55 protein-coding genes and 1 pseudogene (2 of these 56 cut by a window edge) are annotated in these 55,707 nt (G+C 65.7%); 15 read left to right on the top strand and 41 right to left on the bottom strand.

Annotation, left to right across the window (positions count from 1 at the left end):
* On the bottom strand, nt 1-4,070 hold the 5' portion of the coding sequence (locus tag AC6LKG_RS01145; RefSeq protein WP_498162074.1) for an autotransporter outer membrane beta-barrel domain-containing protein. The gene continues 1,816 nt to the left of window position 1, outside the view; the window shows 4,070 of its 5,886 coding nt (coding positions 1-4,070); its start codon is at nt 4,068-4,070; its stop codon lies beyond the left edge, outside the window.
* A 62-nt stretch (nt 4,071-4,132) separates the two neighbouring features.
* Nucleotides 4,133-5,443 (bottom strand): MFS transporter, encoded by a 1,311-nt coding sequence (locus AC6LKG_RS01140; protein ID WP_498162073.1) that lies wholly within the window; start codon nt 5,441-5,443, stop codon nt 4,133-4,135.
* 287 nt (nt 5,444-5,730) lie between these two features.
* Here AC6LKG_RS01140 and prfB point away from each other — a divergent pair.
* The 4 genes from prfB (at nt 5,731) to AC6LKG_RS01120 (ending at nt 9,506) form a co-directional block, all read left to right on the top strand.
* Nucleotides 5,731-6,835 (top strand): peptide chain release factor 2 gene (prfB, locus tag AC6LKG_RS01135; RefSeq protein ID WP_498162072.1). Its coding sequence is split into 2 segments (ribosomal slippage): nt 5,731-5,811 and nt 5,813-6,835, totalling 1,104 coding nucleotides; the frame shifts between segments, so codons are not numbered across the junction.
* 42 nt (nt 6,836-6,877) lie between these two features.
* Entirely contained in the window at nt 6,878-7,633 is a 756-nt protein-coding gene (locus AC6LKG_RS01130) for an SDR family oxidoreductase (protein WP_498162070.1), read from the top strand.
* 10 nt (nt 7,634-7,643) lie between these two features.
* On the top strand, nt 7,644-9,167 hold the full coding sequence (gene lysS, locus AC6LKG_RS01125; protein WP_498162068.1) for a lysine--tRNA ligase: 1,524 nt from the start codon (nt 7,644-7,646) through the stop codon (nt 9,165-9,167).
* 15 nt (nt 9,168-9,182) lie between these two features.
* Complete coding sequence (locus AC6LKG_RS01120) at nt 9,183-9,506, top strand: preprotein translocase subunit TatB (RefSeq protein ID WP_498162066.1); 324 nt, start codon at nt 9,183-9,185, stop codon at nt 9,504-9,506.
* Between the two features lie 48 nt (nt 9,507-9,554).
* On the opposite strand, the gene pdxR is transcribed toward AC6LKG_RS01120, so the two are convergent.
* The gene (pdxR, locus tag AC6LKG_RS01115) at nt 9,555-11,066 is read right to left on the bottom strand and encodes a MocR-like pyridoxine biosynthesis transcription factor PdxR (protein WP_498162065.1); all 1,512 of its coding nucleotides are present in this window, start codon (nt 11,064-11,066) and stop codon (nt 9,555-9,557) included.
* Nucleotides 11,067-11,243: 177 nt separating this feature from the next.
* Here pdxR and AC6LKG_RS01110 point away from each other — a divergent pair, with 177 nt between their 5' ends.
* On the top strand, nt 11,244-12,497 hold the full coding sequence (locus AC6LKG_RS01110) for a benzoate/H(+) symporter BenE family transporter (protein ID WP_498162063.1): 1,254 nt from the start codon (nt 11,244-11,246) through the stop codon (nt 12,495-12,497).
* Nucleotides 12,494-13,312, top strand: coding sequence for a YggS family pyridoxal phosphate-dependent enzyme (locus tag AC6LKG_RS01105; protein WP_498162062.1), 819 nt, complete (start codon nt 12,494-12,496; stop codon nt 13,310-13,312). Before AC6LKG_RS01110 ends, AC6LKG_RS01105 begins: the two co-directional genes overlap by 4 nt.
* Nucleotides 13,313-13,331: 19 nt before the next feature.
* On the opposite strand, the gene AC6LKG_RS01100 is transcribed toward AC6LKG_RS01105, so the two are convergent.
* Genes AC6LKG_RS01100 through AC6LKG_RS01065 form a run of 8 tightly spaced genes read right to left on the bottom strand, consistent with a single transcriptional unit; the run spans nt 13,332 to nt 21,752 of the window.
* Nucleotides 13,332-13,985 (bottom strand): TetR/AcrR family transcriptional regulator, encoded by a 654-nt coding sequence (locus tag AC6LKG_RS01100; RefSeq protein ID WP_498162061.1) that lies wholly within the window; start codon nt 13,983-13,985, stop codon nt 13,332-13,334.
* A complete protein-coding gene (locus AC6LKG_RS01095; RefSeq protein WP_498162059.1) occupies nt 13,982-15,136 on the bottom strand; it encodes a thiolase family protein in 1,155 nt (384 codons plus the stop codon). Before AC6LKG_RS01095 ends, AC6LKG_RS01100 begins: the two co-directional genes overlap by 4 nt.
* Nucleotides 15,133-16,989, bottom strand: coding sequence for an AMP-dependent synthetase/ligase (locus tag AC6LKG_RS01090; RefSeq protein WP_498162057.1), 1,857 nt, complete (start codon nt 16,987-16,989; stop codon nt 15,133-15,135). Before AC6LKG_RS01090 ends, AC6LKG_RS01095 begins: the two co-directional genes overlap by 4 nt.
* The gene (locus tag AC6LKG_RS01085) at nt 16,986-17,780 is read right to left on the bottom strand and encodes an ABC transporter ATP-binding protein (protein WP_498162134.1); all 795 of its coding nucleotides are present in this window, start codon (nt 17,778-17,780) and stop codon (nt 16,986-16,988) included. The genes AC6LKG_RS01090 and AC6LKG_RS01085 overlap by 4 nt, the downstream gene beginning before the upstream one ends.
* Before the next feature lie 40 nt (nt 17,781-17,820).
* Entirely contained in the window at nt 17,821-19,002 is a 1,182-nt protein-coding gene (locus tag AC6LKG_RS01080) for an ABC transporter substrate-binding protein (RefSeq protein WP_498162056.1), read from the bottom strand.
* A 34-nt stretch (nt 19,003-19,036) separates the two neighbouring features.
* Nucleotides 19,037-20,074, bottom strand: coding sequence for a branched-chain amino acid ABC transporter permease (locus tag AC6LKG_RS01075; protein ID WP_498162054.1), 1,038 nt, complete (start codon nt 20,072-20,074; stop codon nt 19,037-19,039).
* A gap of 2 nt (nt 20,075-20,076) precedes the next feature.
* A complete protein-coding gene (locus AC6LKG_RS01070) occupies nt 20,077-20,955 on the bottom strand; it encodes a branched-chain amino acid ABC transporter permease (RefSeq protein WP_498162053.1) in 879 nt (292 codons plus the stop codon).
* Entirely contained in the window at nt 20,955-21,752 is a 798-nt protein-coding gene (locus AC6LKG_RS01065) for an ABC transporter ATP-binding protein (RefSeq protein ID WP_498162132.1), read from the bottom strand. Before AC6LKG_RS01065 ends, AC6LKG_RS01070 begins: the two co-directional genes overlap by 1 nt.
* Before the next feature lie 258 nt (nt 21,753-22,010).
* Here AC6LKG_RS01065 and AC6LKG_RS01060 point away from each other — a divergent pair, with 258 nt between their 5' ends.
* A complete protein-coding gene (locus AC6LKG_RS01060; RefSeq protein ID WP_498162052.1) occupies nt 22,011-22,814 on the top strand; it encodes an enoyl-CoA hydratase/isomerase family protein in 804 nt (267 codons plus the stop codon).
* 10 nt (nt 22,815-22,824) lie between these two features.
* Here AC6LKG_RS01060 and AC6LKG_RS01055 read toward each other — a convergent pair whose 3' ends face one another.
* From AC6LKG_RS01055 to uvrB, 12 genes are all read right to left on the bottom strand, one after another.
* Entirely contained in the window at nt 22,825-24,927 is a 2,103-nt protein-coding gene (locus AC6LKG_RS01055; RefSeq protein WP_498162051.1) for a TonB-dependent siderophore receptor, read from the bottom strand.
* 222 nt (nt 24,928-25,149) lie between these two features.
* On the bottom strand, nt 25,150-26,040 hold the full coding sequence (locus tag AC6LKG_RS01050; RefSeq protein ID WP_498162050.1) for a methylglyoxal synthase: 891 nt from the start codon (nt 26,038-26,040) through the stop codon (nt 25,150-25,152).
* 105 nt (nt 26,041-26,145) lie between these two features.
* Nucleotides 26,146-26,340 (bottom strand): Fe-S cluster assembly protein IscX, encoded by a 195-nt coding sequence (gene iscX, locus AC6LKG_RS01045; protein ID WP_006395859.1) that lies wholly within the window; start codon nt 26,338-26,340, stop codon nt 26,146-26,148.
* Nucleotides 26,340-26,681 carry an ISC system 2Fe-2S type ferredoxin gene (gene fdx / locus AC6LKG_RS01040; protein WP_498162049.1) on the bottom strand — a complete coding sequence of 114 codons (342 nt, stop codon included), beginning with the start codon at nt 26,679-26,681 and terminating at the stop codon, nt 26,340-26,342. Before fdx ends, iscX begins: the two co-directional genes overlap by 1 nt.
* A gap of 9 nt (nt 26,682-26,690) precedes the next feature.
* Nucleotides 26,691-28,553, bottom strand: coding sequence for a Fe-S protein assembly chaperone HscA (gene hscA / locus AC6LKG_RS01035; protein WP_498162047.1), 1,863 nt, complete (start codon nt 28,551-28,553; stop codon nt 26,691-26,693).
* A gap of 72 nt (nt 28,554-28,625) precedes the next feature.
* Complete coding sequence (gene hscB, locus AC6LKG_RS01030; protein ID WP_498162046.1) at nt 28,626-29,138, bottom strand: Fe-S protein assembly co-chaperone HscB; 513 nt, start codon at nt 29,136-29,138, stop codon at nt 28,626-28,628.
* A gap of 3 nt (nt 29,139-29,141) precedes the next feature.
* Nucleotides 29,142-29,465: an iron-sulfur cluster assembly protein IscA gene (iscA, locus tag AC6LKG_RS01025; RefSeq protein ID WP_006386172.1), complete on the bottom strand. Its 324-nt coding sequence runs from the start codon at nt 29,463-29,465 to the stop codon at nt 29,142-29,144.
* Nucleotides 29,466-29,467: 2 nt separating this feature from the next.
* Nucleotides 29,468-29,872 carry a Fe-S cluster assembly scaffold IscU gene (iscU, locus tag AC6LKG_RS01020; protein WP_006386173.1) on the bottom strand — a complete coding sequence of 135 codons (405 nt, stop codon included), beginning with the start codon at nt 29,870-29,872 and terminating at the stop codon, nt 29,468-29,470.
* A gap of 33 nt (nt 29,873-29,905) precedes the next feature.
* Nucleotides 29,906-31,117: an IscS subfamily cysteine desulfurase gene (locus tag AC6LKG_RS01015; RefSeq protein ID WP_049073188.1), complete on the bottom strand. Its 1,212-nt coding sequence runs from the start codon at nt 31,115-31,117 to the stop codon at nt 29,906-29,908.
* Between the two features lie 18 nt (nt 31,118-31,135).
* Nucleotides 31,136-31,678 (bottom strand): Fe-S cluster assembly transcriptional regulator IscR, encoded by a 543-nt coding sequence (iscR, locus tag AC6LKG_RS01010; RefSeq protein WP_498162044.1) that lies wholly within the window; start codon nt 31,676-31,678, stop codon nt 31,136-31,138.
* A 194-nt stretch (nt 31,679-31,872) separates the two neighbouring features.
* Nucleotides 31,873-32,364, bottom strand: a complete 492-nt coding sequence (locus AC6LKG_RS01005) for a low molecular weight protein-tyrosine-phosphatase (protein ID WP_006386176.1) — start codon at nt 32,362-32,364, stop codon at nt 31,873-31,875.
* 249 nt (nt 32,365-32,613) lie between these two features.
* Nucleotides 32,614-34,653: an excinuclease ABC subunit UvrB gene (uvrB, locus tag AC6LKG_RS01000; RefSeq protein ID WP_498162130.1), complete on the bottom strand. Its 2,040-nt coding sequence runs from the start codon at nt 34,651-34,653 to the stop codon at nt 32,614-32,616.
* A 206-nt stretch (nt 34,654-34,859) separates the two neighbouring features.
* Between uvrB and AC6LKG_RS00995 the strand changes: the two genes are divergently transcribed.
* Nucleotides 34,860-36,059: an amino acid aminotransferase gene (locus AC6LKG_RS00995; protein ID WP_498162042.1), complete on the top strand. Its 1,200-nt coding sequence runs from the start codon at nt 34,860-34,862 to the stop codon at nt 36,057-36,059.
* A 152-nt stretch (nt 36,060-36,211) separates the two neighbouring features.
* A complete protein-coding gene (lexA, locus tag AC6LKG_RS00990) occupies nt 36,212-36,862 on the top strand; it encodes a transcriptional repressor LexA (RefSeq protein WP_498162041.1) in 651 nt (216 codons plus the stop codon).
* 113 nt (nt 36,863-36,975) lie between these two features.
* Here lexA and lon read toward each other — a convergent pair whose 3' ends face one another.
* The 5 genes from lon to loiP form a co-directional block, all read right to left on the bottom strand.
* Nucleotides 36,976-39,426: an endopeptidase La gene (gene lon / locus AC6LKG_RS00985; protein ID WP_498162039.1), complete on the bottom strand. Its 2,451-nt coding sequence runs from the start codon at nt 39,424-39,426 to the stop codon at nt 36,976-36,978.
* Nucleotides 39,427-39,676: 250 nt separating this feature from the next.
* Nucleotides 39,677-40,975 (bottom strand): ATP-dependent Clp protease ATP-binding subunit ClpX, encoded by a 1,299-nt coding sequence (gene clpX / locus AC6LKG_RS00980; protein WP_498162037.1) that lies wholly within the window; start codon nt 40,973-40,975, stop codon nt 39,677-39,679.
* Nucleotides 40,976-41,076: 101 nt separating this feature from the next.
* Nucleotides 41,077-41,730, bottom strand: coding sequence for an ATP-dependent Clp endopeptidase proteolytic subunit ClpP (gene clpP, locus AC6LKG_RS00975; protein WP_498162036.1), 654 nt, complete (start codon nt 41,728-41,730; stop codon nt 41,077-41,079).
* A gap of 4 nt (nt 41,731-41,734) precedes the next feature.
* The gene (tig, locus tag AC6LKG_RS00970) at nt 41,735-43,045 is read right to left on the bottom strand and encodes a trigger factor (protein WP_498162034.1); all 1,311 of its coding nucleotides are present in this window, start codon (nt 43,043-43,045) and stop codon (nt 41,735-41,737) included.
* Nucleotides 43,046-43,213: 168 nt separating this feature from the next.
* The gene (gene loiP, locus AC6LKG_RS00965; RefSeq protein WP_498162033.1) at nt 43,214-43,969 is read right to left on the bottom strand and encodes a metalloprotease LoiP; all 756 of its coding nucleotides are present in this window, start codon (nt 43,967-43,969) and stop codon (nt 43,214-43,216) included.
* Nucleotides 43,970-44,230: 261 nt separating this feature from the next.
* On the opposite strand from loiP, the gene AC6LKG_RS00960 reads away from it, so the two are divergent.
* Entirely contained in the window at nt 44,231-44,776 is a 546-nt protein-coding gene (locus AC6LKG_RS00960) for a TIGR00645 family protein (RefSeq protein ID WP_498162031.1), read from the top strand.
* A gap of 93 nt (nt 44,777-44,869) precedes the next feature.
* Here the strand turns inward: AC6LKG_RS00960 and AC6LKG_RS00955 are convergent, their stop codons facing one another.
* From AC6LKG_RS00955 to AC6LKG_RS00935, 5 genes are all read right to left on the bottom strand, one after another.
* A complete protein-coding gene (locus AC6LKG_RS00955) occupies nt 44,870-45,076 on the bottom strand; it encodes a cold-shock protein (protein WP_046805802.1) in 207 nt (68 codons plus the stop codon).
* Between the two features lie 266 nt (nt 45,077-45,342).
* Complete coding sequence (locus AC6LKG_RS00950; RefSeq protein ID WP_498162029.1) at nt 45,343-45,906, bottom strand: DUF924 family protein; 564 nt, start codon at nt 45,904-45,906, stop codon at nt 45,343-45,345.
* A 180-nt stretch (nt 45,907-46,086) separates the two neighbouring features.
* On the bottom strand, nt 46,087-46,290 hold the full coding sequence (locus tag AC6LKG_RS00945; RefSeq protein ID WP_006220190.1) for a cold-shock protein: 204 nt from the start codon (nt 46,288-46,290) through the stop codon (nt 46,087-46,089).
* A 375-nt stretch (nt 46,291-46,665) separates the two neighbouring features.
* A complete protein-coding gene (locus AC6LKG_RS00940; protein WP_498162027.1) occupies nt 46,666-46,986 on the bottom strand; it encodes a hypothetical protein in 321 nt (106 codons plus the stop codon).
* A 91-nt stretch (nt 46,987-47,077) separates the two neighbouring features.
* Nucleotides 47,078-47,476 carry a hypothetical protein gene (locus tag AC6LKG_RS00935; protein WP_498162025.1) on the bottom strand — a complete coding sequence of 133 codons (399 nt, stop codon included), beginning with the start codon at nt 47,474-47,476 and terminating at the stop codon, nt 47,078-47,080.
* A gap of 125 nt (nt 47,477-47,601) precedes the next feature.
* Here AC6LKG_RS00935 and AC6LKG_RS00930 point away from each other — a divergent pair, with 125 nt between their 5' ends.
* On the top strand, nt 47,602-47,886 hold the full coding sequence (locus AC6LKG_RS00930) for a DUF2513 domain-containing protein (protein ID WP_498162023.1): 285 nt from the start codon (nt 47,602-47,604) through the stop codon (nt 47,884-47,886).
* Between the two features lie 75 nt (nt 47,887-47,961).
* Here the strand turns inward: AC6LKG_RS00930 and AC6LKG_RS00925 are convergent, their stop codons facing one another.
* From AC6LKG_RS00925 to AC6LKG_RS00915, 3 genes are all read right to left on the bottom strand, one after another.
* On the bottom strand, nt 47,962-48,234 hold the full coding sequence (locus tag AC6LKG_RS00925; RefSeq protein ID WP_498162021.1) for a hypothetical protein: 273 nt from the start codon (nt 48,232-48,234) through the stop codon (nt 47,962-47,964).
* Between the two features lie 75 nt (nt 48,235-48,309).
* Nucleotides 48,310-48,705 carry a RidA family protein gene (locus AC6LKG_RS00920; protein ID WP_498162019.1) on the bottom strand — a complete coding sequence of 132 codons (396 nt, stop codon included), beginning with the start codon at nt 48,703-48,705 and terminating at the stop codon, nt 48,310-48,312.
* Nucleotides 48,706-48,733: 28 nt separating this feature from the next.
* Nucleotides 48,734-49,882 (bottom strand): DSD1 family PLP-dependent enzyme, encoded by a 1,149-nt coding sequence (locus AC6LKG_RS00915; RefSeq protein ID WP_498162017.1) that lies wholly within the window; start codon nt 49,880-49,882, stop codon nt 48,734-48,736.
* A 142-nt stretch (nt 49,883-50,024) separates the two neighbouring features.
* Here AC6LKG_RS00915 and AC6LKG_RS00910 point away from each other — a divergent pair, with 142 nt between their 5' ends.
* Nucleotides 50,025-50,936, top strand: a complete 912-nt coding sequence (locus AC6LKG_RS00910) for a LysR family transcriptional regulator (protein ID WP_498162015.1) — start codon at nt 50,025-50,027, stop codon at nt 50,934-50,936.
* Between the two features lie 27 nt (nt 50,937-50,963).
* Here the strand turns inward: AC6LKG_RS00910 and AC6LKG_RS00905 are convergent, their stop codons facing one another.
* Nucleotides 50,964-51,362: a RidA family protein gene (locus tag AC6LKG_RS00905; RefSeq protein WP_498162013.1), complete on the bottom strand. Its 399-nt coding sequence runs from the start codon at nt 51,360-51,362 to the stop codon at nt 50,964-50,966.
* 63 nt (nt 51,363-51,425) lie between these two features.
* A complete protein-coding gene (locus AC6LKG_RS00900) occupies nt 51,426-52,616 on the bottom strand; it encodes an MFS transporter (RefSeq protein WP_498162011.1) in 1,191 nt (396 codons plus the stop codon).
* A 132-nt stretch (nt 52,617-52,748) separates the two neighbouring features.
* On the opposite strand from AC6LKG_RS00900, the gene AC6LKG_RS00895 reads away from it, so the two are divergent.
* Nucleotides 52,749-53,330: a TetR/AcrR family transcriptional regulator gene (locus tag AC6LKG_RS00895; protein WP_498162009.1), complete on the top strand. Its 582-nt coding sequence runs from the start codon at nt 52,749-52,751 to the stop codon at nt 53,328-53,330.
* 187 nt (nt 53,331-53,517) lie between these two features.
* Nucleotides 53,518-53,823, top strand: a complete 306-nt coding sequence (locus AC6LKG_RS00890) for a hypothetical protein (RefSeq protein ID WP_498162007.1) — start codon at nt 53,518-53,520, stop codon at nt 53,821-53,823.
* A gap of 22 nt (nt 53,824-53,845) precedes the next feature.
* Here AC6LKG_RS00890 and AC6LKG_RS00885 read toward each other — a convergent pair whose 3' ends face one another.
* The 3 genes from AC6LKG_RS00885 to kdsA form a co-directional block, all read right to left on the bottom strand.
* Nucleotides 53,846-54,106 carry a hypothetical protein gene (locus tag AC6LKG_RS00885; protein ID WP_498162005.1) on the bottom strand — a complete coding sequence of 87 codons (261 nt, stop codon included), beginning with the start codon at nt 54,104-54,106 and terminating at the stop codon, nt 53,846-53,848.
* Between the two features lie 136 nt (nt 54,107-54,242).
* Entirely contained in the window at nt 54,243-54,551 is a 309-nt protein-coding gene (locus AC6LKG_RS00880) for a carbohydrate isomerase (protein ID WP_498162003.1), read from the bottom strand.
* Nucleotides 54,552-54,617: 66 nt separating this feature from the next.
* Nucleotides 54,618-55,475 (bottom strand): 3-deoxy-8-phosphooctulonate synthase, encoded by an 858-nt coding sequence (kdsA, locus tag AC6LKG_RS00875; protein ID WP_498162001.1) that lies wholly within the window; start codon nt 55,473-55,475, stop codon nt 54,618-54,620.
* Between the two features lie 157 nt (nt 55,476-55,632).
* On the opposite strand from kdsA, the pseudogene AC6LKG_RS00870 reads away from it, so the two are divergent.
* Nucleotides 55,633-55,707: pseudogene (locus AC6LKG_RS00870) on the top strand (HD domain-containing protein) (its annotated part continues 486 nt past the right edge of the window); the annotation flags it as partial.

Below are 55,707 nucleotides of genomic sequence, written 5' to 3'. Positions count from 1 at the left end.
TCATTCCAACGGAGCGTGTAGCTGAGTTCCAGCTTCTTGCCGTCGCCCGTCGCGACCCTCAGGCGAGGCGTCAGATAGTCGATCTCGGTCGCGCTCGTATCGACGACGGTGACCTTGGGCGTGCCGTTGAGATGAATGCCGTTGGTATCGTTGCCAGCCGGCCCGGTGGCGGGCAGGGCCAGGATCACCCGCGGCGTGCCCAGCGCTTCGCTGCTGGCAGGCGGATGGGCGTCAGTCAGCTTGATGGGATCGTCGGCGGCGATATTCAGGTTTCCATCTTCATTGATGTAGTCCTTCAGGTTGTCGGCGCCAGGCATCTCCCCTGTCGTGAGGGTGAGCGGCTTTGTCGACGGAATCGTCGAAAAGAACGTGTCCGCCAAGCTGCTCAATACCCAAATGCCCTCGTTGATCTTGCCGGTCGCGTCCTTTCTGCCTTGCCGGAGCTTGTAGACGTAGCCGCCCGCGGTGACCGGGCCGTCCAGCACGAAGGCATTGGCCTGGCTGCTGCCAGTGGTGATGAGGGTGATACCGCCATCGGCGGTGGTTTCGCCCCCCGCGCCGCCGACATTGCGGACCTTGACCCGGGTGGTGCCGGTGACCGCGCCAGTGATGTCGACTGTGTCGGTGATGCTGTCATCGCCGGCCAGCATGGCGGTCAGGGAAATCAAGCTGCCGGCGCCGCCGACCCAATCGCCCTGGACGTGGAAGGTCTTGCCAACGGTGTCATCGCCGGTGTCGAGTTCGAGCAAGCCGGCGTTACTGACGTTGCCGGTCAGGCTCATCGGGCTGGCGCCCTGCTTGCCCTCGCCCCTGTCGTTGAACGCGATGATGCCGCGATTGGTGATCGTGCCGCGAGTGTTTCCGCCCACGGATTGGGCATAGCCGCCCAGGTTGAGCGTGGCCCCCTCGGCAATCGTCAGATTGGCGCTGGTGGCGAAAACATTTTCGGCGCCGGCTTTCAGTTCGCCCTGGTTGATGATCGTGGCGCCGGAGTAGCGGTTGGCGGCTGTCAGTACCAGCGTGCCCGCGCCGTTCTTGGTCAGGGTCTTGCCATCCCAGGGTGTGGTGCTGTTGGTGTTAGCGCCCGCGTCGGCCAACGCGGCGCCAAGCTCGAAGCTGCCGCCGCCAACGGTGAAGGTGCCGTGCGCCTTATCGGCCGCTTCATTCCAACTCAGTTTGTAGCCGGCTTGCAGTGTCTTGCCGTCCTGCGATCTGGAGACATTGGCCGTCAAGTAATCTGGCTGCGCCGCGCCATTGAGAGTGACGTTGGGCAAATCGCCCTTGATGGCGCCGGTGACGCTTGCGATCCCGACGCCGCTTTTCTCTGGCTCGGTGATGCCGGGCATCGCCATGTCGAGGGTCACGCCCTCGGCGAAGATCATGTCTCCGTCTGCATTGACGACGTACTTGGCCTTCTCTTCGGCGGTCAGTTCCCTGGAGAAATCGAACGGCAGCGTGGCGCCTGCCGCGATCGTGGGAAGGGTGACATTGTCACTGTCCGGCTGCTGGTCGACAGGCGGGACTTCCTGCGGCCCGGGAACAGACGGGGCGGCCGGAGGCACATCGCCATCATTATTCTTGGCGCTGCTCAGATACCAGACTTTGTGGTTGGCCGAATCGGCCTTATTCAGAAGCGAATAGACCAGGCCATTGGCGGTGATGGTGTCGGTGCTCAGGGCGAAAGCGCCATTTTCGCTACCGTCGCCCGCGGTGATCAGGGTGATCCCGTTCGTGGTGCCCGTCTTCCCGGCGCCACTGATATTGCGCACCTGGACTTTGGTGGAACCGGTGGCGGCACCCGTGATGTCGACCCTGTCGGTGACACTGTCGTCGCCGTCGCCCAGGACGGCAGCCAGTTTGATCAGGCTGTTGGTGCCGCCGACCCAATCACCGATGATCTTCAGTGTCTTGCCAACGGCATTGTCGCCGTTGTCGAGATCGAGTGTGCCGGCGTTGACCAGGTTGCCTGCCAGGCTCACCGAGTTCGTGCCTGCCTTGCCCGCATTCATGCTGTTGAACAGGATGGTGCCGTTGTTGGTGATGGCCCCGCCTGTGCTTACCGCCTGGGAGAATCCGCCGAGGTTCAATGTGCCATCCGCGGCAATCGTCAGCGCGCTGCTTTTCGCAAACGCGTCCGCCACCCCGGCCTTCAGCATCCCCGCGTTGATGGTGGTGGGGCCGGTATACAGGTTAGCCGCCGTCAGTTGCAACACGCCCGGGCCTGCCTTGGTCAGGCTCTTGCCATCCCACGGCGCGGCGGTGCTTGTGTTCGCACTCACATCGGCCAATACCGCGCCCAAGGTGAAATCGCCGCCTTCGGCAATCGTGAAGGTACCGTGTGCCTTGGCGGGGTCTTCGAGCCAGCTGAGCTTGTAGGTGGCCTGGTAGCCGATGGGGTGGGCCGCTATCACAGGCAGGAGCGGGAGCATCCCGCCGAATGTGTCCTGCTTGTCGACCTCCTCTTGGGTCCGCTCCCCGCCCATTGCAATGCCGGATGCGAACGTCAGGTAATCGACCGGCGACGTGTCGGTGACGACAATGCCGCCGACGGCAGTCTTGGCGAAATCGCCCTCGACGAAGACTTCCGATTCGACTTGATTCTGGGTAACAAACAGCAACTGATCGGTCGCGCTGCCATCGGTGATACCGGCCAGGTTGAACGTCGTGCCGGTTCTACTGATGGTGGCCTTGCTGTTATTGAGGATAAGCCGCAGATTTTCCGGACTGCTGGATTTCGTGCCGTCGCCTTTGAGCGTGCTGCGGGCAATGACGGAGAAGGTGCTGCCATCCTTGAAGACCAGGTCGCCGATCCGGGTCAAGCCCTTTCCCGACACCATCAGCGTAGCGCCCTCGCCAATGGCGAGTTGCGGCATGCGCATGCGATTTATCACGGCAGCCGAATCGTCGGCGGGAAACAAGGTGGCCGCCAGCTTACCGCGCTGTGGCCCTTGCTTGATGTCGGCGAAACCTGTTTGGTACGTTCCGTTCAAATCAATCCACTCTGCCGCATTATTCAAGATATGCAGCGAACTGCTGGATGAGCCGACAGGCGCATCCAGCACCACGCTGCCGTTGATGGTGGATCCCCGCTCGAGCGTGAGCAGGTTGTTGCCGCCGGTGAAGTGGAGAGCCTCCCCATAGCGGCCATGGACCCCGCTTTCCTGGGCCTCGCCTCCTGCCGTGCCAATGCCCTGCCGCCCAAAACCGGGCGTTCCAGCGCTGATTGATCCTGCGGGCGTGGCATCGGTAAACACAATGTCCAGGTCACTGCCCACAATGGCGGCACCGCCATCGCCACCATTGCCGCCCTTCACCGGCGAAGCGCCTCCCTCGACAGCGCCGCGGCCATTCATGCCATGGCTGCCTGCGCCGCCCCTGACTGAACCGCCGCCGATGACGATGCGGAGATTGCTGCCATGAATGGCATCCGCGCCGCGGGCGCCATTTTCGCCAACCTTGACGGCCGCGGTCCCCGCCGCGCCGCCAACCAGCGGGCTGTTTACCCGCACCACGTTGTTGTCGCGCAGCGAACCGTCTTGCGTGGTGAAGACATACGCCGTCTCGCCATCGGTCGCGGACGCATAGGGCAGCCCGACGCCACTGCCGTTGCTGCCATTCAGCCCGGGGGGCTGCGCCGCCAAGAACGGCGTGTTGTCCTTGGTCAGCAGAATGTTCTGCGTGGCGGCACGGTTCGCCGGCGTTTCCCCTGGCACTTCCGCCGCATGCACCCACCCCGCCTGCCCCGATAGGGCCAGGGCGACGTAGAGGGCGGTGGTAGTTTTGCGGGGGATGAAACGCCTGGCTTTGGTGTGGCTCCGGGTTGGCCGGGTCGGCAGGCGGAAAGCGGCGCGCGAGGAAGCAAGGGTCATGATGATTTTGAACTCCGCGGCCGCCACGGCCAGAATGACCAAGGCCAAGCCGCAAAATTGCCAGGGGAAAATAATTGAATGCGAATGATTCGCGTACGCAACACGAAACAGCATTTTCGACACAAAACGGGCGGAAAGTTTCGTTGTCGCCTCGAAGCAAGACCAAATGACGCTCGGCGCCATAAAAGAAAACGGGCGCATCCATGCGGATGCGCCCGTTTCGCTAGCGGCCCCATCAAGCGGGGGCCGCGCGCGCGGCCACGCTACTTGTTGACCAGCCTGGCCGGCTGCGCCAGCGCCACCAGTGCGCCGACCACCAGGCACGCCGACAGCATGTACAGGCCGGTGTTGGTGGTGCCGGTCATGTCCTTGAGCCAGCCCACCAGGTAGGGGCTGACGAAGCCCGCCAGGTTGCCCACCGAGTTGATCAGCGCGATCCCGGCCGCAGCGGCGGTGCCGCCCAGCAGCGCGGTCGGCAGGCTCCAGAACAGCGGCAGCACCGTGCAGATGCCGATGTTGGCCACCGTCAGCGCCAGGATGGCCAGCGCCGTGTTGCCGCTCCAGACCGCCGAGAACAGCAGGCCCAGCGCGCCGCACAACGCCGGAATCGCCACATGCCAGCGGCGCTCGCGATTGCGGTCGGAATTGCGCGCGATCAGGATCATGCCGATCACCGCGAACAGATTTGGCACCGCCGTCAGCAGGCCAATCGCCAGCGGGCTCTGCACGCCGGTGCTCTTGATCAGCGTCGGCATCCAGAACCCCACGCCGTACAGCCCCATTACGAACGAGAAATAGATCAGCGCCATGGCCCACACCCGCGGTCGCGTCAAGGCGGCGCGGATCGGCGGGTCTTCCTTGTGCTGTTCCTCGGCGGCAATGTTGCGGATCAGCAGCGCCTTTTCATTGGCCGTCAGCCACTTGGCCTTGTTGATGCGGTCGTCCAGGTAGATCAGCACCAGCACGCCGATGATCACCGACGGAATGCCTTCCAGCAGGAACAGCCACTGCCAGCCCGACAGGCCGTGGGTGCCATGGAAAGTGCCCATGATCCAGCCGGAGATCGGACCGCCGATCAGGCCCGACATCGGCACCGCCGTCATGAAGAAGGTGGTGATGCGGCCACGGCGGGCGGCAGGGTACCAGTAGGTCAGATACAGGATGATGCCGGGAAAGAAGCCGGCCTCGGCCGCGCCCAGCAGGAAGCGCAGGAAATAGAACATGTGCACGCTGGACACGAACAGCATGCAGGCCGAGATGACGCCCCAGGTGATCATGATGCGCGCGATCCAGATACGCGCGCCGACTTTATGGAGGATGACGTTGCTGGGGATCTCGAACAGGAAATAGCCAATGAAGAAGATGCCCGCGCCCAACCCGTAGACCGTCTCGCTGAACCGCAGCTCCTGCAGCATCTGCAGTTTGGCGAAGCCCACGTTGACGCGGTCCAGATAGGCCACGACATAGCAGACCACCAGCAGCGGCAGCAGCCGCCACCCCACTTTGCGGTAGATCCGGTCTTCCTGCTCGGCCGGGATCGCCGGCGCGACCCCGGGGGCCATAGTATGTTCCATCGACGTCTCCTCCTCTGGCGGGATAGGCCGGCTATTCACCGGCGGCTTGCGCGGTCCCGCGTCCCTGGCTGGGGAACATCCGGGCCGGCTCGCCAAGCCTAGAACCCGAGAGTTGACAAAACTCTGAACAACTCGACGCGCCGGGTACAAACTTTGACGGCCGCGCCCGCCGCCGCCCTGGCACGGCCCGGCGCCGGGCCGCGGCCCCCACGCCCGGCCAACCGCCACGGAGTGGCTCCAACCACGGTAAAATGTCCGGTTTCGCACAAAAGTCATCAGGAATCATCATGGAAGCCGAACGTCAGAACCAGCTCGCAGCCCGCCTCGCCGACTACGCGGAGCGCGAACAGGCTCTACGGAGGTATCTTTGACTACGATGCCAAAGCCGAACGCCTGCAAGTCGTAAACGCCGAACTCGAAGACCCGGCGGTCTGGAACGACCCCAAGCACGCCCAGGACCTGGGCCGTGAAAAGAAATCCCTCGAAGACGTGGTCGAGACCCTCACCGCGCTCGGCTCGGGCCTGGCCGACTCGAACGAATTGTTCGAACTGGCCGCCGCCGACGACGATGACGCCACGCTCGAATCTATCGAGCAGGACGCCAACGGCTTCCAGGAAAAACTCGAAAGCCTGGAATTCCGCCGCATGTTCTCGAACCCGGCCGATCCGCTGAACTGCTTCCTGGACATCCAGGCGGGCGCGGGCGGCACGGAAGCGCAGGACTGGGCCTCGATGCTGCTGCGCCAGTACCTCAAGTACGCCGAGCGCAAGGGTTTCAAGGCCGAAGTGCTGGAAGAATCCGAAGGCGAAGTGGCCGGCATCAAGTCCGCCACCATCAAGCTCGAGGGCGAATACGCCTTCGGCTACCTGCGCACGGAAACCGGCGTGCACCGCCTGGTGCGCAAGAGCCCGTTCGACTCGTCGGGCGGCCGCCACACCTCGTTCGCCAGCGTGTTCGTCTACCCCGAGGTCGACGATTCCTTCGAAGTCGAAGTGAATCCGGCCGACCTGCGCGTGGACACCTATCGCGCCTCGGGCGCGGGCGGCCAGCACATCAACAAGACCGACTCGGCCGTGCGCCTGACGCACATCCCGACCGGCATCGTGGTGCAGTGCCAGAACGACCGCTCGCAGCACCGCAACCGCGCCGAAGCGATGCAGATGCTCAAGTCCAAGCTGTACGAACTGGAAATGCGCAACCGCATGGCCGAGCAGCAGAAACTGGAAGACTCCAAGACCGACGTGGGCTGGGGCCACCAGATCCGCTCGTACGTGCTGGACCAGAGCCGCATCAAGGACCTGCGCACCAACGTCGAAATCTCCAACACGCAGAAAGTGCTGGACGGCGACCTGGATCCCTTCATCCAGGCCAGCCTCAAGCAAGGCGTGTAAGTTCCGCGATACTTCCGTCCACCGTACCCCGAGGGTTCACGCATGTCCGACACCATCGCAATTCTCACCGGCGCCTCGCGCGGCATCGGCGCCGCCATGGCGCGCGGCCTGGCCAAACCGGGCACCCGCCTGATCACCCTGGCGCGCCGCGAAGACCCCGAGCTGGCCGCCTACGCCCGCTCGCGGGACGTGCAACTGGAACAACTGTCCGTGGACCTCTCGGACCTGGCCGCGGCCGTAGCGGCCGCGCGCCGCATCTGCGACGCGCTGCCGCGCGACGCGGGCCGCTACCTGCTCATCAACAACGCCGGCACCGTGCACCCCGTGGCCGGCACCGACGCGCTGATCGACGGTCCGGCAATCGCCGCCGCCTTCAACCTGAACGTCACGGCCGTGATGCTGTTGACCGCGCGCTTCCTGGCCGCGGTCGAAGACCTGAAGGCCGACCGCCGCGTGCTCAACATCTCGTCCGGCGCCGGCCGCAATCCCAACGCCGGCTGGGGCGTGTATTGCGCCACCAAGGCCGCGCTCGACATGTACTCGCGCGTGGTCAAGCAGGAGCAGGGCGAAGGCGGCGCGCGCATCGTCTCGCTGGCTCCCGGCATCGTCGACACCGACATGCAGGTGGCCATCCGTTCCAGCGATCCCAAGAGCTTCCCGGCGCTGGCCAAGTTCCAGGACTTCCACGCCAGCGGCAAGCTGTCCGCCCCCGCCGATGTGGCCGCCCGCATCCTCGCCTACCTGGATCGCGACGATTTCGGCAGCACCGAAATCGACGACATCCGCAATTACGACTGATCCCCCGACCATGACCGACCACACGACCGCTCCGGCCCCCGCCCAGGATGAAAACCGCTTGATCGCCGAACGGCGCGCCAAGCTGGCCAAACTGCGCGAGACCGGGGTCGCGTATCCCAACGATTTCGTCCCCGACGCCCGCGCCGCCGCCCTGCACGACAAGTACGACGACCAGACGCAGGAAGCCCTGGCCGCCGCGCCCGTCACCGTCAAGGTCGCCGGCCGCATGATGCTCAAGCGCGTCATGGGCAAGGCCAGCTTCGCCACGCTGCAGGACAGCACCGGCCGCATCCAGATCTACCTGGACCGCGGCACGCTCGGCGAAGACAGCTACGCCGCGTTCAAGCAATGGGACATCGGCGACATCATCGCGATCGAAGGGTCGGTCTTCAAGACCAACAAGGGCGAACTGTCGGTGCACGCCGCCACGGCGCGCCTGCTGTCCAAGTCGCTGCGCCCGCTGCCGGACAAGTTCCACGGCGTGGCCGACCAGGAACTGCGCTACCGCCAGCGCTACGTCGACCTCATCATGACCGACGCCACGCGCCGCACCTTCGAGGCGCGCAGCAAGGCCGTGGGCAGCATCCGCCAGTTCATGCTGAACGCCGGCTTCCTCGAAGTCGAAACGCCCATGCTGCACCCGATCCCGGGCGGCGCGGCGGCCAAGCCCTTCGTCACGCATCACAACGCGCTGGACATGGAAATGTTCCTGCGCATCGCGCCCGAGCTCTATCTCAAGCGCCTCATCGTCGGCGGCTTCGAGCGCGTGTTCGAGGTCAACCGCAACTTCCGCAATGAAGGCGTGAGCCCGCGCCACAATCCGGAATTCACGATGATGGAGTTCTACGCAGCCTACGCGGACTACCGCTGGCTGATGGACTTCACCGAGGAACTGATCCGCCAGGCCGCCATCTCGGCCACCGGCAGCGCCGTGCTGACCTACCAGGAACGCGAACTGGATCTGTCCAAGCCGTTCGACCGCCTGACCATCTGCGAAGCCATCCTCAAGTACGCCCCGGGCTACACCCAGGCGCAGCTGGACGACCCGGCCTTCGTGCGCGCCGAGCTCAAGAAGCTGGGCGCCGACGCCGACGGCCCGGTGCTGTCGCGCGCCGGCCTGGGCGCGCTGCAACTGGCGCTGTTCGAGGAAACGGCTGAAGCCAAGCTGTGGAACCCCACGTACATCATCGACTACCCGGTCGAAGTGTCGCCGCTGGCGCGCGCCTCCGATACCCGCGAAGGCATCACCGAGCGCTTCGAGCTGTTCATGACCGGCCGCGAGATCGCCAACGGCTTCTCCGAGCTGAACGATCCCGAGGACCAGGCCGAGCGTTTCCGCTCGCAGGTCGAGGCCAAGGACGCCGGCGACGAAGAAGCGATGTACTACGACGCCGACTACATCCGCGCGCTGGAATACGGCATGCCGCCGACGGGCGGCTGCGGCATCGGCATCGACCGTCTTGTCATGCTGCTGACCGACAGCCCCAGCATCCGCGACGTCATTCTCTTCCCGCACCTGCGTCGTGAAGACTAAGACGCGGGCGGCATCGTGATCATCAAGATCCTGATGCTGGCGGCGGTGGTTGCCGCCCTGTTCTACATGGTGATGCAGCCACGCCGCGGACGCGGTGGCTACCAAGGTGGCGCCGCGCCCGCGCGCCGGGCGCCGCTGTTCATCGCGCTGTGCCTGGCCACCGCGCTGGCGCTGACCGGTGCGCTGGTCACGGCGGTACTTTGGATGGGCAGCGTCGCTGGCGGCGTGACCGGCGGCGGCTACCACGGCGAAGCCGATTTCCTGCTGACCATCGCCGGCGTCCTGCTGGCGATGGCCGTGGCCTGCGGCGTCGGCGCGTTTCTCAAACGCAAGGGCTGACCCGGCGGGCAGGCGTGGGGCCACCCCGCCGCCCCCCTGCGCCCTGCCCTACCCCTTTCTCTTTATCGCGCCCGCCAGTCGCCGCATGGCGCCATCGATCTCGTGCGCGCTGAGCGAGGCGTAGCCTAGCAGCCAGCCCTGTAGCGCCGCCGTCCCCGCATACAGCCGCGCCAGCCCCGGCAGCACCAGCCCGGCCTGCGCGGCGCGGCGCACGGTGTCCGCCTCCGACCAGCCGGGCTCCAGCAGGCAAGGCACCTGCAACCCGCCCTGCGGACGCAGCGCGCGCGCCACGCCCGCCAGGTGTTCGCCGACCGCCTCCAGCATGGCCTCGCGCCGCGCCGCGTACAGCTTGCGCATGGCTCGCACGTGGGCGTTGTAATGGCCGTCGGCCATGAAGCGCGCGAGGGTCAGTTGCAGGATCTGCGGCGTATGGCCATCGACGATGCTGCGCGCGCGGCTGAAGGCGCCGACCAGCTCGTCCGGCAAGGCCATGTAGCCCATCCGCAGCCCAGGATAGAGCGTCTTGCTGAAGGTGCCCAGGTAAATGGTGCGGCCGTGCCGGTCCAGCCCTTGCACACACGCGGTCGGCAGGCCGTCATAGTGAAATTCGCTGTCGTAGTCGTCTTCGATGATCCATTTGCCGTTTTCGGCCGCCCAGCGGATCAGGTCCAGCCGGCGCGCCAGCGACAGCGTCGCGCCGGTCGGATACTGATGCGACGGCGTCACATAGACGCAGCTGGCGCCGCTGCGGTCGACCCGCAGCAGGTCGGTGCGAATCCCGTGCGCATCGACGTCGATCGGCACCACCCTGGCCTCGGCGAATTCAAAGGCCTTGCGGGCGCCGAAGTAGCCCGGGTTCTCCAGCAGGATCGGCTTGCCGGCATCCGCCAGCAACTGCGCGCACAGGAACAGCGCCTGCCGCGTGCTGCTGAGCACCACAATCTGCTCGGCGCGGACCTTGGCGCCGCGCTCCAGGTTCAGGTAGGTCGCGATCGCGCGGCGCAAGGGCTCGGCGCCTTGTGGATCGCCGTGCAGCAGCACATGGCCGCGATGGTCCTTCATCACCTGCCGCTGCAAGCGTTCCCACACGTCCGTCGGAAAGGTGCGAGTCTCGGGCAGGCCAGTGGCGAACGCCTGGATCGTCTGCTGGTCGGCCACGCCGCCGCTGTCGAAGATCGCGCGGCCGCGCCGGCTCAGGCCGGCCGCGGGCGCGGACGGTTGCGGCGCCGCCGCGCGGCGTTCGCGCTGCGGGGCGCGGCGCCGCGCCGAACCACGCAGTTCAGTGCCGATGGTCTCGGACACATAGCTGCCCGAGCCCTTGCGCCGCGCGATGAAACCGTCACGCTGCAACTGCACGTAGGCGTTCTCGACCGTGTCGCGGGCCACCCCCAGCGACTGCGCCAGCGCGCGGGTGGCGGGCAGCTTCACGCCGGGATCCAGGTCACCGTCCAACACCAGCGCGCGCAAGGCGCGCTGAATGCGCAGGTGCAGGTCGAGCGGCTTCAGGTCGGCGTCGCCCATGCGGATCTTCAGCGTCTCAAGCGCGAAGGTCTTGCTCATATGGTCTGCCCAAAAGCACAGAAAGGGTCACCGACAGCCGACCATTCCAGGTAAGGCAGGAATGTGGGAACAAAAAAAGTGGTCTGGCACATATTGCCAAAGTGTACTGCCTTGACAGTCCAATGCCGCGCTACAAAGTGGTCTGCCATTCAACCTTTCCCGCCTCCCACCGCACCCATGTCATCGCCAAGTGCCTCTTCCCTGTTTCCGCGCGATCTCGTCCATCCCATCGTCGCCGGCCTGATCTCGGTCATCGTCAACTACGGCGGCACCTTCATCCTGGTATTCCAGGCCGCCAAGGTCGCCGGCCTCAGTCCGGCGCTCACGGCCTCGTGGGTCTGGTCGGTGTCGATCGGCGTGGGCGTCACCGGGATCCTGCTGAGCTGGCTCAGCCGCGAACCGGTCATTACCGCGTGGTCCACGCCCGCCGCCGCGTTCCTGGTCACGGCCCTGGCCACCACGCCGTATGCCGAAGCCATCGGCGCCTACCTGATCTCTGCCGCCGCCTTCGTCGTGCTCGGGTTGTCCGGCTATTTCGACAAGGTCATCCGCCTGATTCCCCCGGGCGTGGCCGCCGGCCTGCTGGCCGGCATCCTGCTGCCATTCGGCATCGGCGCCTTCGGCGGCATGAGCCTGGACCCGTTGCTGGTCGGCTGGCTGATCCTGGCCTACGTCGCGCTCAAGCGCTACACGGCGCGCTATGCCGTGGTCGGCATCCTGGTGTCAGGCCTGGCGCTGCTGCTGGCGCAGGACCGGGTCGACCTGTCTGGGCTGCGGCTGGAATTCGCCGCGCCCGTTTTCACCGCGCCCACGTTCTCGCTCAACGGACTGCTGAGCGTGGCGTTGCCGCTGTTCCTCATCACGCTGACCGGCCAATACATGCCCGGCATGCTGGTGCTGCGCAATGACGGCTTCAAGACCAGCGCCAACCCCATCGTCACCATCACCGGGCTGGGGTCGCTGCTGATGGCGCCGTTTGGCTCGCATGCCTTCAACCTGGCCGCGATCACTGCCGCCATCTGCACCGGCAAGGAAGCGCACGACGATCCAGCCAAGCGCTGGGTCGCGGGCATCGCCGCCGGCATCTTCTACATCGTGGTGGGCGTGTTCGGCGTGACCCTGGCCGCCGTGTTCATGGCCCTGCCCGCCAGCTTCATTACCACCCTGGCCGGCCTGGCCCTGCTGGGCACCATCGGCGGCAGCCTGGCCAGCGCCCTGGCCGATCCCAACACGCGCGAAGCCTCGCTCATCACTTTCCTGGCGGCCGCCGCCAACATCAAGCTGTTCGGCATCGGCGGCGCCTTCTGGGGCCTGGTGATCGGCTTGCTCGCCCACGCCGTGCTCAATGGTCGCCTGCCGCGACGCCTGCGTTCGTCCCGCTACGCTGATCTGCCGCGCCCCGAATCCGCCGGCAAGGGCATGGTGAAATGATGATGCCCCCGCTCGATCCCGCGCAGGCCGCCCCCGACACGCAGACCCGTCACGACCAGCACGGCCGCTATCCCCAGGCCCTAAGCGTCGAGGACTTCCGCCACAACCTGGCCACGATCCACGCGCGCATGGCGGCCGCCTGCCATCGAGTCGGGCGCGACCCGGCCAGCGTGCGCCTGTTGCCGGTCAGCAAGACCATGGACGAATCGCGCATCCGGTTGGCCCATGCCGCCGGCTGCCGCCTGCTGGGCGAGAACAAGATCCAGGAAGCCCATCGCAAATGGGAGAACACCACGGACCTGGCCGGCCTGCGCTGGTCGGTCATCGGTCACTTGCAGACCAACAAGGCCAAGCTCATGGCGCTGTTCGCCAGCGAGTTCCAGGCTCTGGACAGCCTGCGCCTGGCCGAAGCGCTGGACCGCCGCCTGCAAGCGGAAGGCCGCGCGCTGGACGTGTATGTGCAGGTCAACACTTCTGGCGAGCCCAGCAAATATGGCCTGGCGCCCGACGAGGTGGCCGCCTTCCTCCAGGCGCTGCCCGCGTTTTCTTCCCTGCGGGTGCGTGGCTTCATGACGCTGGCGCTGTTCTCCCGCGAGGCCGAGCGCGTGCGCCAATGCTTCGTGCTGCTACGCGGCCTGCGCGACCGCCTGCGCCAGCAGGCGCCGGCCGGCATCAGCCTGGACGAACTGTCGATGGGTATGTCCGGCGATTTCGAGATCGCCATCGAGGAAGGCGCCACCGTCGTGCGCGTCGGCCAGGCGATCTTCGGCGCCCGCGCGTTGCCGGACAGCCATTACTGGCCCGGCGCTGCGTAACCTGCGCAGCGGGACGGCGCTAGCCCACCGGCCAGCGCCCCGCCCCCTCCGGCAGCGCTGGCAGGCTGGCCCGCAGCATCTCGTCGATGAACGCGGCCGGTCGCAGCCGCCCCTCCGGCTTGTACCACTGCACCGTCAGGTTCATCGCCCCCAGCACACAGCGCTTGATCACGCGCGCATCGCCGCGCAGCACGCCCGCGGCTACCGCCGCCGCCACCGCCTCCTGCCACATGGCCTCGTAGCGATCGCTCAACACCTTGACGCTGGCCTGGCTCGGCGCCGACAGGCTGCGCCACTCGTAGACCAGCGCGTTCATGGCATCGCCGCCGGCGCCGTGCAGCATGCTCCACATATGCACCCGGAACAACGCCGCCAGCCGGTCGGCCGGCGCCTGGTACAGCGCCAGGGCCTGGCGGCCCGCATCCAGCACTTCCTGGATGCCGTTGTTCATCACCGCCACCAGGATTTCCTCCTTGCTGCGGAAATGGTGGAACAGGCTGCCCGACTGCAGGCCCACGGCCCGCGCCAGTTCGCGCACCGTGGTGCGTTCGTAGCCATGCTTGCGGAACAGCCGCGCCGCCGTCAGGATCACTTCCGCGCGGCGCAGCGATTCCGCGCCGTCCTCGTGCCCGGCCGGCGCCGCGCCCGGCCCATCCCTGCCGATCCGGCTCATAGGCGTTCTATGATCGTCGCGGTCGCCATGCCATGGCCGATGCACATGACCTGCAGGCCGAACTGACCGTCGCTGGCGCGCAGCCCCGCCAACATCTTCGCCATCAAGGCCGCGCCGGTCGCGCCCAGGGGATGGCCGTGGGCGATGGCGCCGCCCCACGGATTGACCTTTGCCGGGTCCGCCCCCAGCGTCTTCAGCCAGGCCAGCACCACGCTGGCGAAGGCCTCGTTGATCTCTATCCAGTCGATATCCGCCAGTCGCAGGCCGGCGCGCGCCAGGGCCTGCTCGGTCGCGGCAATGACGCCCGTCAACTGCAACACCGGGTCCGAGCCGATCGTCACGCGCGCGCGGAAACGCGCCTGCGGCAGCAGCCCATCGGCCAGCGCCACGGACCGATCCGCCAGCAGCACCGCCGCCGCGCCGTCGGCCAATTGGCTCGACTGCGCCGCCGTCACATTGCCCTGGCCCGGCGCGCGCAAGGCCGGCGGCAACGCGGCCATCTTGGCCGGATCGGCGTGCTCGCGTATGCCCTCGTCGCGCGCCGGCGTGCCCGGCGGACCAGGCAGCAGCTCAGTGTGGCGTCCAGCGCTGGCGGCGGCCCAGGCGCGCGCATGGCTCTGCATCGACCAGGCATCCAGCTCGGCCCGGCCCAGTTGCCACGTTTCGGCGATGCGTTCGGCGCTCTCGATCTGGTGGATCAGCGGATAGCGCTGCAACAAGCCGGGATTGAGCGATTCGAAACCGCGGAATTCGCGCTGGCCCAGCGTCACGTCCAGGAACATCGGCACGCGGCTCATGCTCTCGACCCCGCCGGCGACCACGTAGCGCATGTCGCCGGCCGCGATTGCCTGCGCCCCGGCATGCACCGCCTGCTGGCTCGATCCGCACATGCGGTTCAGGGCCACGCCCGGCACCGTCTCCGGCAGGCCAGCCAGCAGCGCCGCCAACCGGCCGATGTTGGCGCCCTGCTCACCCGCCTGGCTGACACAGCCGGCGATCACATCATCGACCTGGCCGCCAGGCAATCCGGCGCGCGCCAGCAATCCCTGTATCACCTCGGCCAGCAAGTCATCGGGCCGCTTTCCGGCCCACCAGCCGCCGCGCCGCCCGAACGGCGTGCGCACCGCCTCCACGATCACCGCTTCGTTCATGCTGGCGTCTCCTCGGCGTAAAGCCGTTCGATTTCATCCGCATAGGCGCGGTAGATGCTGGCACGGCGCACCTTCATGGTCGCGGTCACCTCGCCATCGTCGTGGTCCAGTTCCTTGGTCAGCAGGTGAAATCGCTTGATCTGCGCCACGGGCGCCAGCCCCGCGTTGGCGCGCGCCACTTCCTCGGCCACCAGTTCGCGCACCTCGGCGCATTCGGCCAGCGAACGGAAATGGGTAAAGGCGATGCGGCGCGATTCGGCCCACTTGCCGACCGTCTCGAACTCCAATTGGATCAGCGCCGCCACGTAGCGCCGGCCGTCCGCGACGATCACGCATTCCTTCACGTAGGGGCTGCCCTTGACCGCATTCTCGATCTCGGACGGCGTCAGGTTCTTGCCGCCCGCCGTGATCATGATGTCTTTCAGACGGTCGACGATACGCAGCTGGCCGTCGCGCACCTCGGCCACGTCGCCGGTATGCAGCCAGCCCTCGCGCACCGTCTCGGCGGTCGCGGCATCGTTCTTGTAATAGCCGGCGAACACCATCTCGCCGCACACCTGTAATTCACCCTGCTCGCCCAGGCGCCAGTCCACCCCCAGGATCGGCTCGCCCACCGTGCCCGCCCGCACGCGGTCCGGATGCTGGCCGAAGATCATGCCGGTCGACTCGGTCAAGCCATACACCTCCACCAGCGGCACGCCGAGATTGCGGAAGTAACGCACCACCTCGGGCGCGATCGGCGCCGCCCCGGTCATCGCCACCCGGACCCGCCGCAGGCCGATGAAATTTTGCAAGGCGCGCAGCACCAGCCAATACCACAGCGCATAGGTCAGCCGCTCGCCGGGACCGCGCTGGCGCGCCGACTTGTGCGCGAATGGCGCGCACGCCGCCAGCGCGCGCCGGTACAACCATCGCTGCAATCGGCCCGCTTCCTGCATCTTGATCGAGATCGACGCATGCAGCTTTTCCCAGATGCGCGGCACGCCCAGGAACACGCTCGGCGCCACTTCGCGCAGATCCTCCTGCACGGTGCGGATCGATTCGCCGAAATTGACCTGCGCGCCCAGGTAGATCGGCACAAAGGTCGACAGCATCTGCTCGGCCACGTGGCACAGCGGCAGGTACGACAGATGCACACTGCCCGCATCCATGCCCAGCCGCTCGGCAATGCCGGGGGCCACGCCGCGCATGTTGCGATAACTGAGCATCGCGCCCTTGGGCTTGCCGGTCGAACCCGAGGTGTAGATCATCAGGCCCAGGTCATCCAGCCCCTGCGTGTCCAGCAACTCATTCAGCGCCTGCAACCCTTCCGCCTCCAGCCGCTGGCCATCGGCCTCCAGCTCGGCAAAGGCGATGATGCGCGCGCGCTCGGCCGGCGCGTAGGAACGCAGGCCCTTGGTTTCCATCACCACAATGCGCCGCAGCAGCGGCAGCCGGTGCGCCACCTGCAACACCTTGTCGGTCTGTTCCTGGTCCTCGCACACCACCAGCTCGACGTCGGCATGCTCCAGCACATAGCCCATTTCCTCGGCCGGGCTGGTCGCGTACACCCCCACCGCCACGCCGCCGACGGCGCCCGCGCCCAGTTGGGTCAGTAGCCACTCCAACCGGTTCTCGGCGACCACCGCCACGCGTCCGCCGCGCGACAGCCCTGCCGCCTGCAGCCCCAGCCCGACGCGGCAGGCGCGGCGCCAATAATCCGCCCAGGATACCGGCCGCCAGATGCCAAAGTCCTTCTGCCGCACCGCAATGGCGGCCGGCTGCCGCCGCGCCTGCTCGCGCAACATCTGCGGCAGGGTCAGCGCCGGCCAATTGTCCGGCGCGAAGCCGGCGGCTGCAGGCGCCGGCTTCATGACAGCCAGCGCTTGCGGCGCTTGTAGTGCTTGATGTCGCGAAAGCCGCGCGCCTCGCCCGCGCCTCCCACGCCCAGGTAGAACTCGCGCACGTCGGGATCGGCCGCCAGCTTCTCGGCCGAGCCATCGATCACCACCTTGCCCGTTTCCATGATGTAGCCATAATGCGCCACGGCCAGCGCCACAGACGCGTTCTGCTCGACCAGCAGCATCGACACCCCCTGCTCGCGGTTGATTCGGGCGATGATGGTGAAGATCGCCTCCACCAGCATCGGCGACAACCCCAGCGACGGCTCGTCCAGCAGCATCAGCTTGGGCTGCGCGATCAGCGCCCGCCCGATCGCCAGCATCTGTTGCTCGCCCCCTGACAGATAGCCTGCCAGGCCGCGGCGGCGTTCGTACAGCCGCGGGAAATAGCCATACACCAGGTCGAAGTCAGCCTTGGCGCCGGCACGTCCGCTCAGCGCATAGGTCGCCGCCACCAGATTCTCCTCGACCGACAGGTCCTCGAACACGCGGCGCCCTTCCATCACGTGCGCCAGCCCGGCGCGCACCAGGTTCTGCGGCCGCGCGCCGGCGGTGTCGCCGCCGTCGAACAGGATGCGCCCGCGCGCCAGCTCGCCGTCCTCCAGGTCGAGCAGGCGCGACACCGCCTTCAACGTGGTCGACTTGCCGGCGCCGTTGCTGCCCAGCAGCGCCACGATGGCGCCGGCCGGCACCGACAGCGACAGGCCGCGCAGCACCTGCACCGCCTTGTTGTAGACCACCTCGATGTTGTTGATGTCCAGCACCGTGGATGGCGACGCATCGTATCCGGGAATCACGGGCGCCTCACTGCAGCACGATCCAGTCGGAAGCCGGCACCATCTGCTTCTGCTTGGTATCGGCGCGGTAGATGCGGCCCACCGGAATCGAATTGCCCTTGATGCTGATCGGCACGCCGATCAGCCCGCCGGTGTCGAAGTCCTTGATGCCCTCCAGCGCCGCCTTCATGTTGGCGCTGGTCAGCTCCTTGCCCGCCTCCAGCGTGCGCTTGGCCACCTCGGAGAACAGCATCGCGGCCAGGAAGCCCTGCATGTAGCCGGTGCTCTGGTATTGCGGCCGCATCTCGCGGATCTTCTTGAGCATCGGCGCGTCCGCCGCCTGGTCGTAGTAATAGCGGTACGGCATCACGCCCATGAAGCCCTCGGCGTCCTCGCCCATCTGCATCACGGTGGAGTTGTCCATGGTCCAGAACGTGCCCATGTAGCGCGTCTTCAGGCCCATGCGCTTGCCCTGCCCGACGAACTCGGGAATCGGCGCCAGCACGTAGCCGTGGAAGATGGTGAAGTCCGGATCGGCGCGGCGCAGCTTGATGACCTCGGTCGACACGTCCACGCTGCCCGGCGGCGTCATGATCTCGGTGGCCACCGTCAGCCCCAGTTTCTGCGCCACCGCGCGCGAGCTGGCGATCGGGTCGCGGCCGAACTCCGTGTCCGAATACACGAACGCCACCTTGGCGCCCGGCTTTTCCTTGGCGATGTAGCGCAGCAGGATGCCGAACATCTCCGTGTAGTCCGGCCCCAGCATGAACTGCGCCGGATACTTGGCCGGATCGTTCAACTCGGTCGCGAACGAAGCGCCCGTCATCAGGATGTTGCCCGAGCGGTTCAGCTCGGCATTGATGGTCTTGGAAAACCCGGTCGAATCGCCATAGTAGAAATTGACCTTGTTCTGGCTGGTGATCTTCTTGAAGGCCGCCACCGACGCGTCCACCTTGTAGGCGGTGTCCTCCGGCACGTAGCGCAGCTTGCGGCCCTTGATGCCGCCCTGCTCGTTGACGATCTTGACGTAGTCGGTGATGCCGGCATGAATGCCCTGCCCGGCGAACGCGAACACCCCGCTCAACGGGATCGAGCCGCCCAGCACCAGGTCCTCCTCGGCCTGGGCCGCTGGCGCCGCGGCCAACGCCAATGCCACGCCCAAGGGCGCCAGCAACTTCGATAAACCGCTGCCTATCCGGATGCGCTTCATGGTTTCGTCTCCTGGTTCTCTTGGGAATGGCCCTCTACGTGCGGAAAGGCCAGAGGTGAAAAAAGCGGCGCACGCGGCGCCAGATTTCCGCGAGCCCGTGCGGCTCGAAGATCAGAAAGCCCACGATCAGCAGGCCGAACACGATGGTGCGCACCGGCGAAATCAAGCGCAGCGCGTCGCCGCCCACCGGCAGCCAGCCCACTACCAACTTGAGCAGCTCGGGCACCATGGTCATGAACACGGCGCCCAGGATGGCACCCAGTATCGATCCCATGCCGCCCACGATGATGGCGGCCAGGAAGAAGATCGACATGATCAGCGGAAAGCTCTCCGGCGTGACCACGCGGAAGAAATACGCCCACAGGCCACCGGCCACGCCCGCGTAGAACGACGACAGGCCGAACGACAGCAGCTTGTAGCGCAGCAGGTGGATACCCAGCACCTCGGCCGAAATGTCACGGTCGCGTATCGCGATGAACGCGCGGCCGATGCGGGTGCGGAACAGGTTGGCCGCGCCCAGCACCATCAGCGCCGTCAACGGCACGATCAGCCAATAGATCTTGAACGACGTATCCAGGTCTATCCCCAACAGCCGCGCCGGCGGCACCTGCAGCCCGCCCGTGCCGCCGGTGAAGGCCCAATTCGCGAACACGAAGTGCGCGATGAAAGATGCCGCGATGGTCGAGATCGCCAGGTACAACCCCTTGACCCGCAGCGACGGAATCCCCACCAGCAGCCCGCCCAGCATCGCCACCACGCCGGCCCCCAGCAGATTCAGCAGCACCGGCGTGCCCAGCCGCAGTTCCATCACCGCCACCGTGTACGCGCCCAGCCCCATGAAGGCGGCCTGCCCCAGGCTCACCAGCCCGGTGTAGCCGGTCAGGATGTTCAACCCCGTGGCGCTGGCCACATTGATCGCCACCAGGCACGCCAGGTACAGCCAATAGGCGTCGGCCACGAACGGGAACAGCGCCAGCGACGCCGCCAGCAGCGCCAGCCACAGCCGCTGCGTGCGAGTGTCGAACAGCGCCTCGTCGGCCCGGTAGGTCTCTTTCGCGGTCGCGATGCGCATGGCTACAGCCTCTCGATTTCGCGGGTGCCGAACAGCCCGTAAGGCCGCATCATCAGCACCGCCACCAGCACCACGAAGGTCGCCAGCAATTTGTATTCGCCGCCCAGGTAGGCGCCGGCCCAGGCCTCCAGCAACCCGATGAAGATGCCCCCCACCAACGCCCCCGCCACGCTGTCCAGTCCGCCCACGATCACCACCACCAGCACCGACAGGCCGAACACGCCCATTGACGACGAGATACCGCCGATCGCCCCCACTATCACGCCCGACACCGCCGCGATCGCGCCCGCCGCCGCCCACGACAGTGAAAACACCCGCGGCACGTTGATGCCCATTGCGTACGCCGCCCCCTGATCCGACGCTGTGGCCCGCAACGCCACCCCGCCGCGCCAGTAGCGGAACACCGCCAGCACGAACAAGGCCAATGCCAGGGCCACCCAGAAGCCGTAGAACACCTTGGGCGCGACAAACGCTTCACCCAGCATCACCGGCGCGCGCGGCATGAATTCCGGCAACCGGCGCTGGTCCGCCGTCCAGATCAGTTCCACCACGCCCACCAGGATCGAGGCCAGCCCCACGGTGATCATGAACACCGAAATCGGCGATTCGCCCAGCATCGGCCGGATCGTGACGCGCTCTACCAACGCGCCCAGCGCCGCCGACAGCGCCACCGCGCCGGCAATCGCCGCCCATACCGGCCAGGCCATGCCGGCGGCAAAGGCATAGAACACATAGGCGCCCATCATCAGGAACTCGCCGATGGCGATGTTCACCACCCGCGTCGCCTTGTAGACGATCACGAATGCCAGCGCCGCCAGCGCATACAGGCCGCCGCTGCCAAGCCCGGCCAGCGTCACTTCCAGGAAGAACAGGCCGTCCATCAGGCCGCCTCGCGCAGCCGCCGGCGCAGGTCGCCGACGTCACCCGCGCCCAGGTAGGCCTTGATGACCTCCGGATTGGCCTGCACCGCAGCGGGCGTGCCATCGGCGATCACCTGGCCGAAGTTCAGCACCACCACATGGTCCGACAGGTCCATCACCATGCCCATGTCGTGCTCCACCATCAGCACCGTCACGCCCCACTCGGCGCGCGCATCGAGGATGAAGCGCGCCATGTCGTCGGTCTCCTCGCGGTTCATGCCCGCCACCGGCTCGTCCAGCATCAGCACCTTGGGCTGCATCGCCAGCGCCCGCGCCAGCTCCACCCGCTTGCGCAGCCCGTACGACAGCGCCGCCACCGGCGCATGGCGGATGTGGTCGATCTCCAGGAAGTCGATGATGCGTTCTTCGATATCGGCGCGCAGCGCCATCTCCTCGCGTCGCGCCCGGCCCAGGTACAGCAGCGCGTCGAGCACATTGGTGCGCAGGTGGGCGTGGCGCCCCAGCTTGATGTTGTCCAGCACCGTCATGCCGCGGAACAGCGCGATGTTCTGGAAGCTGCGCGCCAGCCCCAGGCGGGCGCGCTCCGGCGCCGCCACGCGCGAGATGTCGCGGCCCAGGAAGCGGATGGTGCCCGCGGCCGGCCGGTAGAAACCCGAGATGGTGTTGAACAGCGAGGTCTTGCCCGCGCCATTGGGGCCGATGACCGTGGTGATGGATCCCGGCGCGACGCGAAAGCCCACGCCCGTGAGCGCCTTGACCCCGCCGAACGCCAACGTGACCCCATCCACCTCCAGCAAGGGAGGGCTATCGGATTGATCCACCTTTGTCTCCTCGCTGTTTATCGCGAAGCTGTTTTTCTATTGGCGGTGAATCAGCGTAGCCCCGAGGCAGGCGATGCGGCGAACCTGTCTTTACCTACGCTGTACAGCGCCGGAAAATCGTTCTATGCGTTACGCTTGCGTGGCGGACGGCAACCGAGCAAGCGCTTGGTTGCGACCATAGCATCGTGGTTTTTGGATCGAAAGTTGGTATTTACCCGATAACGGAGACAAGCCATGACCCCACCCATTCCAGCCTTTCCAACCCTGCAGGTTGAAGCCGGAGACGGCATCGCCACGCTGACGCTGAACCAGCCCGCCACGCTCAACGCCATCGACGTCGCCATGGCGCTGGACCTGCAACGCGCCGCCCAGTGGCTCGAAACGCGCGCCGACATCCGGGTGGTGCTGCTGCGCGGCGCCGGCAAGGCCTTCTGCGCCGGCGGCGACATCACGCTGTTTGAAGGCGACGTCAACGCGGTGCGGGCCAAGCTGCTCGACCTGTTCACGCCGCTCAACGATTTCGTCGCGCACGTCGCGCGCATGGACAAGCTGTGGCTGGCGCAGATACACGGTGTCGCGGCCGGCGCCGGCCTGTCGCTGGCGCTGGCCTGCGACCTCGCGATCGCCGAGGCCGACACGCGCTTCATGACGGCCTACCTGAAACTGGGCGCCACGCCAGACGCCGGCATGACCCATGGCCTGAACCGCCTGCTCGGCCCACGCCGCGCACTCGACCTGCTGCTGCGCCACGACGCCTTCAGCGCCGCCGATGCGCACGCCTGGGGGCTCATCAACCGCGTCGCCGACGCCGGCCAGCTCGCGCCACAGGCCCGGGCCTACGCGCAACAGCTCGCCAGCCACGCGCCGCACGGCATCGCCGGCGCCAAGCATCTTTTGCGCAACGCCGCGCACGCGCCGCTGGAAACGCAACTGGCCGAAGAAACCGCCTGCTTCCTGGAAACCGCGCGGCGCGAGGACTTCGCGGAAGGCGTGCGCGCCTTCCGCGAAAAACGCGCACCGCGCTTCCAAGGCCACTGAAGCGCGCGCGTCAGAACTTGTAGGTGACGCTGGCGATAACGCTGCGGCGCGCGCCGTACCAGCAATCGCCGCGCGACAGGCACGTCGCCAGGTAGGTCTTGTCGGTCAGGTTGTTGACGTTCAAGGCATAGCGCCAGTGACTGGTCTCGTACGCCATCATGGCGTCCACCAGCCACACCGGCGCCAGCTTGGGCCCATCGCCATCGCGGAACGACGCCATCCAGCGCGTGCCCGCGCCCACCGTGAAGCGCCCGTCGAGGTTGTCGAGCGCGAAACGGTAGCGCCCCCACGCCGCGGCCTGGTGACGCGGAATCCCTTCCAGTTGCGGATCCAGGTCGATGTAGTTGTAGTGCGCGATCACGTCGAACGATGACGTCACCTGGCCGCGCCATTCCAGCTCCAGGCCGCGCGTGCGCGTTTTGCCGGTCTGGATGTTGTTCAACGCCGCCGTTGGATCCGGCACCAGGCGGTTCTTCTCGCGCAGGTCGTACACCGACGCGGTGGCCAGGTGGGCGCCATCCGCCGACTGGTACTTGACGCCGGCTTCCCATTGCTTGCCGCGCAGCGGCTTGTACAACTCAGGCACCGCGCCATCCGGCGTATTGCGCGTGGTGCTGGCCACCGGCGTGAACGATTCGCTGTAGCTCAGATAAGGCGACCAACCGTTGCTGGCCGCATACATCAGCCCGAATCGCTTGGTGGTGGCCTGGACCTTGTCCGTATCGCCACCCTCGAGCTGGCTGCGCGCGCGGTCATGGCGCAGGCCGGCCGTCACGATCCAGCGCTGGCCGATCTTCATCTGGTCCTGCAGGTAGAGGCCCGTCTGGCGCTGCGTGAAGCGCGGCTCGCCGGTCAGCTCGGGGATATAGCCATTGCCATACACCGGATCATAGGCATCGATCGTATCCTTGCCGCTGCCGCTCTGGCGGTCGCGCCGATAGCGCGACCAGTCCAGCCCCAGCAGCAGCTTGTGCGTCACCGCGCCGGTGCTCACCTCGCCGGTCAGGTGCTGGTCCAGCGTGTCCATGCGCACCTTGGTGATGGTGTCATCGGCATAGCGGCCGATGATGCGCTGGTTGATCGGATCATCGGCCCAGCCGCCGGGCACCGAGAACGCATCCGCGTAGTGCGTGAAGTACGTCACCTTGTTGTTGGCGTGGCGGAAACCCTGGCTGAACGACCACTTGTCGTTGAACTGGTGCTCGAACAGCCAGCCGAAACTGCGGCGCTCGGAATCGTAACGGTCATGGTCCGGCTCGCCGATGAAACGATAGGTCGGAATCATGCCGTTCGGATTCGGTGTGCGCATGCCCGACCACGGCATGAACTGCGCGGTCGAACCCGACTTGTCCTTCTGGTACAGCGCCTGCAGCGTCAGCGTCGTCGCCGCGCTTGGCCGCCAGGTCAGCGACGGCGCCACCAGCGTGCGGTCGTCCGGCACATGATGCACCTGGGTATCGGCATCGCGCTGCAACGCCACCAGGCGGTACAGCCACTGGCCATCCTCGGTGACCGGCCCCGTCAGGTCGACCTGCGCCTGCTTGCGCCCATGGTTGCCCACCTGCACACCGACTTCGCGCTGCGCCTCGGCCAGCGGGCGCTTGCTGACCATGTTGATCAGGCCGCCCGTGCTGCCCTGGCCATACGTCATGGCCGCCGGCCCGCGCAGCACCTCGATGCGCTCCAGCATGTACGGATCGGGACGGGTCGTGCTGGTGTAGTAATCGAACGCCTGGCGCATGCCGTCCAGGTAGACATCGACATCGGTTCCGCGCACCCGCACGCTGTCGCTGCGCGAATCCAGGCCGTAGGCGTCGGAGCGCACGCCGGCCGCATAGCCCAGCGCCTCCTGCAGGCTGGTGGCGCCCTGGTCCACGATCTGGTCGCGCGGCACCACCGTGATCGACTGCGCCGTCTCGTTCAGCGGCGTGTCCGTCTTGGTGGCGGTGGCCGAACGAGTGGCGGCATAGCCCAGCACCGGGCTGGTCGCCGTCTCCGCGCTACCCTCTACCTTGACCGACGGCAACGTGGTCGGTTCGACGGGCGCGGACTGCGCGACCAGCGCGGCCGGCAGCAGGCTCAACGCCGCCGCCAGACTGGCGCGGCGGGACATGGCAGGATCAAACATCGACGTGGCTCCCCTTGATGAATTTTGAAGAGCCAGATGTTAATGTTTCTCGTTATTGAAATCGTTCCTTTTCCCTACAAAAGGAAAGACTTCCCCTGTTTACAACAGGCCACCCACGGGCAGCGCCCCCCAAGCGCCCCGCCCCATCAGGGAAAACGACAAGAAAAAAAGGCGCCCCAAAGGGCGCCCCGACGGCACGCTGGCGGCTCAAGCGCGCGCGGCGCGCAATTCCACCGCCTTGGCCCAGCGCCGCGCCACCGATGGCGAGGTCGCGCACGTGGCCGACTCCGTCACCACGCGCACGGCGCGTTCGAGCAACTGGATATCGGCCTCGTGCTGGCGCGCCACGTGGGGATCCTCGAAGAAGATGACCCGCTGGCACTGGTGCTCCAGCACCAGTTCGGCGATCTGCGCATCGCCGCCCAACGGTCCGCTCAGGTACCGGTGCACCCACGGCGTGTCCTTGGGCCAGCCGCGCGACCACGCCAGTTCGTTCAGGCGGCCGCCGGTGGTGCCGGTGGCCACGCGCCGCGCGAACTGCGACAGCACATCGAAGTGCTCGGCCGCGAACGCCACCATCTCGTCCTTGAGCGCGTCGTGCGCGATCAGCGCCAGCGTCTGGCCGGTGTAGTTGAACAGCCGCGACGCCGCCATGTCCGGCGCCAGGCCCGCATGCACGCGCTCGACCTCCATCCACTCGATGGCGCCGGCCAGCGTCGAGATGAATGGCCGGCCATGCGTGATGCACTGGCGCTTGAGCGCCAGCGCCTCGGGAAAGATCGACGACGGGTCCACCGGATCGATCAGGTAGATCGCGCCATCGAACGGCTCCTGCCCGTCGCGGCCCTCGGTCACGCGCGCCACCAGCTTCATCAGCCCGCCCTCGCGGCCATACGGATAGCGGATCAGGCCGGAATAGCCTTGCAGCATGCCCTCGCGTACGATCGCATCGTGCGTGCGCCCCACGGTATGCAACTGCACGCCCAGTTCGCGGATGGTGGACGAACAGGCCCGCAACCAGGTGAACAAGGCGGCATCGGGCGTTTCATGGTGCAGTCGGTTGGCGGCCAGGCCAAAGCGCAATTGGGCAGCGGGCATCGGTAGACTCGGATGGCAAGAACAACGAAAAGAGTCTTGATGATACCCCGCGGCCGCGCTCCTCAAAGCAAAAACGCTCCCCGAAGGAAGCGTTTCACAGGCGGATCAGTCGGCCTCGTCGATCCAGGCCATCTGGATGGCCTCCAGGATCTTCTCGCCGCTGCGTTCCGGGTCGTCATTGAAACCGGGCAAGGCCAGCACCCATTCGCGCAACTGCGTGAAACGCAGCGTCTTGGGGTCGACGTCCGGATGCGTATCGGCCAGCGCCTCGGCGATCTGGTAAGTATCGGTCCACTTCATCAATGGCCCTCTTTCGCGTGGTTGATGGTGTACTTGGGAATCTCCACCGTCAGGTCGGCATCCGCCACCCGCGCCTGGCACGACAGGCGCGAAGTCGGCGTCAGGCCCCAGGCCTTGTCCAGCAGATCCTCTTCGTCGTCGGTCGCGTCCTCCAGCGACGAATAACCCTGCTTGACCACCACGTGACAGGTCGTACACGCACACGACAGTTCGCAGGCATGCTCGATGTCGATGTGATTGTCCAGCAGGATGCGGCAGATCGACACGCCCTTGGGCGCGTCCTCGATCACGGCACCCTCGGGGCAGTAGTCGGGATGAGGCAGTACGGTCAGTTTCGGCATAGCGTCTTATCAGGCGATCTCGTCAAGTTTGCGGCCGGCCAGCGCGGCGCGGATGCTGCGGTCCATGCGGCGCGCGGCGAATTCATCGGTCGCGGCCGACAGGGCCTCGACCGAGGCCTTCACCGCGTCCACGTCCTGCGCCTCCTGGGCGCGGGTGGCCGCCTGCAGGCATTCATCGACCCGTTGGCGTTCCTCGGCGTTCAGCAGGTCGCCGTCGACCGCCAGCGCGGCCTGCACCGACTCGACCAGTTGGCGCGCCTCCACCTGTTGCTCTCGCAGCATGCGGGCGCGCGCATCGTTGTCGGCCTGCGCCACGCTGTCGGCCAGCATGCGCGCGACCTCATCGTCACTCAGCCCATACGAAGGCTTCACCGACACCGCCGCCTCCACGCCCGTGCTTTGCTCACGCGCGGTCACGCTCAGCAGACCGTCGGCGTCCACCTGGAACGTCACGCGGATGCGCGCGGCGCCCGCCACCATCGGCGGAATGCCACGCAATTCGAAACGCGCCAGCGAGCGGCAGTCCGTTACCAAATCGCGCTCGCCCTGCAGCACGTGGATGCTCATGGCCGTCTGGCCATCCTTGAACGTCGTGAATTCCTGCGCGCGCGCCACCGGAATGGTGCTGTTGCGCGGAATCACGCGCTCGACCAGCCCGCCCATGGTTTCCAGGCCTAGCGACAGCGGCGTGACGTCCAGCAGCAGCCAGTCCTCGCCTGGGGCGCGGTTGCCGGCCAGCAGATTGGCCTGCAGCGCGGCGCCCAGCGCCACCACCTGATCCGGATCCAGGTCCGTCAGCGGCTCGGCGCCGAACATCTCGCCCACCGCGGCACGCACCACCGGCATGCGCGTGGCGCCGCCCACCATCACCACGCCGCGCACGTCGGCGGGTTTCAGCGCGGCGTCGCGCAGCGCCCGGCGCGCGCTATCCAGCGTGCGCTGCACCAGCGGCTGCGCCAGCGCCTCGAACTGCGCGCGGGTGAGCGTGTGATCGATGACCTGGCCATTGGCCAGCGTCAGTTTCAGCGTGGCGTCCTGCGCGTCCGACAGCGCCTCGCGCGCCGCGCGCGCCGCCATCAGCAAGCCGCGCCGGTCGACGTGCCTCAGGTCGGTGGCGCCCGCGGCCGTCACCACGTGATCGACGATAAGCGAATCGAAGTCGTCGCCGCCCAGCGCGGTATCACCGCCGGTCGAGATCACTTCGAACACGCCCTGCGTCAACCGCAGAATGGAAATATCGAAAGTGCCGCCGCCCAGGTCATAAACGGCATACACGCCCTCGGCGGCATTATCCAGGCCGTAGGCGATCGCCGCGGCCGTCGGCTCGTTCAAGAGACGCAGCACGTTCAGGCCGGCCAGGCGCGCCGCATCGCGGGTGGCCTGGCGCTGGGCGTCATCGAAATAGGCCGGCACCGTGATGACGGCGCCCACCAGGTCGTCGCCCAGCACGTCCTCGGCGCGCTGGCGCAGCACCGCCAGGATCTGCGCCGACACTTCCACCGGGCTCAGGTCGCCCTGCGCGGTGCGGATGCGCACCATGCCTGGCGCATCCACGAATTCGTACGGCGCGCGCGTGGCGCGCGCCTCTTCCAGCGAGCGGCCCATGAAACGCTTGACCGACACTACCGTATTCAGCGGGTCCTCGGCCTGCTGCGCCAGGGGCTCGCGGCCCGTGGTGACCTTGCCGCCAGGGAAATAGCGCACCGCCGAGGGCAGCAGCACGTGGCCCTGCGCATCGGGCAGGACTTCGGCAACGCTGCTGCGCACCGCAGCAACCAGGGAATTGGTGGTGCCCAGATCGATGCCCACCGCCAGCTTGCGCTGGTGCGGCGCGGGCGATTCACCGGGCTCGGATATCTGCAATAAGGCCATGATTGTTTTTTCTACTCAGTAGGCGGCGAAGTCCGGGGCGCCCCGCGGCCGGGCCTTGCCCGGTCCCGTTGGCTAGGAATCGGGATGGGCGTGGGCCAGCTCTTGCGCCAGCTTCTCCACGAACATCCATTCCCGCACTTTCAGGCCCGCGGCGGCGTAGTCGCGCTGTTCGTCCAGCAGGCGCGTCAGTGCCGCGCGCATCTGCTGCCGGGCTTGCTCCAGCTCGGCCCGCAGCGCGGCCAGGACGCCGGCGTCGTCGCGCGCATCATCCATCATTTCGCGCCAGGTCATCTGCTGCATCAGGAAAGCCGTGTCCATCGACGTATTGCTCTCGGTCTGCAGATCCACGCCGGCCTGTTCGCACAGGTAGCGCGCCCGCAACAGCGGATCGCGCAACTGGCGATAGGCTTCATTGGCGCGCGCCGCCCACTGCATGGCCACGCGACGTTCCGCGGGGCTGGCGGTGGCAAAGCGGTCGGGATGCACCTGCGCAGCGACGGTGCGCCACGCCGATTCCAGCGCCTGGGCGTCCAGGTCGAAACGTGCCGGCAAGCCGAACAGGCTGAAGTGATCGTCTCCAGCCAAGACTTACACCGTGAACGACTCGCCGCAGCCGCAGGTCGCCTTCTCGTTGGGGTTGCGGAACTTGAAACCTTCGTTCAGGCCTTCGCGGGCGTAGTCCAGCTCGGTGCCGTCCAGGTAGGCCAGGCTCTTCGGATCGACGAACACCTTCACGCCAAAGCTCTCGAACACCTGGTCCTCGGGCGCCGCGTCGTCCACGTATTCCAGCTTGTAGGCCATGCCGGAACAACCCGTCGTCCTAACGCCGAGGCGCAAGCCGATCCCCTTTCCGCGCTTTTGCAAGTAGCGGCCGATGTGGGTGGCAGCCTGTTGGGTCAGGGTAACGGACATGTTCAGCTCGCAACAGCTTCGGCCGGAACCGAATGCTTTTCCTTGTAGTTCTGCACGGCGGCCTTGATCGCGTCTTCGGCCAGGATCGAGCAGTGCACCTTCACGGGCGGCAGGGCCAGTTCTTCGGCGATCTGCGTGTTACGGATGTTCATGGCTTCGTCCAGCGTCTTGCCCTTGACCCACTCGGTCACGAGCGAGCTGGAGGCAATGGCCGAGCCACAGCCATAGGTCTTGAAGCGCGCGTCCTCGATGACGCCGGCTTCGTTCACCTTGATCTGCAGCTTCATGACGTCGCCACAGGCCGGCGCGCCGACCATGCCGGTACCCACCGAGTCGTCCGACTTGTCGAACGAACCGACGTTGCGCGGGTTTTCGTAGTGATCCAGGACTTTGGTGCTGTAAGACATGTTAGTTCTCCACGTATTCTTTGGCGCGGGCGCTCAGTGCGCAGCCCATTGCACGGTATTCAGATCGATGCCTTCCTTGGCCATTTCCCACAGCGGCGACATATCGCGCAGCTTGCCGACACGGCTCTTGAGCAGTTCGATGGTGTAGTCGACTTCCTGCTCGGTGGTGAAGCGGCCCAGCGTGAAGCGGATCGAGCTGTGCGCCAGCTCGTCGTTGCGGCCCAGGGCGCGCAGCACGTAGGAAGGTTCCAGGCTGGCCGAGGTGCAGGCCGAACCGCTCGACACGGCCAGTTCCTTGATCGCCATGATCAGGGACTCGCCTTCGACGTAGTTGAAGCTGACGTTCAGGTTGTGCGGCACGCGCTGGTCCATGTCGCCGTTGAGGTAGACCTCTTCGATCTGCGACAGGCCGGCCCAGAGGCGGTCACGCAGCATGCGGATGCGCTCGTTCTCGGTGCCCATTTCCTCGCGAGCCAGGCGGAAGGCTTCGCCCATGCCGACGATCTGGTGCGTGGCCAGGGTGCCCGAGCGGAAACCGCGCTCGTGGCCACCGCCATGCATCTGCGCCTCGATGCGCACACGCGGCTTGCGGCGCACGTACAGCGCGCCGATGCCCTTGGGGCCGTAAGTCTTGTGGGCCGAGAACGACATCAGGTCGACCTTCAGCTTCTGCAGGTCGATCTCGACCTTGCCGGTGGCCTGCGCGGCGTCGACGTGGAAAATGATGCCCTTCTCGCGGCAGATCTCGCCCAGGGTTTCGATGTCCTGGATGACGCCGATTTCGTTGTTCACCATCATCACCGACACCAGCACGGTATCGGGGCGCAGCGCCGCCTTGAACACGTCCAGGTCGATCAGGCCGTTGTCCTTGACGTCCAGGTAGGTCACTTCGAAACCCTGGCGCTCCAGTTCACGACAGGTGTCGAGCACGGCCTTGTGTTCGGTCTTGATGGTGATGATGTGCTTGCCACGCTCGGCGTAGAAGTTGGCCGCGCCCTTGATCGCCAGGTTGTCCGACTCGGTGGCGCCGGAGGTCCAGACGATTTCACGCGGATCCGCGTTCACCAGCTTGGCGACTTCCTCGCGGGCGCGTTCGACGGCCTCCTCGGCTTCCCAGCCGAACGAGTGACTGCGCGATGCGGGATTGCCGAAGCTCTCGTACAGCCAGGGGATCATTTTTTCGACGACGCGGGGGTCGACGGGGGTCGTGGCCGAGTAATCCAGATAGATCGGACGAGTGGTCATTTCTACAACTCCTACTGCTTATACGGTGGCATTGGCCGCGACGGCGGTGGTCGGGGCATTGGCGGCGGTGTTGGCGCCCCCCACCCGGTTCACGCGCACCGCGCAGGCCTGCGCTTGATTGTTGGCTTCCTGCAATTGGCGCACGCGCTGCTGATCGACCAGATCCTGCAGCGACACCGAATCCAGGTAATCGACCATCTTGCGATTCAACGTGGCCCAGAGCTCATGCGTCATGCATTTGCCGGGCTTGCCGTCGTTGCCGCTCGTACAGTCCCGCTTGCCCCCGCAACTGGTGGCATCCAGCGGCTCGTCGACCGCGAAGATGATGTCGGCCACGGTAACGTTGCGCGCCAGGCGGGCGAGCGAGTAACCGCCGCCGGGGCCGCGCACGCTGTCCACGAGTTCGTGGCGGCGCAGTTTCCCGAACAGCTGTTCCAGATAGGAAAGCGAAATATTCTGACGCTGGCTGATGGCCGCAAGAGTGACCGGGCCGCTATGCTGCCGCATAGCCAGATCGATCATGGCAGTCACGGCGAAACGCCCTTTGGTAGTTAGCCGCATGGTGAATTCCCTGTGATTCGGCAATGGTCGCCAGCGAATCTGACGACCAATACCCGAGTAATTGGCTCAAGTATAGCAAATTCCCGAGTAATTTGGTATGGCTCCCGGCTAGAAAAAACCGCGCAATTGCGCGGTTGTTTTCACTGCCAATTCGCCCGGACCCCCAACCGGGGGCCCCGACGAGCCAGGAGACCTCAGGCCGCCTGGTACTGGGTAGCGCGCTTGCGGACCAGCTCGAGCACACCCTGACAGGCGTCTTCGAGATAGTCGAGCACCTTGCCGAAACCGTCTGCGCCACCATAGTACGGATCGGGCACGGTGGCCTCCTCGAACTCGTTGGCGAAGCGCATCAACAGCATCAGCTTGTGCTGATAAGCCTTGGGGCACTGTTGCTGCATGGCGGAAAGATTGTCCCAGTCCATGGCGAGGATCAGGTCGAAATCGCGGAAGTCTTCCGCGGTGACCTGACGGGCCTCACAGTGCGTGATCTCGTAGCCGCGCTTGCGCGCTGCGGCCTGCGCCCGGGCATCAGGCGCCTCGCCGATGTGAAACGCGTGCGTGCCGGCGGAGTCGATGCGAACCACATCGCCCAAACCCGCGTCGTTCACCAAATGGCGAAACACGCCCTCTGCGCTCGGCGAGCGGCAGATATTGCCCATGCAAACGAAAAGTACCTTGGTCATCATGAAAGTAAGTGTGCGGGAAAACCCGAGATAAGGCAAGCTTTTTTTGCGTTCAGGGCGTCCGTTTCGGGTCAATGCGTCCCCTTGAATATTTCCTATAAATCAATTAGTTGAAGTCTATATTTAACGTTAAGCCGAAGATATGGACGGGATCGGTTACGCAAATTTCAGGCCCGCTTTTGCAACACCTTTCTTCCATCAACTATTCAGCAATCAGTCAGCGAATAGACACATTCAGATACCGTACTCCGCTCATACGGCGCCCTCCAGCAACACCCGCTGCTTCAGCGCCGTCAAGGCATCGCGGGCCGCCGCGGCCTGCTCGAATTCGAGATTGCGGGCGTGGTCCATCATCAGCTTTTCCAGGCGCTTGATCTCGCGCGCCAGGGCCTTTTCGTCCTTCAGCAATTCCGCTGGCACCGCGGCTTCCAGCGCGTCGTGCTGCACCGGCGCGACGATACCGTCGATCAGCTCGCGCACCGCCTTCTGCACACCGCGCGCGGTAATGCCATGGTCGGCATTGAATTGCAGTTGCTTGGCGCGGCGCCGGCTGGTCTCTTCCATGGCGCGCTGCATCGAATCGGTGATGCGGTCGGCATACAGGATGGCATGACCGTTCAGGTTGCGCGCCGCCCGGCCGATAGTCTGGATCAGGCTGCGCTCGGAACGCAGGAAGCCTTCCTTGTCGGCATCCAGGATGGCCACCAGCGACACCTCCGGGATGTCCAGGCCTTCGCGCAACAGGTTAATGCCGACCAGCACGTCGAACGTGCCCAGGCGCAGGTCGCGGATGATTTCCACGCGTTCGACCGTGTCGATATCGGAATGCAGGTAGCGCACCCGCACGCCGTGCTCGGTCAGGAAGTCGGTCAGGTCCTCGGCCATGCGCTTGGTCAGGGTGGTGACCAGCACCCGCTCTCCCAGGCTGGTGCGCGCCTTGATCTGGCCCAGCAGGTCATCGACCTGGCTGCGCGCCGGCAGCACCTCGACGATCGGGTCGACCAGGCCAGTGGGCCGCACCACCTGCTCGACCACATTGTCGGCGTGCTCCTTTTCGTAAGCCGCGGGCGTGGCCGACACGAACACGCATTGGCGCATGCGGGCCTCGAATTCCTCGAGCTTGAGCGGGCGGTTGTCCAGCGCCGACGGCAGGCGGAAACCATACTGCACCAGCGTTTCCTTGCGCGAGCGGTCGCCGCGGTACATCGCGCTGAGTTGGCCGATGGTGACGTGGCTTTCGTCGATGAACATCAGCGCGTCGGCCGGCAGGTAATCGATCAGCGTCGGCGGCGGTTCGCCCGGCGCGGCGCCCGACAGATGGCGGGAGTAGTTTTCGATGCCTTTGCAAAAGCCCAGTTCCTGAAGCATCTCGAGATCGAAGCGGGTGCGCTGTTCCAGGCGCTGGGCCTCGACCAGGTGGCCGTCGTCGACGAAGCGCTGGGTGCGCTCGCGCAGTTCTTCCTTGATGGTCTCGATGGCGCGCAGCACAGTGTCGCGCGGCGTCACGTAGTGCGAACCGGGATAGACCGTGAAGCGCGGCAGCTTCTGGCGGATGCGGCCGGTCAGCGGATCGAACAGTTCGAGGCTTTCGATCTCGTCGTCGAACAGCGTCAGGCGCAGCGCCAGTTCGGCGCTTTCGGCCGGGAAAATGTCGATGGTCTCGCCGCGCACACGGAACACGCCGCGGGTGAATTCAGCGTCGTTGCGGGTGTACTGCATGGCCACCAGGCGCGCCAGGATCTCGCGCCGCGAGATCTGGTCGCCGGCGCGCAGGATCAACACCATCGCATGGTAGTCGCCGGGGTTGCCGATACCGTAGATGCAGGACACCGTGCCGACGATGATGGTGTCGCGGCGTTCCAGCAGGCTCTTGGTGGCCGACAAGCGCATCTGCTCGATGTGCTCGTTGATCGACGAGTCCTTCTCGATGAACAGGTCGCGCGTCGGCACGTAGGCCTCGGGCTGGTAGTAGTCGTAGTACGAGACGAAGTACTCCACCGCGTTCTTGGGGAAGAACTCGCGCATCTCCGCGTACAACTGCGCCGCCAGCGTCTTGTTGGGCGCCAGCACCAGCGCCGGCCGCCCGAGCTGGGCGATGACGTTGGCCATGGTGTAGGTCTTGCCCGAGCCGGTCACGCCCAGCAGGGTCTGGTACATCAGGCCGTCCTGCACACCCTGGATCAGCCCCTCTATGGCGCCAGGCTGGTCGCCGGCGGGCGGATAAGGTTGGTACAAGTGGAACGGGCTGCCCGGGAAATCGACGTACCCGGGGCTGGCGCCAGGGGACGCCACGGCGCCCTCGGGGGCCGCGCCGGCCGCGCCGTCGGTTGCCCCGTCGGTTGCCCCGTCGGTTGCCGCGCCAGCGACCGCGCCAACGGCTGCGGCACCCACCGCGCTCGGGTCTATTGGGCTCTTAGGCATGCTAGACTGTTCCCAGGGTAAACCCCCCATTATCCACAGCACTTCCCACTGCGTCCACTCACCCTCAGCAGAGTCCCATGAGCACCCTTTTCGATTCCGTCGAACTCGCGCCGCGCGACCCCATTCTTGGCCTGAACGAACAATACAACGCGGACACCCGCCCCGGTAAAGTCAATCTGGGCGTGGGCGTGTACTACGACGACCAGGGCCGCATTCCGCTGCTGGGTGCCGTGCGCAAAGCCGAACTCGCCCGCGTCGAGGCAGCCGCCGCACGCGGCTACCTGCCGATCGAAGGCATCGCCGGCTACAACCAGGGCGCGCAAGCCCTGCTGCTCGGCAAGGAATCCCCGCTGGCGGCCGCTGGCCGTGTCCTGACCGCCCAGGCCCTGGGCGGCACCGGCGCCCTCAAGATCGGCGCCGACTTCCTGCGCCAGTTGCTGCCGGCCTCCAAGGTTCTGATCAGCGACCCCAGTTGGGAAAACCACCGCGCGCTGTTCGAACGCGCCGGTTTCGAAGTCGGCACCTATGCCTACTACGACGCCGCCACCCGCGGCCTGAATTTCGACGGCATGCTGGCCGCCCTGAAGGCCGCCCCGGCCCAGACCATCGTCGTGCTGCACGCCTGCTGCCACAACCCCACCGGCGTCGACCCCACCTTCGCCCAATGGGAGCAGATCGCCGCGGTCGTCAAGGAAAACAAGCTGGTGCCGTTCCTGGACATCGCCTACCAGGGCTTCGGCGAAGGCCTGCAGGAAGACGCCGCGGTGGTGCGCCTGTTCGCCGACCTCGACCTGACCATGTTCATCAGCTCGTCGTTCTCGAAGTCGTTTTCGCTGTATGGCGAACGCGTCGGCGCCCTGACCGTCGTGGCCGGCAGCAAGGACGAAGCCACCCGCGTGCTGAGCCAGCTCAAGCGCGTCATCCGCACCAACTACTCCAACCCGCCCACCCACGGCGGCACGATCGTCTCCACGGTGCTGAACTCGCCCGAACTGTTCGCCATGTGGGAAGAGGAACTCGGCGCCATGCGCGACCGCATCCGCCTGATGCGCAAGCAGTTGGTCGAGAAAATCAAAGAGCATGGCGGCAAGCAGGACTTCAGCTTCGTGCTGCAGCAGCGCGGCATGTTCTCGTACTCGGGCCTGACCTCGGCCCAGGTCGACCGCCTGCGTGAAGAGCACGGCGTCTACGCCGTCTCCAGCGGCCGCATCTGCGTCGCCGCGCTCAACAGCGGCAACATCGACCAGGTGGCCAAGGGCATCGCCGCGGTGCTGTAACCCCCCCCGGCATTGCCTCCCAACGGGACCTTCGGGTCCCGTTTTCATTGCCTGTCACAAAGGCGTGCCCGATCAGCGCTTGCATTTTTACGTTATGTCCCCCAGAATGCCGCTGTATATATGTACAGTCCGCTCCCAACCGGATCATCGCCATGGCCAGCAAACTCACCGATCGTCAACAGCAAATCCTGGACCTCATCCGGCAGACCGTCGCGCGCACGGGCTTTCCACCGACCCGCGCCGAGATCGCCCAGGCCCTGGGGTTCCGCTCGCCCAACGCGGCCGAAGACCATCTGAAGGCCCTGGCCCGCAAGGGCGCCATCGAACTCACCGCCGGCGCCTCGCGCGGCATCCGCCTGAAAGACAACTCGCCGGCGCCGTCCCAGGCGCCCCTGCCCCTGCCCGGCCTGGCGCAACTGCTGCTGCCGCTGGTGGGCCGCGTGGCCGCTGGCAGCCCGATCCTGGCGGCCGAGCACGTCGAGCGCGAGATCGGCGTGGATCCCAGCCTGTTCGCGCAGGCGCCCGACTATCTGCTCAAGGTGCGCGGCATGAGCATGCGCGATGCCGGCATCCTCGAAGGCGACCTGCTGGCCATCAAGAAGGCATCCGAGGCCCGCAACGGCCAGATCGTGGTGGCCCGCCTGGGCGACGACGTCACCGTCAAGCGCCTGCAGCGCCAGAACGGCCGCATCGAGCTGCTGCCCGAGAACCCAGACTTCAACGTCATCGTGGTCGAAGCCGACCAGGAATTCGCGCTGGAAGGCATCGCGGTCGGCCTGATCCGCCCGCACGCGCTGCACTGATCCGCCGCTTCCCCACTGGGCGCGCGCCCCTCGGCGGCCGCGCCAAAAAGAAACCCCGCGCAAGCGGGGTTTCTTTTATTGGGCATCCTTTGCGGGATGCCCCGGGGCCATGGTCAGTGCTTGAGCACGGGATCCGTCGAACCCGGCTCGGCCGGCTTGGCAACCAGCGGCTCCTTGACCGCTTCGTCTTCAGCCAGCGGCTCCGGCATACGTTCAAGAGCCAGTTCCAGCACCTTGTCGATCCAGCGCACCGGCACGATCTCGAGATGGTTCTTGACGTTGTCCGGGATCTCCGCCAAATCCTTGACGTTTTCTTCCGGGATCAAGACCGTCTTGATGCCACCGCGATGGGCGGCCAGCAGCTTTTCCTTCAGGCCGCCGATCGGCAGAACTTCGCCACGCAGCGTGATCTCGCCGGTCATGGCGACGTCGGCGCGCACGGGGATGCGCGACAAGGCCGAAACCATGGCCGTGGTGATCGCGATACCGGCGGACGGACCGTCCTTGGGCGTCGCGCCTTCCGGCACGTGCACGTGCATGTCGTGCTTCTCGAACACGCTGTCAGCGAAGCCCAGGCGACGCGCCCGCGAGCGCACCACCGTGCGGGCCGCCTCGACCGATTCCTTCATCACATCGCCCAGCGAACCGGTGCGTTGGATCACGCCCTTGCCAGGCATGTCCGCCACTTCGATCGTGAGCAGGTCGCCACCGACTTCCGTCCAGGCCAGGCCGGTCACCTGACCGATCTGGTTTTCCTTTTCGGCCATGCCGAAGGTGTACCGGCGCACGCCGAGGTAATCGCTGAGGTTGTCGCCCGTGACGTTGACCGGCTTGAGCTCGAAGGGCTTGCCTTCGGCCTTGGCGCGATCGCTCTGGGTCAGCAACTGCTTGATCACCTTGCGGCAGATCTTGCCCACTTCGCGTTCGAGCGCGCGCACACCGGCTTCGCGGGTGTAGTAGCGCACGATGTCGCGCAGCGCGCTGTCATCGACGGTCAGTTCGGTATCCTTGACGCCGTTGTTCTTCATCAGCTTGGGCAGCAGATGGTCGCGGGCGATGTGGATCTTTTCTTCCTCCGTGTAGCCCGACAGGCGGATCACTTCCATCCGGTCCAGCAGGGCCGGCGGAATGTTCAGCGTGTTGCTGGTGGCCACGAACATGACGTCCGACAGGTCGAAGTCGACTTCGATGTAGTGGTCCTGGAACGTGTGGTTCTGTTCCGGGTCCAGCACTTCGAGCAGCGCCGACGAGGGATCGCCGCGGAAATCCATGCCCAGCTTGTCGATTTCGTCGAGCAGGAACAGGGGATTGCGCACGCCGACCTTCGACATGTTCTGGACGATCTTGCCGGGCATCGAGCCGATGTACGTGCGACGGTGGCCACGGATCTCGGCTTCGTCGCGCACGCCGCCCAGGGCCATGCGCACGAACTTGCGGTTCGTGGCCTTGGCGATGGACTGGCCCAGCGAGGTCTTGCCGACCCCGGGAGGACCGACCAGGCACAGAATCGGCGCCTTGACCTTGTCGACGCGCTGCTGCACGGCGAGATATTCGAGGATGCGTTCCTTCACCTTCTCCAGGCCGTAGTGGTCGTTGTCGAGCACCGTCTCGGCGTTGGAGATGGAGTTGTTGATCTTGCTCTTCTTCCTCCAGGGGAGGTTGATGAGCGTATCGATGTAGTTGCGCACCACGGTCGCCTCGGCCGACATGGGCGACATGAGCTTGAGCTTCTTGAGCTCGGCATCGGCCTTCTTGCGCGCCTCCTTGGGCATGTGCGCGGCGATGATCTTCTTTTCGAGTTCCTCGATGTCGGCGCCCTCTTCGCCTTCGCCCAACTCCTTCTGAATGGCCTTGACCTGCTCATTCAGGTAGTAGTCGCGCTGGCTCTTTTCCATCTGCTTCTTCACGCGGCCGCGGATCCGCTTCTCGACCTGGAGGATGTCGATTTCGGTTTCCAGCTGCGTGAGCAGACCTTCGAGGCGCTCGGAGGTGCCGACGATCTCGAGCATCTTCTGCTTTTGCTCGAGTTTCAGCGGAAGATGCGCGGCGATCGTATCGGCCAGGCGGCCGGCGTCATCGATGCCGGCGAGCGAGGTCAGGATCTCCGGAGGGATCTTCTTGTTGAGTTTTACGTATTGCTCGAACTGGGCGACGATCGCGCGGCGCAGGGCCTCGGTCTCGGAGCCCTGGACGGCGTCCGGCTCGATCGGGGTGACCTGGCAGGTGAAGTGCGAATCGGCGTCCTCGATGCTGTTGATGCGGGCGCGCTGGGTGCCTTCGACCAGCACCTTGACGGTGCCGTCGGGCAGCTTGAGCATCTGCAGGATGCCGGCGACGCAGCCGATCTCGTAGACGTCTTCAGGGGTGGGATCATCCTTGCCGGCGGATTTTTGGGCCACCAGCATGATGCTCTTGCCCGCTTCCATCGCAACCTCGAGCGCGCGGATAGAGCGCGGACGGCCGACGAACAGCGGGATGACCATGTGCGGGAACACCACGACGTCGCGCAGTGGCAGCAGGGGAAGGTCGATCGGGTCGGAAGGCAGGGTCTGGCTGGCAGACATAGGAGGTTCCTCGGTATGACTCGGCGTATCGGGGACAGGATGAACGGGTATACCCGGACAGCCCCGTCGGTTACGTCTGTTATGGGAACAATAGCCGAAAATTCAAGGTCCCGGCGGCCAGATAAACAAAACCGCAAAAAAAACGGCGGCCGGGTTCCCGTTTTATTGGACACGCCCTGACAGTGTGCGTTCAATCAGCGCCCGGAGACAAAAAAACCCGTTACGGAAACGGGTTTTTTTGAAATATCCCTCAGGCCGCGGCATCGCGGACTTCCCCGCGCTCGGGCTTTTCGGCCGTCCCTTCCTCGTCGGCGTAGATCAGCAAGGGCTTGCCATCGCCTTCGATCGCGCCTTCGTCGAGCACCACGCGCTTGACGTTGCCTTGCGAAGGCAGGTCATACATGGTGTCGAGCAAGGCCTGTTCGATGATGGAACGCAGCCCGCGGGCGCCGGTCTTGCGGCGCAGCGCCTTGCGGGCGATGGCCTTGAGCGCGGCGGGACGCACATCCAGTTCGGCGCCTTCCATGGCGAACAGCTTCTGGAATTGCTTGAGCAGGGCGTTCTTGGGCTCGGTGAGGATCTGCACCAGGGCGGCCTCGTCGAGCTCGTCCAGCGTGGCGACCACCGGCAGGCGGCCGACCAGTTCGGGAATCAGGCCGAACTTGATAAGGTCTTCGGGCTCGACTTCGGAGAACAGCTCGCCCACACCGCGCTCGGACTTGGCGCGCACGGAGGCGGAGAAGCCGATGCCGGACTTTTCGGTGCGGTCGCGGATGACCTTTTCCAGCCCATCGAAAGCGCCGCCCACGATGAACAGGATGTTGGTCGTGTCGACCTGGACGAAATCCTGGTTGGGGTGCTTGCGCCCGCCTTGCGGCGGCACCGAGGCGACCGTGCCTTCGATCAGCTTGAGCAGCGCCTGCTGAACGCCTTCGCCCGACACGTCGCGAGTGATGGACGGGTTGTCGGACTTGCGGGAAATCTTGTCGATCTCGTCGATGTAGATGATGGCGCGCTGCGCTTTCTCGACTTCGTAGTTGCAGTTCTGCAGCAACTTCTGAATGATGTTCTCGACGTCTTCACCGACGTAACCGGCTTCGGTCAGCGTGGTGGCGTCGGCCATGACGAACGGCACATTCAGCATGCGCGCGAGCGTCTGCGCCAGCAACGTCTTGCCCGACCCGGTGGGGCCGATCAGCATGATGTTGCTCTTGGACAACTCGACTTCGTCGCCCTTGATCTCGCCGTGGCGGATGCGCTTGTAGTGGTTGTAGACAGCCACCGCCAGCATGCGCTTGGGCGAGGTCTGCCCGATCACGTACTGGTCGAGGAACGTCTTGATTTCAGCCGGAGTGGGCAGTTCGGAACGAATCGCCGCGCGCGCGGTCGCCTGCGCTTCCTCGCGGATGATGTCGTTGCACAGGTCGATGCATTCATCGCAGATGAATACCGACGGACCCGCGATCAGCTTGCGGACTTCGTGCTGGCTTTTATTGCAAAACGAGCAATGCAGCACTTTTGCGTCTGCCGATCCCTTTTTATCAGGCATATGTAGTCGTATCTCAGGTAAAGAAGCGCCGGACCGGGTAAAGGACCCGGCGCCTGCGCTTACTCAAACAAGGCGGCAGCCGGTGGGACGCAAGCCGGAAGTCAGCCTTCCGAGCGGGACGTCATCACCTTGTCCACCAGTCCATACGATACCGCATCTTCGGCGGACATGAAGTTGTCACGTTCCGTGTCCAGGGCGATGCGGTCGATCGACTGGCCGGTGTTGTCGGCCAGAATGCGATTGAGACGCTCGCGCAGGTCCAGGATTTCGCGCGCCTGGATCTGGATGTCGGAGGCCTGGCCCTGGGCGCCGCCCGAGGGCTGGTGGATCATGATGCGCGAGTTGGGCAGGGAAAAGCGCTTGCCCTTCTTGCCAGCCGCCAGCAGGAAGGCGCCCATGCTGGCCGCCAGGCCGGTGCACAGGGTCGACACGTCCGGCTTGACGAACTGCATGGTGTCGTAGATGGCCATGCCCGCGTACACCGACCCGCCGGGCGAGTTGATGTACAGGGAAATGTCCTTGTCAGGATTCTCCGATTCCAGGAACAGCAACTGCGCCACGACCAGGTTGGCCGTGGCGTCGTTGACCGGGCCCACCAGGAAGATGAGCCGCTCGCGGAGCAGGCGCGAATAGATGTCGTAGGCGCGTTCGCCGCGCCCCGACTGCTCGATCACCATGGGAATGTAGCCCAGGCCGGTGGGGGTCACCGACGACCCGCCATTCATTGCCGCATAGAAATCGGTGAATCTCTGCATAGTGTTACGCCATCCCCATCAACTGATCGAAAGGCACCTTTTCGTCGGTGACCTTGGCCTTTTCCAGAACATGCGCGACGACGTTGTCTTCGAGCACGATAGCCTCGATTTCAGCACGACGCTGGCGGTCGGCCAGGTAATAGCTGACAACCTGGGCGGGTTGTTCGTAGTTTTCCGCGAATTCCTCGATGCGGGCGCGGACCTGTTCCGGCTTGGCCTGCAGCTGGGCTTGCTTGACCAGTTCGGACACCAGCAGGCCCAGGCGCACGCGGCGCTCGGATTCGGTCGAGAAGGCTTCGGCCGGGATCGGCACCGACTCGGCGTTCGGCACGCCACGCTGCTTGAGCTCTTCGCGGGCGGCGGCGATGCGGCTTTGCACGTCGTTGTCGACCAGCGCCTTCGGCACGTCGAACTTGCCGGCTTCGACCAGGGCGTCCATCACGCTGGCCTTGGTGCGGCCTTGCGAGCGCACCTTGACTTCGCGTTCGATGTTGCTGCGGATGTCGGCCTTGAGCTTTTCGACATCGCCTTCGGCCTGGCCGAGCGACTTGGCGAATTCGGCGTTCAGTTCGGGCAGGACGCCTTCGGCCACTTCCTTGACGGTGATGGTGAATTCGGCGGTCTTGCCGGCGACTTCCTTGCCTTGGTAGTCATCGGGGAACTTGAGCGGGAAGACCTTGCTTTCGCCAGCCTTCAGGCCGCGGGCGGCTTCTTCGAATTCCGGCAGCATGCGGCCTTGGCCGAGCACGAACGGGAAGTCTTCGGCCTTGCCGCCGTCGAACGGCACGCCGTCGATGGTGCCGGCGAAGTCCAGCGTGACGCGGTCGCCGTCCTGCGAGGCACGGCCTTCGCGGGCTTCGAACGTGGCGCGCTGCTTGCGCAGGACGTCCAGGGTCTGCTGCACTTCGGCGTCGGTGACGGCGGTCTCAAAGCGGGTCACGGCCAGGGCCGACAGATCCGGCACGGCGACTTCGGGGTAGACCTCGAACGTGGCGGTGAAGGCCAGCGTGTCATCGCTGACGCCTTCGGTCTTGGGTTCCAGGTTCGGGGCGCCAGCGACGCGCAGCTTGGCGCCGTCGACGGCTTGTTCGAACGCACGGCCGACCTGGCTGTTGATCACGTCGTAGCGGATGCCGGGGCCATGGCTGCGCTCGAGCATGGCGAGCGGCGCCTTGCCGGGACGGAAGCCGGGAACCTTGGCGGTGCGGGCCACGCGCTTCAACTGCGCCTGGACTTCCTTTTCGACGTCGGCCACAGAGACGGCCAGATCAACACGGCGCTCGAGGCCGGAGAGGGTTTCAACCACAGGCTGCATTAAAAGACCTATTTTCCGAGAGATATGAGATGACGGGCGGATAAACGCGGCATTTTACCGGAAACTTCCGGACCCCTGACGCAAAGAGGCGCGAGCACCCGGATAAGCCCGGATGCTCGCGCCCCGATTTCCCACCCGAAACGGGCGGCAAATGCCCGCCAAGACGCCTTATTTGGCCTTGGCGATGCGGTCTTCGATATGCTGCGCGCGCTTGGCCGAGGACGGGTGCGAGCTCATCATATCGCTCTTGCCCCCGTCCAGCGCGGCCAGCTTCTGGAACGCCGTCACCAGGCCGCGGGTGTTCAGCTTCTTGGCATGCAATTGGTCGAAGGAGTAGTCGTCAGCGGCGCTTTCCTGCGACTGCGAGAACTGGGCGTTGATGAACTTCTCGGTCAGGTCGCCCAGTTGCGACGAATTCAGGGCGGCGACCGTGGCGCCGCCGGCGGCGCCGGCGGCATCGCGCGCGGCCGAGACCGTATAAGCGGTCTGCATGGCCTTCTTGCTGTGGCCCAACGCCACGTGGCCGATTTCGTGGCCCACCACGCCCAGCACTTCGTCGTCGGTCATCATGTCCATCAGGCCGCTGTAGACGCGGATGCAGCCGTTGGCCATGGCCCAGGCGTTGACGTCCTTGGTGATGTAGACCTTGTAGTTCGCCTTCTGGCCGTTGACGGTGCCGCCCAGTTGCTTGGCGATCTTCTGCAGGCGAACGTCGTACTTGCTGCCCGGGGCGGCGATCTTTTCCTGGGAATCGCTCTGCGCGCAAGCCTTGTCGGACAAAGTCTTGATCTCGGCATCGCTCAGCGTGGCGGCCTGCACCACCTTGCTGCCGGCGCCCACCAGACCCCCGATGTCGAGGGCATGCGACGCGGAATAAGGGGCGAGCGCGACGGCCAGCGCGGCAACGGTGTAGCGGATCTTCATGAAAAAACTCCTCTTGACTGACTCTTTACGAGTGAGGCGGCAATTCTATATACGCCAAAAGCATTCAAACCGTTTCGCCACAGAGTTTCGCAAATGCGAATTTCACTTACACAAAAGGCATGCGAATGACTTCTTACCGTGGTAAGTACCTGTGGCGCGCCTGGTTTTGTCATCAAAAACGCAACGCGGCGCAGTCCTGGATTGATAGAATTGCCGCCGCAGTTTTTTCGGCATATTTCCATAACGGCTCGCACCCACATCATGACCCCCCACACCCCTACCCGCCTCGGGCTTCTGCCCAGCCTGATCTTCAGTTCGCGCTGGCTGCAATTGCCGCTCTATCTGGGACTGATCATCGCCCAGGGCGTCTACGTAATGCTGTTCCTGAAGGAACTCTGGCATCTGCTGACCCACGCCACCAGCTTCGGCGAAATGGAAATCATGCTGCTGGTGCTGGGGCTGATCGATGTGGTGATGATCTCGAACCTGCTGGTGATGGTGATCGTGGGCGGCTACGAGACTTTTGTGTCGCGCCTGCGCCTGCAGGGCCATCCCGACCAGCCCGAGTGGCTCAGCCACGTCAATGCCAGCGTGCTCAAGGTCAAGCTGGCGATGGCCATCATCGGCATTTCCTCCATCCACCTGCTGCGTACCTTCATTGAGGCGGGCACGCTGGGCACGCCGGCCGCCCGCTTTTCCGAGGCGGGCGTCATGTGGCAGACCATCATCCACGGCCTGTTCATCCTGTCGGCGCTGGGCATCGCGCTGGTCGACAAGCTCGCGACACCGCCGCATCCGCGGCACTGAAGCCGCCCCGCGCGCAAAGAAAAAGCCCCGCACAAGCATGCGGGGCTTTTCTTTGTGGCGCGCCGCCAGGCGGTGCGCCACGGATCTGCACAGTCAGGAAGCGACCTTGATGTTCTTGGCGCTGGGTCCCTTGGGACCGGTGCCGACCTCGAACGTGACGCGTTGGTTTTCCTGCAGCGACTTGTAGCCTTCGCTGCGGATTTCCGAATAATGGGCGAACAGATCCTTGCTGCCGTCGTCGGGCATGATGAAGCCATACCCTTTTTCGGCGTTGAACCACTTGACGATGCCGGTTGCCATGGAATTTCCTCGAACCTAAAGAAGCGATTTCTCGCGGGGCGCCAGATCATCAAGGGATGGGAGAGGAAGCCACTGCAGTACCACTGACCGCGACAAGTTGAACGCAGACCGCGTCGCTTGAGAATCTCGCTGATCCAGTGTATTGGCGAACCGAGAAAAACGTCAAATACATGGCCATCGCGCGCGCTACGCCGCGCGCCACCCCGGGGCGGCTTGCACCTGGCCACGCGCCGATACAGGCGGATACGCTCGCCTCGCGGCCGCCCTCAGCCGGCGAAACCACCGGCGTCGAGAAACTCCTGCTCGGGTCGCGAGGTCTGCCGTCCCAACGCGGCGTTGCGGTGCGGGAAGCGGCCGAAGCGCTTGATGACATCGCGATGCAGCACCGCCCAGCGCATCGCCTCGGCGCCCAGCGGCTCCATCAGGGCCACCGCTCGGTTCTGCGCTGCCAGGGTCTCGGCATGCTCGAAAGGCAGGTAGAAAAACTGGCGCAGCGCCGGATCGACCGCCAGATCGTGGCCGGCGGCGATGGCGCGCTCGGCGAAGACCAGGGCCAGCGGATCGGTGGCGAACATGTGGGCGGTGCCGCGGAAAGCGTTGCGGGGATACTGGTCCAGCAGGATCAGCAGCGCCAGGGCGCCCTCCGGCATGTCCTGCCAGGCATCGAGCTGGCGCGCGGCGGCGGCCATGTGGGCTTGCCCGCAATACTGGCGAAAGCGTTCGTCGAAGACGTCGTCCTTGGCGAACCACTGTTGTGGCCCGGCATCGCGCCAGAACGCCACGATATCCTGCGGCGGCGGGAAAACAGGGGCGGGACCGGTATGGGTCATGGAAATCGTCCTTTGTCGGTTGCAAGAGCCGCGCCGGCCGGAAAAGGTGGCGGGAAACCTGCGGCAAGGATACCCTGCGCCCCGGGGCCGCCGGGCAAAGGCCGGAAACGACAAGGCTCCCAGCAGGGAGCCTTGGATGCAAAAAAGCCCCCGAAGGGGCTTTTCCGAAAACGCAGGACCTTACAGGACCTGGATCTTCGTGGCTTGCGGGCCCTTGGGGCCATTGGCCGTCACAAAGCTGACGCGCTGGTTCTCTTCCAGAGACTTGAAGCCCGAGCCCTGAATTTCGGAGAAGTGAGCGAACAGATCCTTACCACCCGCTTCCGGGGTGATGAAGCCATAGCCTTTTTCCGAGTTGAACCACTTAACGACGCCGGTTTCCATACTGTATTTCCTAGAGATAATGGGCAAATGCCCGGAGGTCACGAATCAATCAAGGAGGGGACAGTAGAACAATAACACTGAGCCGGAAAAGGCACGGCACTGATCGAAAATCGCAACGCTTGTGATCGTGTGCCGACACTATGGTTATGTTCCCCTCACAAGTCAACATAATCCTAAAAAATACGTGCCAATAATGCAACAAAGAGAAACTGCGGACAGAATTTACACGTTTTCATAGGCAAAAAGAAGGCCTGCATAGGTGTAAACACCCACGCATCATAAAAAAAACAATCAAGGCTTATTTAAATGCCCTGCCGCCAAACGCGCATTGAACCCATACGCCGTTTGGGCGAGCACTTTGGTTTGCCGCCGGGCTTACTCGTCGATAGGTAAACCCAACAGATCGAGCGCCGCGCCAAAAGCATCGGGACCCGAGCAAAGGAAAACCGCCACGTCGCCGGGATTGATATTTTCCAGGACCTGGTCGATTTGGTCTTGCGCATTATCAACATTGTCGACACTGGCGGCGTGTATGTCCGCTCCGCCTTCGACTTTTTCGGGGGGCACGATGTCGGCGATCGCATCGAGATCGGTTACGCCCATCACGACATAGGCGCTGATGCTCTCGCCATCCAGCGTTGTGTGCAGCTCAACGCCGCCCGCCACGTCGGCAACATGCCGACTCAGTATTTCCATGATCACTCTTCCTAGACTTGCGGGCCAGGCCCGCCGGGCAAGGCACCGCTCGGGTGCGCGTACGCCCAGGCGCGACTATAACAGCCTTATGCTAAGACTTCCTGACAGCCGGTCCGAGTGACGGACGGGCCGCGCCCGAAGTGGCGGCAACGCTGCGGCTGCGCACGCCAGCCGCGGCCAGGGCCGCCAGCAACGGCTTCTGGGCGTCCAGGAAAGCGGCTTTCTCTTCGCCGGTCAACTTGCACACGAACATCTGGGCCAGCAACTGGGTACGGCGGGCCTTGCGATTGTCGGCTTCCTGGGCGAGCCAGGCGGCGACCCAGTCCGCGGCAGCCTGCGCGTCGCCCTGCTGCTTGACATGACCCAGCAGGTCGAACACGGTGACGCCGGTAATGGCGTCATCCTCCGCGCGGGTCAGGAAGAGCTTGGCGGCCTGGCCGGTATAGCCGGGGACCAGGGCGAGGCAATCGCGCTCGGCGGGTTTCTTCATCGGTACTGCCTGTTTCGGTTGTCGGTAATCCCGCACTGTAACCCGGGGCCGCCGGCTGTCGCTTGGCCGCCATCGAACTCTGCTATCGTCGGCCTGTTTCCCTCCAACCTTATACGGCGGACATCATGCAACGCGATTTCGATCTGGTCGTCACCATCCTGGGAGCCCTGCGCGACGCGCCCGGCCCCAATCTGAGCACCCATGACATCAAGGAAGCGGCCCTGGCCCACGAACAGGGCCTGCAACTGGTCGCCCACCACCTCGACCTGCTGGCCGACGCCGGCCTGGTCAAGCAGGTCAGCGAAACGGCCGCGACCGCCGGCGATACGCGCTGGCGCATCACCTGGAAGGGCTACGATGCCCTGGAGCAGGACGAAGAAGACGACGAGGACTTCGACGCCGAGGAATAAGGCGCCCTGCTCCTTCGGACGTAGCCGGCGCGCCGCCCGCCTGCCGGCCCCGCGCCTCGGGCGCGACCGGCACGCTCAGTGGCGCCGCAGGATGCGGCGCGTCAGCAACGCGGCGGCCGCGCCGATCACCAGGCTGAACATGAACGCGGCGATGGCCAGCATCGCCGCCTGGTCGCCAAAGCCGGCCGAGCGCGACAGCACCACCGCCGCGGCGCAGATCGCCGCCGCCAACACCGCCACGCCGGCCAGCACGCGGCCTGGCGTGGGCAAACGGCCGCAGAGCGAGCCGCCCACCAATGCCGCCGCCACCATCGCGGCCATGGACCAGAACAGGTATTCGTACTGCATTGCGAACGGACTCCCCTTGAGGGTTGAGGCGCCCGCATTATAGGGCGGCGCCTCGCCCTCAGGCGCATGGCCCCGTCAGGCTGGCGGCGCGACCGCGATGGCGCTGATTTCAACCAGCGCGCCGTAATGCAGCTCCCGTGTCGGCACGACGGCGCGAGCCGGACGATGATCGCCAAAACTGCGCTCGTAGACGCTGTTGACCTCATTCCACAGGCCAACATCGGGAATGTAGACGGTAACGTTGGCCACCGAGGTCATGGACGCGCCCGCCGCCTCCAGGATGGCCGCCAGGCTGCGCAAGGCGGCTTCGGTCTGCGCGGCAACGCCTTGCGCCAATTGCGGACGCTCGCCCGGTCTAGCGGGCGGCAGGAAGCCGAGCTGCCCGGAGACGAAAATGAAACCGTTGGCGCGCACCGCCTGGGAATAATGGCCCGCGGGCGGCGTGGCATGGGGGGTGTATAGGGTCTCCATATAGGCTCCTGTTGCGCGAAGCGCGGACTTACCAGCCACGAAAGCGTTCCCACCGCGCCACCACCTCGCGTTCCCCGCCGCGTACGACCGCGTAGGCATCGTGCTGGGCGCAGGTGGCGCAGGCATGGTTTGGCATGATCCGCAGCCTGGCGCCCAGCGGCAAGTCGGGCAACGCGGCGGCGCTGCCGGCGCGCAGCTTGACGATGCCCTGCTCCTGGTTGGTCTCGGCCAGCAGCAGGTCCGGGTAGACCTTGCCGTCGGCATCGCACACCAGCCCGTACAACTGGTCCACCGGCTGTTTCGCGGTGCCACGGTCGCGCGACATGGCCATCCAGCCGGCATCCACCAGGATCCAGCCTTTCTCGGGCTGGTGGCCGATCACTGTGGTCAGGACGGTGGCGGCGATATCGTCGACGCCACACACGCCGAGCCCGGCCATGACCAGGTCGAAGAAAACGTAGACCCCGGCGCGCACTTCCGTCACACCCGCCAGATTGCGGGCGAAGTGGGCGGTCGGCGTCGAGCCCACGCTCACGACCGGACACGGCAGGCCGGCGGCGCGGATCGCCTCGGCGCAACCCACCGCGGCGGCGCGCTCTTGTTCGGCCATGTCGGAGATTGCCGCCACGCTGCGGCAGCCATAGGATTCCCCGGCGTGGGTCATGACGCCACGCAGGCTGCCAGCCGCCGCCAGCACGCGGGCAATCGCCAGCAACTGGCCGGTATGCCCGGGCTGCACGCCCGCGCGATGGCCGTCGCAATCGATTTCGATCAGCGCCGGAATGGCGGCGCCCTCTTGCGCGGCGCGCGCGGCCAGGGCGCGCGCGGCGTCGACGCTGTCGACCACCACCGTCAGGTCGACGCCCTGGCGGCGCAGCGCCAGGACGCGATCGAGCTTGGCCGGGGCCACACCCACCGCGTACAACAGGTCGGTGACGCCGGCGGCGGCGAACTGCTCGGCCTCCTGCAGCGTCGAGACCGCCGCGGGCCCCTCTGGACGCGCCATGACGCGGCGCGCGACCTCGATCGACTTGGGCGTTTTAAGGTGCGGGCGCAACTGCACGCCATGGCCGGCCATGAGGCCGTTCAGGCGTTCGATGTTGCGCGTCATGCGGGTTTCGTCCAGCAGCAGGCAGGGCGTGTCGAGCAGGTCCAGGGAGGTGGAAACAGAGGTCATGGCGATTTCGGCGAGACGATGGTGGGCGTTGCGGGCATGGCGCGGACGCCGCCCGGGGGGCGCCTGCGCATGCCTGGAGTATGGCGCGGCGCGTGCCTTGCGTGTTTAATGAAATCTTAATTAATCATTAAGGCCACTCTAAATGATCACGACGGACGATCTGCGCTTTTTCCTGAGCCTGGCGGCAACCAGTTCGCTGGCGCAGGCGGCCCGCGCTCTGGACGTGACGCCGCCTGCCGTGACGCAGCGTCTGCATGCGCTGGAAAAGCGCCTGGGCGTGCGGCTGGTCAACCGCTCGGGGCGCGGCACCGCCTTGACCGACGAAGGCCGGCTGCTGGCGCTGCGCGCCGGCCAGATCTGCGGCGAGCTGAACGAGCTGGCCGACGAGCTGGCCGGCCGCCGCGGTGTGGTGGCCGGCCATCTGCGCGTGGTGGCGCCATTGGGGTTCGGCCAGCGCCATATCGCGGGGCTGGTGGCCGGATTCCGCCAGCGTCAGGCCGACGTCACTGCCAGCCTGACACTGTCGGACGGGCCGCCGCGCCTGGCCAGCGATGACTGGGACGTGATGATCCATATCGGCGAACTGCGCGATTCCACCCTGGTGGCCTATCCGCTGGCGCCGAACCGGCGCATTTTGTGCGCCTCGCCGGCCTACCTGGCGCGCCATGGCGCCCCGGCCAAGCCCGAAGATCTGCGCGACCACGACTGCATCGCCCTGCGCGAGAACGAAGAAGACGTCACCCTGTGGCGCTTCAGGCGCGGCCGCGGGCCGGCGATAGGCGTGCGCATCGCGCCGGTGCTGTCGAGCAACGCGGGCGCGGCGGCGGTGGCCTGGGCCCTGGCCGGCCACGGCATCGTGGCGCGCTCGGAATGGGATGTGGCCGAGCATGTGCAAGCGCGCACGCTGGTGCCGCTGCTGGCGGGCTGGAACCTGCCCGAGGCCAATGTGGTGGCATTGGTGAAATCGCGCCAGGAACTGCCGGCGCGCACGGCGGGCTTTTTGGCCCATCTGCGCGAAGCCTTCGCCGTCACGCCCTGGCGTGACAAGGCTTAGGGCTGGCCGTTGCCGGGGACAGGCTTGTCAGTCAAGCATCGCCTCGGCTTCGATCTCGACCAGCCACTCGGGCAGCGACAGGCCGCTGACGATGATCCACGAGGACGGCGGCGGATCCTGCGGGAAACGATCGCGCAGCGCCTGGGCGATCACTTCCTGATCCTCGCGCGCCGCTTCGCAGATGTAGATGCGCAGCATGATGACCCGCGCCAGCGTCGCGCCGGCGGCCGCCAGTACGCGTTCGATATTGTCGAGCGCGGCCAGGGTCTGCTCTTGCAGGCCGGGCCCGACGGTACGCTCGTGGGCATCGACGCCGACCTGGCCGGACAGCAGCATGCGGCGCTGGCCGGTCACGATGACAGCCTGGCTGAAGCCATATTGCACCGTGTTGAAGACGGTGTCGGGATTGACGACGATACGGGTCATGACGATTCTCCTGGCGGGCGCCCTGGCGGCGCCGAGGCCTCACATTCTAGAGCCGCGGCGGGCTCAGGCCGCCATGGGGGCGCGACGGCCGCCCCGGGCCGCGCACAAGGCCGCCAGCAGCACCGCGGCGCCGGCGCCGACGGCGCTCCAGAAGCCCGCGCCGACCCCGTGATGATCGACGATCCAGCCGGCCAGCGCCGCGCCCGCCGCCACCCCGGCGCCCAGGCCCGTCACCAGCCAGGTCAGGCCTTCGGTCAGGCGCCGCCCGGGCACGATGTTCTCCACCAACGCCATGGCGATGATCATGGTCGGCGCGAACGACAGGCCGGCCAGCAGCACCCCCAGCGACAAGGTCAGCAGATCGTCCACCAGCAACAGCGGCAAAGTCGTCAAGGCGGTGATGCTGGCGGCGATGGCCAGCATGCGCGCCAGCGGCATCTGGAACTTCAGCACGCCGAACGCCAGCCCGGCGATGCAGGAACCGAAGGCGTAAGCCGACAGCACCGCGCTGGCCCCCGCCGGCAGTCCCTGCTGGCGCGCGAACGCCACGCTCAGCACGTCGATGGTGCCCACGATGACGCCCATAGCCGCCATCATCGCTGTCAACGGACGCATCAATGGCACTCCCAGCACCGAGGTCTCGCGACCGGGGGCCGGCGGCTGCACCCTCGGCGCCGTGGCCCGTTGCAGCACGAAGGCGGCAACCCCCAGGCCCAGCAGCAGCGCCGCGCCGAGCGGGCCGGCCTCGGGAAACAGGACGACGCACAGCCCCACCGCCAATGGCGGCCCGATGATGAAGCTGAGCTCGTCCAGTACCGACTCCAGCGCGTAGGCTGTGCGTAGTTGCGGACGGTCGCGATAGATCTCGGTCCAGCGCGCCCGCGCCATGGCCGGCATGCTTGGCAGGCTGCCGGCCAGCGCCGCGAACATGAACAAGGTCCAGTCCGGCGCCTGCCACCGCACGCACAGCGCCAGGCCGCCCAGCCCGGCGACGCTGGCACCGGCGGCCAGCGGCAGGATGCGGGCCTGGCCATGGCGATCCACCAGGCGGGAGATACGCGGCGCCAGCAGCGCCGTCGCCAGCGCGAAGGTGGCCGCCACCGCGCCGGCCAGGGTGTAGGCGCCACGCACCTGGGACAGCATGGTGATGATGCCGATGCCGATCATCGGCAACGCCAGCCGCGCCACCGCGCAGGCGGCGACAAAGCCGGTGGCGCCGGGCGCCTGGAACAGTTCACGGTAGGGGTTGGACACCCGGGACCTCTGGTGATGTTGCGGGCCGGCGGAGACGCCGGGAAAATTTACATACGAAGCGTATGCCAAATCGTATTCACCCGCACGACGCCTGTCAATTAACATACGTCACGTATGCCATTGGAGCCAGCCATGCCGCGCACCCGCGCCGAGATGATTGAAGAAACCCGCGCCAAGCTGCTGGCGACGGCGCGCGAATCGTTCCGCCGCGCCGGCTACGCCGGCACGTCGATGGATGACCTTACCGCCAGCGCCGGGCTGACCCGGGGAGCTTTGTATCACCATTTCGGTGACAAACAGGGCCTGCTGGCCGCGGTCGCATCGCAGATCGACGACGAAATGGAGCAGCGCCTGCAAGCGATTTCTCGCACCGCGCCGGACGCCTGGAGCGCTTTGCGCGAACGTTGCCGCGCCTATCTGGCGATGGCGGCCGAACCCGACATCCGGCGGATCGTGCTGCAGGACGCGCGCGCGGTGCTGGGCCCTGCCGATGCCATCTCGCAGGCACGATGCACCGCATCGCTCGCCACCTTGCTGCGAACCTTGATGGACCAAGGCGACCTCAGGCCGGCCGACCCCCACGCGCTGGCGCGGATGCTGCATGGCGGCTTGGACGAAAGCGCCTTCTGGATCGCGGGCGACACCGGCGAGGACCGGCTGACGCTGGCCCTGCAGGCGCTGGACGTGCTGCTGCAAGGCATTCGCCTGCCTTGATGCGGGTCTGGCAACGGCGGCCAGTCCCCGACTCGATGATCGTCATCCACAGTTTTACGCGGCCGCCGGCGCAATGGGCGCGCCGATGCCGCCGCCCGGCAGCCGGTCTGGAATCCCCCAAACGCGGTATGGAATACTGCAGCCTTCTTTGCTACGCTGGGTCACCCTTCGTGGAGGCCACCCCACCATGAAACCCAAGATCCGCGTACTGTGCGTCCAGCCGTCATCGATGTCCGCGCGCTTTGCCTTCCTGGCGATCGCGCTGCGGTGGTCACTGGGCGCGACGCCCAGGCCGGCGCGGTTGCGGATCGGCCCGCACGACCTGGCCCCGGTCGGCTCGGAGGCCGCCTTCTGGATCTTCGCGCTGCGCCATGCGTTTTCGTCGCAATCCGTGCTGGTAACCCGCGGCGACCACTGGGACGTCGCTGCCTCGGTCGACGGCGATGAAGTCCGCGCCTTCGGCCGCAAGTTCGCCCTGCGTCAGTGCCTCTGAGGCGGCACGCGGCGCCTTCTTGTCACGTACCGGGGGGGGGCTTGCGGTGATAGGCCGCCAGTTGCTCGGCGGTCCAGCGTTGCCGCGCCTCTTCCTGGCAACAAGACCTGAATATCAGTGCCCCCACATCCAGGAAGCGGTGCAGGTCGTCCCCGTTCAGCTTGCCCTGCACCGCCAGCAGGCAGTCCGCATACTCGGACAGGATGCCATCCCATTCATCGGGCCTGCCGGGCGCGACGGGTTTGCTGATCATGCGGGCCATCATCTCGCTGTGGTCCATCATGCTGTTTCCCCTGAAGCCTCGCCGCGGCCGCAAGGAACGCGGCGACATCGTGGAACCGACGGCAGCAAGCGCCATGCCTGGCGCGGCAGCCGGGGCAATGCCGCACGCCGGGTGCAGAAATTACCAGCGGAGCCGGTCAGAATTCAGGCAGATCGAACACTGTATGCAGGGTGGAGCTGGGCGCCGGCACCGAGGCAAGGCGCTCGCGCCCGTCGTCGTCAGTCAGCACCCGCAGCGGACGCGAGGCCACGGACACGCCATCGACGCTGGCCAGGGTTTCGACATCGGCGCCGGCCTTGATGGCCTCGATCACTTCGGATGCGGCCGCAGTCACGGGTTCGCTGACCCAGCCGGGCACGCCGCGCTCGGCCAGACCCCAGCGCACGTAGGCAACGTGGCCACTGGCGGCTTCTTTACGAACGGCGACGATCGCATAAAACGACATTCGAGCCTCCCTCAGGTGTGGAGGCCCGGATCGTATACCAACTTCGCGCATCCGCGATGACAGCCGTCAGGGCTCGATATCGATAGGCTCAAAGGATTTCACCAGGTCATCCAGTTGTTTCAACTGGGTCAGGAAAGGTTCGAGCTTGTCCAACGGCAACGCGCTGGGGCCATCGCACTTGGCGTTGCGGGGGTCGGGATGGGCCTCCAGGAACAGGCCTGCCAGGCCCACGCCCATCCCCGCCCGCGCCAGTTCGGCCACCTGTTCGCGGCGGCCGCCTGAGGCCGCGTCCAGGGCCGAGCGCTGCTGCAAGGCATGGGTGACGTCGAAGATCACCGGCCGGTTGCCGCTTACCTTTTTCATGACCCCGAAGCCGAGCATGTCCACCACCAGATTGTCATAGCCGAAGCTGGTGCCACGGTCGCACAGGATGATCTGCTGATTGCCGGCCTCGGTGAACTTCTCGACGATGTTGAGCACCTGGGTGGGGCTGAGGAACTGCGGCTTCTTGATGTTGACGACACGGCCGGTCCTGGCCAAAGCCACCACCAGATCGGTCTGGCGCGCCAGGAACGCCGGCAATTGCAGGATGTCGGCCACTTCGGCCACCGGCGCGGCCTGCCACGGCTCGTGCACGTCGGTAATCACCGGCACGCCGAAGTTCTGCTTGACCGCCTCGAAGATCTTCATGCCCTCTTCCAGGCCTGGGCCGCGGTAGGAGTGGATCGATGACCGGTTGGCCTTGTCGAAGGAGGCCTTGAACACATAGGGAATGCCCAGCCGGGTGGTCACGCGCTGGTATTGCTCGCAGGCGCGCAGGGCCAGATCCTTGGATTCGAGTACGTTGATCCCGCCGAACAGCACGAAGGGCCGATCGTTGGCGCAGGCAATCGAGGGCGAGATGACGACTTCCGGGGCGGTCATGATGGGGCGATCCTGTAATAGGTGAAGCAGGTGACAAGTGCGTAATGTACAACCTGCCCGGGTCGGATCCGTCGCGGCGACGGCCGCAAGATACACTCGTCACCGTGGGGCCAACGCCCACCAGCGTATTGACAACAGACTTACCATTACCTGATCCATGGACACCGCCACCCTGCAAGGCCGGCTCGAATTCCTGCGGCAAGCCGAAAAACTCAAGGACGTGCTGCGCAGT

Source organism: Achromobacter sp. 46006 (genome assembly GCF_059761975.1).
The sequence above is the reverse complement of the archived record's forward strand: the minus strand, read 5'-3'. Positions and strand labels throughout refer to the sequence as shown.

Excerpts from the sequence above, each read along its gene's own strand:
- AC6LKG_RS01140 (WP_498162073.1), bottom strand. The coding sequence starts at position 5,443 with ATGGAACATACTATGGCCCCCGGGGTCGCGCCGGCGATCCCGGCCGAG.
- AC6LKG_RS01130 (WP_498162070.1), top strand. The coding sequence starts at position 6,878 with ATGTCCGACACCATCGCAATTCTCACCGGCGCCTCGCGCGGCATCGGC.
- lysS (WP_498162068.1), top strand. The coding sequence starts at position 7,644 with ATGACCGACCACACGACCGCTCCGGCCCCCGCCCAGGATGAAAACCGC.
- pdxR (WP_498162065.1), bottom strand. The coding sequence starts at position 11,066 with ATGAGCAAGACCTTCGCGCTTGAGACGCTGAAGATCCGCATGGGCGAC.
- AC6LKG_RS01110 (WP_498162063.1), top strand. The coding sequence starts at position 11,244 with ATGTCATCGCCAAGTGCCTCTTCCCTGTTTCCGCGCGATCTCGTCCAT.
- AC6LKG_RS01105 (WP_498162062.1), top strand. The coding sequence starts at position 12,494 with ATGATGATGCCCCCGCTCGATCCCGCGCAGGCCGCCCCCGACACGCAG.
- AC6LKG_RS01100 (WP_498162061.1), bottom strand. The coding sequence starts at position 13,985 with ATGAGCCGGATCGGCAGGGATGGGCCGGGCGCGGCGCCGGCCGGGCAC.
- AC6LKG_RS01095 (WP_498162059.1), bottom strand. The coding sequence starts at position 15,136 with ATGAACGAAGCGGTGATCGTGGAGGCGGTGCGCACGCCGTTCGGGCGG.
- AC6LKG_RS01090 (WP_498162057.1), bottom strand. The coding sequence starts at position 16,989 with ATGAAGCCGGCGCCTGCAGCCGCCGGCTTCGCGCCGGACAATTGGCCG.
- AC6LKG_RS01080 (WP_498162056.1), bottom strand. The coding sequence starts at position 19,002 with ATGAAGCGCATCCGGATAGGCAGCGGTTTATCGAAGTTGCTGGCGCCC.
- AC6LKG_RS01075 (WP_498162054.1), bottom strand. The coding sequence starts at position 20,074 with ATGCGCATCGCGACCGCGAAAGAGACCTACCGGGCCGACGAGGCGCTG.
- AC6LKG_RS01070 (WP_498162053.1), bottom strand. The coding sequence starts at position 20,955 with ATGGACGGCCTGTTCTTCCTGGAAGTGACGCTGGCCGGGCTTGGCAGC.
- AC6LKG_RS01060 (WP_498162052.1), top strand. The coding sequence starts at position 22,011 with ATGACCCCACCCATTCCAGCCTTTCCAACCCTGCAGGTTGAAGCCGGA.
- AC6LKG_RS01055 (WP_498162051.1), bottom strand. The coding sequence starts at position 24,927 with ATGTCCCGCCGCGCCAGTCTGGCGGCGGCGTTGAGCCTGCTGCCGGCC.
- AC6LKG_RS01050 (WP_498162050.1), bottom strand. The coding sequence starts at position 26,040 with ATGCCCGCTGCCCAATTGCGCTTTGGCCTGGCCGCCAACCGACTGCAC.
- iscX (WP_006395859.1), bottom strand. The coding sequence starts at position 26,340 with ATGAAGTGGACCGATACTTACCAGATCGCCGAGGCGCTGGCCGATACG.
- fdx (WP_498162049.1), bottom strand. The coding sequence starts at position 26,681 with ATGCCGAAACTGACCGTACTGCCTCATCCCGACTACTGCCCCGAGGGT.
- hscA (WP_498162047.1), bottom strand. The coding sequence starts at position 28,553 with ATGGCCTTATTGCAGATATCCGAGCCCGGTGAATCGCCCGCGCCGCAC.
- iscA (WP_006386172.1), bottom strand. The coding sequence starts at position 29,465 with ATGTCCGTTACCCTGACCCAACAGGCTGCCACCCACATCGGCCGCTAC.
- iscU (WP_006386173.1), bottom strand. The coding sequence starts at position 29,872 with ATGTCTTACAGCACCAAAGTCCTGGATCACTACGAAAACCCGCGCAAC.
- AC6LKG_RS01015 (WP_049073188.1), bottom strand. The coding sequence starts at position 31,117 with ATGACCACTCGTCCGATCTATCTGGATTACTCGGCCACGACCCCCGTC.
- iscR (WP_498162044.1), bottom strand. The coding sequence starts at position 31,678 with ATGCGGCTAACTACCAAAGGGCGTTTCGCCGTGACTGCCATGATCGAT.
- AC6LKG_RS01005 (WP_006386176.1), bottom strand. The coding sequence starts at position 32,364 with ATGATGACCAAGGTACTTTTCGTTTGCATGGGCAATATCTGCCGCTCG.
- AC6LKG_RS00995 (WP_498162042.1), top strand. The coding sequence starts at position 34,860 with ATGAGCACCCTTTTCGATTCCGTCGAACTCGCGCCGCGCGACCCCATT.
- lexA (WP_498162041.1), top strand. The coding sequence starts at position 36,212 with ATGGCCAGCAAACTCACCGATCGTCAACAGCAAATCCTGGACCTCATC.
- lon (WP_498162039.1), bottom strand. The coding sequence starts at position 39,426 with ATGTCTGCCAGCCAGACCCTGCCTTCCGACCCGATCGACCTTCCCCTG.
- clpX (WP_498162037.1), bottom strand. The coding sequence starts at position 40,975 with ATGCCTGATAAAAAGGGATCGGCAGACGCAAAAGTGCTGCATTGCTCG.
- clpP (WP_498162036.1), bottom strand. The coding sequence starts at position 41,730 with ATGCAGAGATTCACCGATTTCTATGCGGCAATGAATGGCGGGTCGTCG.
- tig (WP_498162034.1), bottom strand. The coding sequence starts at position 43,045 with ATGCAGCCTGTGGTTGAAACCCTCTCCGGCCTCGAGCGCCGTGTTGAT.
- loiP (WP_498162033.1), bottom strand. The coding sequence starts at position 43,969 with ATGAAGATCCGCTACACCGTTGCCGCGCTGGCCGTCGCGCTCGCCCCT.
- AC6LKG_RS00960 (WP_498162031.1), top strand. The coding sequence starts at position 44,231 with ATGACCCCCCACACCCCTACCCGCCTCGGGCTTCTGCCCAGCCTGATC.
- AC6LKG_RS00955 (WP_046805802.1), bottom strand. The coding sequence starts at position 45,076 with ATGGCAACCGGCATCGTCAAGTGGTTCAACGCCGAAAAAGGGTATGGC.
- AC6LKG_RS00950 (WP_498162029.1), bottom strand. The coding sequence starts at position 45,906 with ATGACCCATACCGGTCCCGCCCCTGTTTTCCCGCCGCCGCAGGATATC.
- AC6LKG_RS00945 (WP_006220190.1), bottom strand. The coding sequence starts at position 46,290 with ATGGAAACCGGCGTCGTTAAGTGGTTCAACTCGGAAAAAGGCTATGGC.
- AC6LKG_RS00940 (WP_498162027.1), bottom strand. The coding sequence starts at position 46,986 with ATGGAAATACTGAGTCGGCATGTTGCCGACGTGGCGGGCGGCGTTGAG.
- AC6LKG_RS00935 (WP_498162025.1), bottom strand. The coding sequence starts at position 47,476 with ATGAAGAAACCCGCCGAGCGCGATTGCCTCGCCCTGGTCCCCGGCTAT.
- AC6LKG_RS00930 (WP_498162023.1), top strand. The coding sequence starts at position 47,602 with ATGCAACGCGATTTCGATCTGGTCGTCACCATCCTGGGAGCCCTGCGC.
- AC6LKG_RS00925 (WP_498162021.1), bottom strand. The coding sequence starts at position 48,234 with ATGCAGTACGAATACCTGTTCTGGTCCATGGCCGCGATGGTGGCGGCG.
- AC6LKG_RS00920 (WP_498162019.1), bottom strand. The coding sequence starts at position 48,705 with ATGGAGACCCTATACACCCCCCATGCCACGCCGCCCGCGGGCCATTAT.
- AC6LKG_RS00915 (WP_498162017.1), bottom strand. The coding sequence starts at position 49,882 with ATGACCTCTGTTTCCACCTCCCTGGACCTGCTCGACACGCCCTGCCTG.
- AC6LKG_RS00910 (WP_498162015.1), top strand. The coding sequence starts at position 50,025 with ATGATCACGACGGACGATCTGCGCTTTTTCCTGAGCCTGGCGGCAACC.
- AC6LKG_RS00905 (WP_498162013.1), bottom strand. The coding sequence starts at position 51,362 with ATGACCCGTATCGTCGTCAATCCCGACACCGTCTTCAACACGGTGCAA.
- AC6LKG_RS00895 (WP_498162009.1), top strand. The coding sequence starts at position 52,749 with ATGCCGCGCACCCGCGCCGAGATGATTGAAGAAACCCGCGCCAAGCTG.
- AC6LKG_RS00890 (WP_498162007.1), top strand. The coding sequence starts at position 53,518 with ATGAAACCCAAGATCCGCGTACTGTGCGTCCAGCCGTCATCGATGTCC.
- AC6LKG_RS00885 (WP_498162005.1), bottom strand. The coding sequence starts at position 54,106 with ATGATGGACCACAGCGAGATGATGGCCCGCATGATCAGCAAACCCGTC.
- AC6LKG_RS00880 (WP_498162003.1), bottom strand. The coding sequence starts at position 54,551 with ATGTCGTTTTATGCGATCGTCGCCGTTCGTAAAGAAGCCGCCAGTGGC.
- kdsA (WP_498162001.1), bottom strand. The coding sequence starts at position 55,475 with ATGACCGCCCCGGAAGTCGTCATCTCGCCCTCGATTGCCTGCGCCAAC.